52 protein-coding genes, 1 tRNA gene and 1 pseudogene (1 of these 54 only partly in view) are annotated in these 57,671 nt (G+C 36.5%); 20 read left to right on the plus strand and 34 right to left on the minus strand.

From position 1 onward, the window contains the following. Both LUA91_RS04665 and LUA91_RS04670 read right to left on the minus strand, forming a co-directional pair. Positions 1 to 3,094, minus strand: partial view of a TonB-dependent receptor gene (locus LUA91_RS04665; RefSeq protein WP_231424867.1) — the 5' portion only. Its footprint begins 74 nt before the window's first position; the window shows 3,094 of its 3,168 coding nt (coding positions 1-3,094); it begins with the start codon at positions 3,092 to 3,094; its stop codon lies off the left edge, out of view. 177 nt (positions 3,095 to 3,271) lie between these two features. Then, positions 3,272 to 4,222, minus strand: a complete 951-nt coding sequence (locus LUA91_RS04670; RefSeq protein ID WP_231424868.1) for an ROK family protein — start codon at positions 4,220 to 4,222, stop codon at positions 3,272 to 3,274. A gap of 326 nt (positions 4,223 to 4,548) precedes the next feature. Here LUA91_RS04670 and LUA91_RS04675 point away from each other — a divergent pair, with 326 nt between their 5' ends. The 4 genes and pseudogenes from LUA91_RS04675 (at position 4,549) to LUA91_RS04690 (ending at position 9,456) form a co-directional block, all read left to right on the plus strand. Continuing rightward, the gene (locus tag LUA91_RS04675) at positions 4,549 to 5,751 is read left to right on the plus strand and encodes a glycoside hydrolase family 88 protein (RefSeq protein WP_231424869.1); all 1,203 of its coding nucleotides are present in this window, start codon (positions 4,549 to 4,551) and stop codon (positions 5,749 to 5,751) included. Positions 5,752 to 5,753: 2 nt separating this feature from the next. Beyond that, the gene (hepC, locus tag LUA91_RS04680) at positions 5,754 to 7,733 is read left to right on the plus strand and encodes a heparin-sulfate lyase HepC (protein WP_231424870.1); all 1,980 of its coding nucleotides are present in this window, start codon (positions 5,754 to 5,756) and stop codon (positions 7,731 to 7,733) included. Positions 7,734 to 7,792: 59 nt separating this feature from the next. Next, positions 7,793 to 8,662: a heparin lyase I family protein gene (locus LUA91_RS04685; protein WP_231424871.1), complete on the plus strand. Its 870-nt coding sequence runs from the start codon at positions 7,793 to 7,795 to the stop codon at positions 8,660 to 8,662. A 34-nt stretch (positions 8,663 to 8,696) separates the two neighbouring features. After that, positions 8,697 to 9,456 (plus strand): annotated as a pseudogene (locus LUA91_RS04690) (SDR family NAD(P)-dependent oxidoreductase). 963 nt (positions 9,457 to 10,419) lie between these two features. Here LUA91_RS04690 and LUA91_RS04695 read toward each other — a convergent pair. Further along, entirely contained in the window at positions 10,420 to 11,247 is an 828-nt protein-coding gene (locus LUA91_RS04695) for a hypothetical protein (protein WP_231424872.1), read from the minus strand. 230 nt (positions 11,248 to 11,477) lie between these two features. Here LUA91_RS04695 and LUA91_RS04700 point away from each other — a divergent pair, with 230 nt between their 5' ends. From LUA91_RS04700 to LUA91_RS04710, 3 genes are all read left to right on the plus strand, one after another. Beyond that, entirely contained in the window at positions 11,478 to 13,859 is a 2,382-nt protein-coding gene (locus LUA91_RS04700; RefSeq protein WP_231424873.1) for a mechanosensitive ion channel family protein, read from the plus strand. Positions 13,860 to 14,095: 236 nt separating this feature from the next. Then, positions 14,096 to 14,344 carry a hypothetical protein gene (locus LUA91_RS04705; protein WP_231424874.1) on the plus strand — a complete coding sequence of 83 codons (249 nt, stop codon included), beginning with the start codon at positions 14,096 to 14,098 and terminating at the stop codon, positions 14,342 to 14,344. After that, on the plus strand, positions 14,344 to 14,610 hold the full coding sequence (locus LUA91_RS04710) for a type II toxin-antitoxin system RelE/ParE family toxin (protein ID WP_231424875.1): 267 nt from the start codon (positions 14,344 to 14,346) through the stop codon (positions 14,608 to 14,610). The genes LUA91_RS04705 and LUA91_RS04710 overlap by 1 nt, the downstream gene beginning before the upstream one ends. A gap of 942 nt (positions 14,611 to 15,552) precedes the next feature. On the opposite strand, the gene LUA91_RS04715 is transcribed toward LUA91_RS04710, so the two are convergent. From LUA91_RS04715 to LUA91_RS04855, 28 genes are all read right to left on the minus strand, one after another. After that, positions 15,553 to 15,855 carry a hypothetical protein gene (locus tag LUA91_RS04715; RefSeq protein ID WP_231424876.1) on the minus strand — a complete coding sequence of 101 codons (303 nt, stop codon included), beginning with the start codon at positions 15,853 to 15,855 and terminating at the stop codon, positions 15,553 to 15,555. Beyond that, positions 15,819 to 15,898 (minus strand) — tRNA-Leu (locus LUA91_RS04720). The genes LUA91_RS04715 and LUA91_RS04720 overlap by 37 nt, the downstream gene beginning before the upstream one ends. 77 nt (positions 15,899 to 15,975) lie before the next feature. Then, positions 15,976 to 16,284, minus strand: a complete 309-nt coding sequence (locus LUA91_RS04725; protein WP_231424877.1) for a DUF3817 domain-containing protein — start codon at positions 16,282 to 16,284, stop codon at positions 15,976 to 15,978. Positions 16,285 to 16,576: 292 nt separating this feature from the next. Beyond that, complete coding sequence (gene hscB / locus LUA91_RS04730; protein WP_231424878.1) at positions 16,577 to 17,095, minus strand: Fe-S protein assembly co-chaperone HscB; 519 nt, start codon at positions 17,093 to 17,095, stop codon at positions 16,577 to 16,579. 83 nt (positions 17,096 to 17,178) lie between these two features. Continuing rightward, positions 17,179 to 18,567 (minus strand): RIP metalloprotease RseP, encoded by a 1,389-nt coding sequence (gene rseP, locus LUA91_RS04735; RefSeq protein WP_231424879.1) that lies wholly within the window; start codon positions 18,565 to 18,567, stop codon positions 17,179 to 17,181. A gap of 29 nt (positions 18,568 to 18,596) precedes the next feature. Beyond that, positions 18,597 to 19,784, minus strand: coding sequence for a 1-deoxy-D-xylulose-5-phosphate reductoisomerase (locus tag LUA91_RS04740; protein WP_231424880.1), 1,188 nt, complete (start codon positions 19,782 to 19,784; stop codon positions 18,597 to 18,599). Between the two features lie 122 nt (positions 19,785 to 19,906). Continuing rightward, positions 19,907 to 21,406 carry a GH3 auxin-responsive promoter family protein gene (locus LUA91_RS04745; protein WP_231424881.1) on the minus strand — a complete coding sequence of 500 codons (1,500 nt, stop codon included), beginning with the start codon at positions 21,404 to 21,406 and terminating at the stop codon, positions 19,907 to 19,909. A 46-nt stretch (positions 21,407 to 21,452) separates the two neighbouring features. Continuing rightward, the gene (locus LUA91_RS04750) at positions 21,453 to 22,280 is read right to left on the minus strand and encodes a hypothetical protein (RefSeq protein ID WP_231424882.1); all 828 of its coding nucleotides are present in this window, start codon (positions 22,278 to 22,280) and stop codon (positions 21,453 to 21,455) included. 140 nt (positions 22,281 to 22,420) lie between these two features. After that, complete coding sequence (locus tag LUA91_RS04755) at positions 22,421 to 23,395, minus strand: glycosyltransferase family 2 protein (RefSeq protein WP_231424883.1); 975 nt, start codon at positions 23,393 to 23,395, stop codon at positions 22,421 to 22,423. A 70-nt stretch (positions 23,396 to 23,465) separates the two neighbouring features. Continuing rightward, on the minus strand, positions 23,466 to 24,416 hold the full coding sequence (locus tag LUA91_RS04760) for a glycosyltransferase family 2 protein (protein WP_231424884.1): 951 nt from the start codon (positions 24,414 to 24,416) through the stop codon (positions 23,466 to 23,468). Between the two features lie 127 nt (positions 24,417 to 24,543). Beyond that, positions 24,544 to 25,113 carry a DUF4199 domain-containing protein gene (locus LUA91_RS04765; protein ID WP_231424885.1) on the minus strand — a complete coding sequence of 190 codons (570 nt, stop codon included), beginning with the start codon at positions 25,111 to 25,113 and terminating at the stop codon, positions 24,544 to 24,546. Between the two features lie 10 nt (positions 25,114 to 25,123). Continuing rightward, positions 25,124 to 25,792: a hypothetical protein gene (locus LUA91_RS04770; protein WP_231424886.1), complete on the minus strand. Its 669-nt coding sequence runs from the start codon at positions 25,790 to 25,792 to the stop codon at positions 25,124 to 25,126. Between the two features lie 71 nt (positions 25,793 to 25,863). Then, the gene (locus LUA91_RS04775; RefSeq protein ID WP_231424887.1) at positions 25,864 to 27,120 is read right to left on the minus strand and encodes a dihydroorotase; all 1,257 of its coding nucleotides are present in this window, start codon (positions 27,118 to 27,120) and stop codon (positions 25,864 to 25,866) included. Next, on the minus strand, positions 27,117 to 29,156 hold the full coding sequence (locus tag LUA91_RS04780; protein WP_231424888.1) for a BatA and WFA domain-containing protein: 2,040 nt from the start codon (positions 29,154 to 29,156) through the stop codon (positions 27,117 to 27,119). The genes LUA91_RS04775 and LUA91_RS04780 overlap by 4 nt, the downstream gene beginning before the upstream one ends. Before the next feature lie 60 nt (positions 29,157 to 29,216). Next, entirely contained in the window at positions 29,217 to 29,621 is a 405-nt protein-coding gene (locus LUA91_RS04785) for a hypothetical protein (RefSeq protein WP_231424889.1), read from the minus strand. Positions 29,622 to 29,724: 103 nt separating this feature from the next. Further along, complete coding sequence (locus tag LUA91_RS04790; RefSeq protein WP_231424890.1) at positions 29,725 to 30,729, minus strand: hypothetical protein; 1,005 nt, start codon at positions 30,727 to 30,729, stop codon at positions 29,725 to 29,727. An 11-nt stretch (positions 30,730 to 30,740) separates the two neighbouring features. Continuing rightward, positions 30,741 to 32,249 (minus strand): helix-hairpin-helix domain-containing protein, encoded by a 1,509-nt coding sequence (locus LUA91_RS04795; protein WP_231424891.1) that lies wholly within the window; start codon positions 32,247 to 32,249, stop codon positions 30,741 to 30,743. 9 nt (positions 32,250 to 32,258) lie between these two features. Then, positions 32,259 to 33,689, minus strand: coding sequence for a PP2C family serine/threonine-protein phosphatase (locus LUA91_RS04800; RefSeq protein ID WP_231424892.1), 1,431 nt, complete (start codon positions 33,687 to 33,689; stop codon positions 32,259 to 32,261). Between the two features lie 2 nt (positions 33,690 to 33,691). Beyond that, positions 33,692 to 34,744, minus strand: coding sequence for a TerY-C metal binding domain-containing protein (locus LUA91_RS04805; RefSeq protein WP_231424893.1), 1,053 nt, complete (start codon positions 34,742 to 34,744; stop codon positions 33,692 to 33,694). 252 nt (positions 34,745 to 34,996) lie between these two features. After that, positions 34,997 to 35,482, minus strand: coding sequence for a hypothetical protein (locus tag LUA91_RS04815; RefSeq protein WP_231424895.1), 486 nt, complete (start codon positions 35,480 to 35,482; stop codon positions 34,997 to 34,999). Between the two features lies 1 nt (position 35,483). Continuing rightward, positions 35,484 to 36,119: a VWA domain-containing protein gene (locus LUA91_RS04820; RefSeq protein ID WP_231424896.1), complete on the minus strand. Its 636-nt coding sequence runs from the start codon at positions 36,117 to 36,119 to the stop codon at positions 35,484 to 35,486. Between the two features lie 10 nt (positions 36,120 to 36,129). Then, positions 36,130 to 36,768 carry a VWA domain-containing protein gene (locus LUA91_RS04825; protein ID WP_231424897.1) on the minus strand — a complete coding sequence of 213 codons (639 nt, stop codon included), beginning with the start codon at positions 36,766 to 36,768 and terminating at the stop codon, positions 36,130 to 36,132. 6 nt (positions 36,769 to 36,774) lie between these two features. Next, positions 36,775 to 37,203 (minus strand): hypothetical protein, encoded by a 429-nt coding sequence (locus LUA91_RS04830; protein WP_231424898.1) that lies wholly within the window; start codon positions 37,201 to 37,203, stop codon positions 36,775 to 36,777. Further along, positions 37,203 to 37,862 carry a TerD family protein gene (locus tag LUA91_RS04835; protein WP_231424899.1) on the minus strand — a complete coding sequence of 220 codons (660 nt, stop codon included), beginning with the start codon at positions 37,860 to 37,862 and terminating at the stop codon, positions 37,203 to 37,205. The genes LUA91_RS04830 and LUA91_RS04835 overlap by 1 nt, the downstream gene beginning before the upstream one ends. 14 nt (positions 37,863 to 37,876) lie before the next feature. Continuing rightward, a complete protein-coding gene (locus tag LUA91_RS04840) occupies positions 37,877 to 38,428 on the minus strand; it encodes a TerD family protein (protein ID WP_231424900.1) in 552 nt (183 codons plus the stop codon). 58 nt (positions 38,429 to 38,486) lie between these two features. Continuing rightward, entirely contained in the window at positions 38,487 to 39,152 is a 666-nt protein-coding gene (locus LUA91_RS04845; protein ID WP_231424901.1) for a TerD family protein, read from the minus strand. A 16-nt stretch (positions 39,153 to 39,168) separates the two neighbouring features. After that, positions 39,169 to 39,744 carry a TerD family protein gene (locus LUA91_RS04850; protein ID WP_231424902.1) on the minus strand — a complete coding sequence of 192 codons (576 nt, stop codon included), beginning with the start codon at positions 39,742 to 39,744 and terminating at the stop codon, positions 39,169 to 39,171. A gap of 467 nt (positions 39,745 to 40,211) precedes the next feature. Then, the gene (locus tag LUA91_RS04855; RefSeq protein ID WP_231424903.1) at positions 40,212 to 41,663 is read right to left on the minus strand and encodes a L,D-transpeptidase family protein; all 1,452 of its coding nucleotides are present in this window, start codon (positions 41,661 to 41,663) and stop codon (positions 40,212 to 40,214) included. 389 nt (positions 41,664 to 42,052) lie between these two features. Here LUA91_RS04855 and hisG point away from each other — a divergent pair, with 389 nt between their 5' ends. From hisG to LUA91_RS04900, 9 genes are all read left to right on the plus strand, one after another. Beyond that, the gene (gene hisG, locus LUA91_RS04860) at positions 42,053 to 42,904 is read left to right on the plus strand and encodes an ATP phosphoribosyltransferase (RefSeq protein WP_231424904.1); all 852 of its coding nucleotides are present in this window, start codon (positions 42,053 to 42,055) and stop codon (positions 42,902 to 42,904) included. A gap of 59 nt (positions 42,905 to 42,963) precedes the next feature. After that, positions 42,964 to 44,259: a histidinol dehydrogenase gene (gene hisD, locus LUA91_RS04865; protein WP_231424905.1), complete on the plus strand. Its 1,296-nt coding sequence runs from the start codon at positions 42,964 to 42,966 to the stop codon at positions 44,257 to 44,259. Positions 44,260 to 44,333: 74 nt separating this feature from the next. Next, positions 44,334 to 45,374, plus strand: a complete 1,041-nt coding sequence (hisC, locus tag LUA91_RS04870; RefSeq protein ID WP_231424906.1) for a histidinol-phosphate transaminase — start codon at positions 44,334 to 44,336, stop codon at positions 45,372 to 45,374. A 3-nt stretch (positions 45,375 to 45,377) separates the two neighbouring features. Next, entirely contained in the window at positions 45,378 to 46,511 is a 1,134-nt protein-coding gene (hisB, locus tag LUA91_RS04875; RefSeq protein WP_231424907.1) for a bifunctional histidinol-phosphatase/imidazoleglycerol-phosphate dehydratase HisB, read from the plus strand. An 80-nt stretch (positions 46,512 to 46,591) separates the two neighbouring features. After that, complete coding sequence (gene hisH / locus LUA91_RS04880; RefSeq protein ID WP_231424908.1) at positions 46,592 to 47,182, plus strand: imidazole glycerol phosphate synthase subunit HisH; 591 nt, start codon at positions 46,592 to 46,594, stop codon at positions 47,180 to 47,182. A 36-nt stretch (positions 47,183 to 47,218) separates the two neighbouring features. Further along, positions 47,219 to 47,968 carry a 1-(5-phosphoribosyl)-5-[(5-phosphoribosylamino)methylideneamino]imidazole-4-carboxamide isomerase gene (gene hisA, locus LUA91_RS04885; RefSeq protein ID WP_231424909.1) on the plus strand — a complete coding sequence of 250 codons (750 nt, stop codon included), beginning with the start codon at positions 47,219 to 47,221 and terminating at the stop codon, positions 47,966 to 47,968. Between the two features lie 298 nt (positions 47,969 to 48,266). Further along, positions 48,267 to 49,022 carry an imidazole glycerol phosphate synthase subunit HisF gene (gene hisF, locus LUA91_RS04890; protein WP_231424910.1) on the plus strand — a complete coding sequence of 252 codons (756 nt, stop codon included), beginning with the start codon at positions 48,267 to 48,269 and terminating at the stop codon, positions 49,020 to 49,022. Positions 49,023 to 49,237: 215 nt separating this feature from the next. Then, positions 49,238 to 49,825 (plus strand): bifunctional phosphoribosyl-AMP cyclohydrolase/phosphoribosyl-ATP diphosphatase HisIE, encoded by a 588-nt coding sequence (gene hisIE / locus LUA91_RS04895; RefSeq protein WP_231424911.1) that lies wholly within the window; start codon positions 49,238 to 49,240, stop codon positions 49,823 to 49,825. A gap of 51 nt (positions 49,826 to 49,876) precedes the next feature. Continuing rightward, entirely contained in the window at positions 49,877 to 50,776 is a 900-nt protein-coding gene (locus LUA91_RS04900) for a WD40 repeat domain-containing protein (RefSeq protein WP_231424912.1), read from the plus strand. On the opposite strand, the gene LUA91_RS04905 is transcribed toward LUA91_RS04900, so the two are convergent. Together LUA91_RS04905 and LUA91_RS04910 are read right to left on the minus strand one after the other, a co-directional pair. Beyond that, on the minus strand, positions 50,773 to 51,507 hold the full coding sequence (locus tag LUA91_RS04905) for a carboxypeptidase-like regulatory domain-containing protein (RefSeq protein ID WP_231424913.1): 735 nt from the start codon (positions 51,505 to 51,507) through the stop codon (positions 50,773 to 50,775). The genes LUA91_RS04900 and LUA91_RS04905 overlap by 4 nt on opposite strands. A gap of 34 nt (positions 51,508 to 51,541) precedes the next feature. Beyond that, a complete protein-coding gene (locus LUA91_RS04910) occupies positions 51,542 to 52,327 on the minus strand; it encodes a C40 family peptidase (RefSeq protein ID WP_231424914.1) in 786 nt (261 codons plus the stop codon). Between the two features lie 109 nt (positions 52,328 to 52,436). Here LUA91_RS04910 and LUA91_RS04915 point away from each other — a divergent pair, with 109 nt between their 5' ends. Together LUA91_RS04915 and LUA91_RS04920 are read left to right on the plus strand one after the other, a co-directional pair. After that, positions 52,437 to 52,886, plus strand: a complete 450-nt coding sequence (locus tag LUA91_RS04915) for a universal stress protein (protein ID WP_231424915.1) — start codon at positions 52,437 to 52,439, stop codon at positions 52,884 to 52,886. Between the two features lie 17 nt (positions 52,887 to 52,903). After that, entirely contained in the window at positions 52,904 to 54,157 is a 1,254-nt protein-coding gene (locus tag LUA91_RS04920) for a serine hydrolase (protein WP_231424916.1), read from the plus strand. Positions 54,158 to 54,251: 94 nt separating this feature from the next. Here the strand turns inward: LUA91_RS04920 and LUA91_RS04925 are convergent, their stop codons facing one another. Continuing rightward, positions 54,252 to 54,602, minus strand: a complete 351-nt coding sequence (locus tag LUA91_RS04925) for a 4Fe-4S dicluster domain-containing protein (protein ID WP_231424917.1) — start codon at positions 54,600 to 54,602, stop codon at positions 54,252 to 54,254. Between the two features lie 78 nt (positions 54,603 to 54,680). Here LUA91_RS04925 and LUA91_RS04930 point away from each other — a divergent pair, with 78 nt between their 5' ends. Both LUA91_RS04930 and LUA91_RS04935 read left to right on the plus strand, forming a co-directional pair. Further along, positions 54,681 to 55,697, plus strand: coding sequence for an acyl-CoA reductase (locus tag LUA91_RS04930; RefSeq protein WP_231424918.1), 1,017 nt, complete (start codon positions 54,681 to 54,683; stop codon positions 55,695 to 55,697). Positions 55,698 to 55,752: 55 nt separating this feature from the next. Further along, positions 55,753 to 57,654 (plus strand): gliding motility-associated C-terminal domain-containing protein, encoded by a 1,902-nt coding sequence (locus LUA91_RS04935; RefSeq protein ID WP_231424919.1) that lies wholly within the window; start codon positions 55,753 to 55,755, stop codon positions 57,652 to 57,654. Positions 57,655 to 57,671: the final 17 nt, after the last annotated feature.

Genomic DNA, 57,671 nt, shown 5'->3' on the forward strand with positions numbered 1-57,671 from the left:
ATGGATTATTAATAACACTTACTTCCGGATCATAACCAGAATAATTGGTGAATATATGCAGATTATACGCAGTGAAATAGATTCGGGCATTTTTGATTTTTACTTTTTCCAGCCATTTCTTTGGAAAAGTATAACCCAGGCTCACATTGTTAATCCTTACAAACGAGCCATCCTCTATAGCATATCGGGTTAAGCGACCTGCAGTTACTCCAGCGATAGAGGCGACTGTATTTTTTCCCGTATTCAATGCCTCTAGTTCCGCAGGATTGGTCACTAACTGCCCTGCTGCATTTATATTAGTCCATCTTTCCGCCTGAAAAGCAAGATTACTATTGTATTCACCTGTTATGGCCAGATTGTTTTGGATATTGGCATTGTAAATGTCATTGCCATAAGTAAAATCCAAAAAGACACTCAAATCGATTCCTTTATAACTAAAACTATTGTTGATACCACCCGTGAACTTAGGATTCGCATTGCCGATAATTGTACGGTCAAAATCATTAATCAGACCATCCGGCGTTCCATTCGGGCCATTTATATCTGCGTATTTGGCATAACCTGGCTGCACCACGGTTCCATTGTTTACCACACCACTTTTTAGTGTATAAGTATTGGTAGTCGAGTTAAAATTGAAATCATTCACCTGATACAGTCCATCACCTATATATCCATACATAATACCAACGGGCTGGCCAACCTGCAAGATATAATCATTAAAAGAGGTGTTATAACTGCTCACCAGTAATGAATTTTCTTCATTGCTCAATTTTAAAACTTTTGTTCTGCTGAATGCGATGTTGAAATTAGTGTTCCACTGAAAAGCGGCATTCCGGATAGTCACCGTGTTTAGCGTGAATTCGATTCCCTTGCTGGAGGTTTCACCAATATTCTGGAGCTGAGTAGTAAATCCAGAACTGGCCGGAATCCGGGTATTGTATAATAGGTCCTTTGAACGGTTATCGTAGATATCTGTGGTAAGGGTTATTCTTTGCTTCAATAAACCTAAATCCAAACCCACATTACGCTGCACCACTGTTTCCCACTTTAAAAATGGATTAGATAGATTAGACTGATAGGCAGTGCTGATAATCTGATTGTTTAGAGGATAATTACCCGTTACAAATGTACTTAGCGAGGCATAATTGGCAATTCGGTTATTGCCCGAACTTCCATAACTCACACGTAACTTCAGGTCAGAAAAAATGCGATTATCTTTCATAAAAGGTTCTTGTATAATCCGCCAGGCTAATGCAGCCGAAGGAAAATAACCAAATACATTCTCAGATCCGAATTTAGAAGAGCCATCTCTTCTTAACGAAGCGCTCAATAGATACCTGCCTTTGTAAGCATAATTGCCCCTCGCGAAGAATGAAAGCAATTTATCATCTTCGGCATAAGAAGTTGGAAAACCCGCCACGGTACCAGCACCCAGATTATCAAAACCATTATTAACAGGTGGAAAGCCACTTGCAGATGCTGAAAAGTTTTCCAAATAATTATAAATGTATTCCTGACCGATTGAGATATCCATTTTATGATCTTTCATAAATGTGTTGGCATAGGTTACCACGTTATTAAAAGAGACACGTTGTGAGAGTGCATCACTAATGCTTCCATTAGGTCCACCCGCACGAATCGCCTGAATATTGGTGGCATCGATGAATGTCTTAATCTTATTGGTTTGGCTGGTATAGCTAATCAAACCGTTATAAGTAAGGTGATCGAGAATATTATACCTTGCCGTTGCGCTGGCATTCAAACTTTTGATTGATTGTTTAATTTGGCGTGAATTAAGTGCGACTAATGGGCTTTGAAAAGCTGGGTTTCCTTGGTTATCCAAAGGATCTATGGCATCATCCAGTAAATCAAGATCATTGTTATTTTTCCCGTTTATTGGGCGATATTGAAGTAAGGTTTGCAGAAAACTTAATCTGGCATTCCCGCCGGTTTGTGTCCCACCTGTTCCATAAATCGCTTGGTTGGAATAATTTACGATACCTGTCACCACACCCTTCTTTCCGATATTGTTGGTTACCGTAAGTTTAGCGATATCCTTATTTGCACCGCTATTCAATAACAGTCCATCATTGTTATTTTTCGAATAGAAAAGATTGTATCTGATTTCGCTGTTACCACCGTTAATGCTGATTTTATGGTATTGATTCATCACTGTTTTACCTAAAACCTCATCTTGCCAGTTAATTCCAGGTCTATCACCATAATTGATCTGTAAAGAATCAAAAGGTCCATAAGTAGTTATAAATCGCTGAAGCCTGGTGGCATCGCGAACTGAATTCTCGTAAGCATACTGCGCATATTGAAGTGGGCTAAGCACTGGCAAATATTTGCTTGTGGTTCTGGCACCGACATATCCATCATAATTGATAGTTGTTTTTCCGCCTTTGAGTTTCTTGGTCGTCACCAAAACTACTCCATTGGCACCCCGAGCGCCATAGATAGCAGTGGCAGAAGCATCTTTTAATACATCAATAGATTCTATATCCATTGGATCTAAAAAAGCCAACCCTTCCGTTTGTGGTACACCATCCACCACGTAAAGTGGTTCATTACTTTGAGTAATCGAAGTTCCCCCTCTAATTTTTATTGATGGTTCAGCCCCGGGATCTCCGCTACCTACGGTAACTTGCATTCCGGCAATCCTTCCCTGCAATGCCTGGGCAACGTTTTGAACAGGCACTTTAGCAATTTCAGTCCCACTGATGGATGAAACTGATCCGGTTAAACTACCACGAGTGGTTTCCTGCCCGTATCCTGTAACCACTACTTCATTAAGGGTATTGGATTCATCTTGTAATTTTGCATCTATATCAGTTCTATTGTTCACACTGATTTCTACCATTTTTGATCCCACATACCTGTAAACAAGTATGGCATTTGCAGGCACTTTTATCTGATAGGCTCCATTTTGGGAAGATATTACAGCATTCTTGGTGCCTTTTTCAAGAATTGTCGCACCTGGAATTGGTTGGTTAGTTCCATCTCGGACTACGCCTTTTACCAGTATCACATTTTGAGCTTGTGATAAAGTTACTAAGCATAGCAGACATAGCATTAGTAGGATTTTTTTCATTTCAGTTAGGTTATTTTGATATTTATTCTTGAATATGTTGGTTAGTTGGTTCGCGGCTATATTTGCTAAAATTTAAGTGCAAATATTGCTGCATTTTCAGAAACGAATCTATGGCATCGCATTCATTTTAAGTTTTAAATTTGGTTAAAATATTATCGAATTTGATTAATTGCAAGCCTAAACTAGCATTTTTCGTTGCGCTTCAACTGTACCATATTTTTGAAATACATTTGCTGCGCAGCCCAATAACCCTGCTCTGTTACCAAGGCTAGCAGCAACAATTTGGGCAGAACCTGGTCCTGTGGGTACGGCCAATGCCAATACCCGTTTTTCAATCTCTTTGGTATAAAAGGAACCAGACTCACTAATGCCTCCACCAATAATAACTTTTTGTGGATTGAACAGATTGATAAAACTTACGATTCCTGTGGCCATGTAATCGAAATGAGATTCCATCACTTCCATCGCCTCACTTTCCCTCAACATGTACCGGCTAACGATATATTTAGCATCAACATGATCAGGCGCATTTTTATTGATAGATTGATAGTGATTGACCATCGCAGTAACAGAAGCATAGGCTTCCAAACATCCCCTGGCCCCACATGCACAGGCCTTACCTTTATGATTTACAATGATATGCCCCAGTTCGGTTCCCCTGTTCTTAAACCCGCCGTAAAGTTTTGCATCAATCAATACAGCACCTCCTATTCCGGTACCCACGGTAATAAATACCGCATCACTACAGTCTTTCGCTGCACCGTAGGTGAGCTCACCGAGTCCCATAAGGTTTGCATCATTATCAATAATGATATTTTTTCGCGTAATCAGTTTTAAAATATTCCCCAGCTCTACATTTCTAAACCCCGGCAAATTGATTCCACCTGCAATTACTATATTATCTTCAATGATGCCGGGAAAGCCTACACCAACCCCAAGAATGGTATCAGCATATCTTTTGGTGCAATCATTAATGGCTTCGGTCATGTGGCCGATTACAGCACCATGTGTTTTCACATTTTTCAGCGAAATGTTGGTTGAGTACAAAATTTCACCATGGGCATTTACAACCCCGCATTTAATGGAAGATCCGCCAACGTCGATACCTATTGCATTTAATTGGTTCATGTTTAAAACATTTATTCAGGTTGAGATAATTATGATTAGGATCTACTTGCGATGCAGAACATAAACGAACCCTAAAGTACAGGCATTTCGATACTTAGAGTTTCGATTTTAGCCTAAAGTATTTAAGTTTTGGCTAATGCTAATAATTGGCTGAGGGGGCAAATATTCCCAAATGGCGGATTTTAAAAGGTTTCCGTCAAAAAGTTTCTTAATCAAAATCAAAAGCATTTTAACGAAAATCAAAATCAAAAATGCATCGCCTAACCTAATTTCACAATTGCTTATTAAGCAGATTATTCAACCAGCAAAAAAGATAAATCTATCAAATGAAAAAAATCCTAACTATATTCTTTATTAGTGCCCTGACATTTAAAAGTTATGCACAACAAGAAACGCAATGGTTTTCAAAAGCAACCCGTGTCGTCGAGCTTCAGCTTAAGAAAGCGGCTAGCACTTACAGTCCGGGAAAAAATCCGCGTTCTGTTAATCCAGATGGAACGGTAAGGTTGGCTCCCTATAAAGATTGGACAACCGGATTTTTCCCAGGCTCGTTATGGTATGGCTATGAACTTACGAGAGATAAAACCCTTGCCGCTGATGCCAAACGCTTTACTTTAGCCTTAGACTCGGCAAGGTATATCACCAATACGCATGATGTTGGTTTTATGCTTTACTGTTCTTATGGAAATGCTTATCGAATAACCGGCGATCAACAATACCTTCCTGCACTAAAAGATGGCGCAAAGCATTTATTGAACCGTTTCGATCCTAAAATCAGAGTGATCAGATCATGGGATTTCGCCTGGTGGAATTATCCGGTTATTATTGATAACATGATGAATTTGGAATATCTGTATTGGGCTTCAAATACTCTAAAACAGCCCAGCTACGCGAATGCTGCGAATGCCCATGCTTTAACAACGCTTAAAAATCATTTTAGGAAAGATTATAGTTCCTATCACGTTGTAGATTATGATCCGAAAACAGGTCAAGTCATTCGAAAGGCAACACATCAAGGTTTGACTGATGAATCGGCTTGGGCTCGTGGGCAAGCGTGGGGATTGTATGGATACGCCATGTGTTACGCTAATTCTAAAGATGAGAGATTTTTGGCTCAGGCTGAACACATCGCAGCTTTCATCATGAATCATCCAAAAATGCCAAAAGATAAAATACCTGCTTGGGATTTCGATGTTCATAACGCCCTTGACACAGCAGAGCGGGCGCCTAGAGATGCTTCAGCCGCAGCAGTTATCGCATCAGGATTATTAGAACTAAGTACTCAAGTTAAGGATGGTCAGAAATATCTCAATTATGCAGAGGATATTCTAAAATCCCTTTCATCTGATGATTATCTAGCAAAACCTGGTGAAAACAAGTATTTTATTTTGAAACACAGCGTTGGTGCTTTCCTTTATAATTCAGAAATTGATACTCCCCTTGATTATGCAGATTACTACTACCTGGAAGCACTGAAACGTTATAAAGAAATCAAAAAAATTAATTCAAAAACATTCAAAAAACCTTAACCATGAAATTAAGAATATATATTACCCTCGCAATTCTTTTAGGGTTCATTGTAAGTTTAAAGGCTCAGGAAGGCCCGATTTCAAGAGAAGACTTCAGCAATATTAACTTAACTTATCCAGGGTTAGAAAAAGTAAATCAACGCTTTCAATCTGCCAAGTATGATGATGCTGCCCAAGAGCTGTTGTTATATTACCGAAACCGAAAAAAAATTCGCCATCCTGAGTTTAATATCGGAGATGAGCAGCGTTTCAAAGGAAAATTGATAGGGGCAGCAAACCAAGAGAAAGCAGATAACGCATTGCTTCATAAATTCCAGCCACATAAAGGTTACGGATTTTTCGATTATGGAAAAGACATCAATTGGCAGCTCTGGCCGGTAAAGGATAACGAGGTAAGGTGGCAGCTGCATCGCGTATACTGGTGGCAAACAATGGGATTGGCCTACCGAAGCAGTAGAGAAGAAAAATATGCAGCGGAATGGGTCTACCAATTCCGCGATTGGGATAAGAAAAACCCATTAGGACTTTCTGCAGATAACGACGCCTATGCCTGGAGGCCATTGGAAGTTTCAGAAAGAGTACAAAGCTTGCCGGGAACCTTCAATTTATTTCTGTCATCACCTGAGTTCACGCCTGCATTTTTAATGGAATTCTTAAAATCCTTCCACCAACAGGTCGGTTACATCCCGGAGCATTATTCAAAAGTAGGAAACCACCTTTTGTTTGAGGCACAAAGAGTTCTCTTTGCAGGGTCATTCTTCCCTGAATTTAAGGAATCTCCATTTTGGAGAAAAAGCGGTATTGATGTATTAAATGCGGAAATCAAAAAACAGGTTTATGCTGACGGAGTGCAATTTGAGCTGTCCCCTACTTATCATATAGCATCTATTGATATCTTTCTCAAAGCTTATAACGCAGCTAAGATGGCTGGTGTTGAAAGTGAATTCCCTGAAACGTTTAGCAAGACGATTGAGCATATGATCATGGCCAATATCGATTTTTCTTTTCCCGATTATAATGCGCCAATGTTCGGCGATTCATGGATTGTGGATAAATCAGGGAGAATCAAACAATATCAAAATTGGGCCAAAAGTTTTCCGGAAAATGAAGTGATCCGATATTTTGCAACTGAAGGTAAAGAAGGAGAACTCCCAGATCACCTTTCTCATGCATCTAGCAATGCGGGTTTTTATACTTTCAGGAACGGCTGGAACGAAAAATCAACAGTGATGGTTTTAAAAGCAAGCCCTCCTGGAGAATTCCATGCGCAACCAGATAACGGAACCTTTGAGCTTTACATAAAGGGCAGAAATTTTATGCCTGATGCCGGAGCCTTTGTCTACAGTGGCGATGCGGTAATCAACAAGCTGCGTGAACAGTATCGCCAAACCAAGATGCATAATACACTAACATTGAATGATCAGAATATGGTCATTACCGATGCTAAAGAAAACAAATGGAAAACGGGTAAAATGATGGACGTATTGACATTCATCAACCCGAGTTATAAGGATTTAGATCATAAGCGAACTGTTTTTTTCATTGATCAAAAATATTTTGTCATTATTGATAGAGCAATCGGATCTGCAATAGGAAAACTGGGTGTTCGCTTTCATTTGCAAGAAGATTCCAAACCAGTTTACAATAAGTCGGCACGTCTAATATATACCACCTATAGCGATGGTAACAACTTGTTAATTCAATCGCTCAATCCAGATAGGGTAACTTTACTGGAAGAGCAAAGCAAGGTTTCTTACGAGTACAGAAAGGAAATGCCTAGACCTGGGGTAGCGTTCGAAAAACATAAGGTAGATACCGCAACACAGTATTTCATCAGCGTGATTTATCCTTTTACGGGGACAAAAGCACCAGAAATAACGATGAAGGAAAATACTGGAAATGACTTTATTAAAGGCAAAATAGATTTCACATTGATGATCAACGGAAAGAGCGAAAACATTAAAACCAACATTAATCAATAAATACTCTTTGTCATATCTCATTATTTGTCATACGTTAACCAAATACCCGAATGAAAAACATGAATTTTGTACTACAAAAGTACCTGTTATTTATCATGATTATAGCTGTATCTTGTAGCAAAGAGAAGGCGGTAGACATCAATGGAAATGTTTCATCACTATCCTTAAGTAAAAGAAGTAATGTTGAGAATGTGAGTGGTACATTTAGCAATGGCGATACCATCCTTAATGTAAATTATGAAACCGGCACATTCAATTCGGGAATTACTGGTGTAACGGCCACGCATGCAAGTGCTGCAGATGCCGCTTATATGGTAAATCCTGCAAATAATGGCAGTAATTATGCTATAGCTCATAAAATCGTATATGGCGATACCGCATACAATTCTGATGGAAACATACGAAGTGAAAGTGACGCAGTCACTATACAAAGTGCTAGGTTTTTCCCTGGCGACGAACGTCGTTACGAATTCAGTGTTTTATTAAAAGACTGGACACCATGGATTTCAGGCCCAACGTATGAAACAACCATCTACCAACTTAAAGTATCAGGCAATTCTTCATCCGGATCTGGCGTTCCGTTACAATTTCGAACGGCGAGAAATGCAATGCGTTTGAGATATGAAGGTTCTACTTCAATAAAAGACATTATTACAGACTTGCGCCCATATGTAAACCAATGGTTAAATTTTAGGGTAGATGTATTATGGGCCGATAATAATACGGGCTACATGAAAACCTATATGAAGCTGCCAGGACAGAGTAGTTATATTTTGGTAGATGAAAAAATAAACTATTCCACATTTGCTGGAAATGTAAGTATTGGAAATGTAGGCTACATTAAATGGGGGGCCTATGTAACTCAAGCGCCGTTGACCCGTATTGCCTACCATGACAACATTAGAATTATTAAGTTGCCGCTACAATAAGTTGCAACGTATACAATAAAAAAGCAACGGACACATTGAAATTAATCTTTCTGGTAAAACAGCTTTAGTTACCGGTTGCAAAAGGGGCATTGGAAAAGCAATGGCCATTGCGTTGGCGGAAGCAGGAGCAGATGTTATCGGCGTATCGGCGAGTTTGGAAATGACTGCAAGCAACGTTGAAACTCAAATTGGCATTCTAGGTAGAAATTTTTACCCCTATCAGTGTGACTTTGCAAAACGGGAAAATATTTACCAGTTTATAACCGAGGTCAAAAAAAACCACTCTTGCATAGATATCTTAGTAAATAACGCTGGTACCATATTAAGGGAACCTATTTCAACACATAAAGACGAATTTTGGGACGAGGTCATTTCCATCAACCAGACAGCACCATTTATTCTCAGCCGGGAGTTCGGGAAAGAAATGATTTCTCGAGGCAGCGGCAAAATTATTTTCATCGCCTCGCTCCTATCGTTTCAGGGAGGAGTTACCGTGCCTAGTTATGCAGCTAGCAAAGGTAGTGTTGCCTCGCTGACTAAAGCCTTTGCTAATGAATGGGCTTCCAAAGGAATAAACGTCAACGCAATCGCCCCCGGATATATTGCCACAGACAATACTAGTGCAATTCGGGAGGACAATGAACGAAAACAGCAACATTCTAGCGAGAATCCCCGCTGGAGGATGGGGCAAGCCCGAGGATCTCAAAGGACCACTACTATTCCTGGCTTCACAAGCTAGTTATTATGTTCATGGAACAATACTCGTTGTTGACGGAGGATGGATGGGAAGGTAATTTTAATTTTATCTATATAATTTAATATTGGAACAAATCAGGTGAGTTGCAGGGTTTCTTCATTTCGCTGTTTATACAGGGTGGTGACAATCTTTGTCAAGATTCCTACTATTGATTACTCTTATATACTTAAATGTATAACAGCAAATTCCCAAAGGGAAATAAAATTCCTGCTATAAAAAATCGTAGGTACTAATAAAATATTTATGGTTTAACAGTGAAGTTATCACTAATTGGTTAACCCGTTTTGCATCTGCGCGAAGATTGGTTGTTCCCGATTGTATGAAATCTACGCTTGGGTGATAATTTGGAGAGTTCGGCAACCTTGACCAACTAATTCCGTGTCAGGTTGACCACTCTAAGAAAAGGCACAACTTATCTCTAACATATTATTTATTAGTCTGCTGGAGTGGTCAGTCGAGACCGAAACACACTGACCTAAACTCCGAAATAAGTTGATCAGTCTTAACGAAATCTCCACTTATACATACTTCTATCAAAATTTTATATAGGAACAAACAATAGTTTCAGAAATATAAGTGTAAAAGGTATTAAGGTGAAAACTATAGCCCAGATCAACCTTCTCCTTATATTTTTCCTTTAGCTAAAGTGATCATCAGGGCAACAATCAGACTACCGATATAGAGCAAACTGCTTATAATATTTAAAAAAAATTTAGTATCTGTGGCTAGTTCAGAAAGCTCTCTGCTGTTATATATAACTTCATGAAATATACCAGTTACTAATATATGAAGGCCTGTGAAGGGCATGCATAATATAAGAATAAAATGTAAAGCATTAATTATACCCAATACTGCACTAGTTGCGGTAAAAAGAAAATATCCCGAAAAATGGAGGCTTACCCCATTTATTGTTAATTGAAGAAAGTAATGAGGATGCGACCAGAGTTAAAAACGAATGAAGTCCAATTGCCGATAGATTAAATTCAGCATCACGATGGCTTTACCTACGATATAGCGGGCACCGTTTCAGTAGATATTCAAGAGGTGCACTATAGGATCCATCTGTACTACTCAAAAAAGCTTTATGACTTGCATTATAAATACTGGCATTATTATCCATATAAATTTGAAGGCTCACACTTATATCGTAACGCTGGGCTGCGCTACTGTAAGATGAACCACTATTGGATATTCCTTTTACTTTATCAGCATCATTGCGCTTAATTTTGGTATCTTCATTAGTAGATGTTGTGCTGGTTGAATAACCTTTGTTCTGGGTGACCGTACCATCAATGATGTATTCCACCCCCAGTATGTCACAAAGGTTTTTCATCGTAAAACCCATCATTTTTTCAGGGGTAACACCAGCCTGAATCAATGCCGCATTGGTTGTTCGGGGATCTATAATTTTATAACCAGCCGAATGCTGACCAAGCAGGCTGTAAGCATCCTGCTGTGCTTTTAAACCGATGGCCGCTGCTCCTGGTTGATTATCCATTAAATAAGTGAATGGAATAATAGCAATTTTATTATGGTGATCAGCTGGTGTCGCACTCATGGTTATCTGATCCGCTTGTCTTGTGTTAGCAGGTGTACCCATGGAAGAAAACGTTTCTAACCGGCCACTGGAATGAACAATTTGGGAGATATCTGCTTTTTTGATGACATACTCAGCAGTTTCTCCCGTATAGATAAACGATACCTCTGCATCTGTAATTCTAATTATTTTTACCTTTATCTCCTCCCCATTTGATTTTTTGATAATATCCACTTTAACTTGCGACTGATTTTGTGCAAAACTGCAGGTCACAATGGAAAGACATAGCATTAATAGATAGATTTTTTTCATTTCTTTGTACATATGCACCAAGATACCAAATGTTTACCAGTTTTAAAAGTGATATTACAAATCGCTATCTGCTTGCCATCTAGTAGTTTTTTATTTAATATTGACTAATGAATCCCACTCAGCGCCAACTCAAGAATATCCTATTATCTTTCCTCACCTTAATATGTGGTTGCTGTTACCAAATCTGCTTCGCCCAAAGCGATAACCCTTTGAAAACAAAATCAGACAGCCTAACGGGTAAATCTGAAACCTTTCTGGATAAAATGCAGGGATTTGCCAGAAAATCTGAAGAAGAAAGCAAAGAAGATTTCAAGAAAGACAATATATCACTCATACAACTAAAAGTCATTAATGAAATCCGGGTGAATACGCAAAATGCAAAGGCATTTTTAAAATCCTCCCATGATACTTCTGCCATAAACAATCACCTGAAAAGTCTTAAATCAGTCTTTGCTACGGCCTCAGACGGTGTTTTTACCAACGTTGGTTCGATTCAAACCTACCGAAACCTGGCTTCAACAAAGCGTATTTTAAGGGAGCTTCTACTGTCCACCAACACAATAAAAGGTAATCTTGATGCCAGGCAAAAGTCTTTTGCGGAATTTCATTACAAACTTGATTCCCTTTCAACTGTCCGCGAACTTTTTGCTTTCCCAAAAGACTCTGTATCTGTAGTTGATTATTTAAAAATACTCGGTACGCTTGCTTACGAAACAGCGCCTATGGATTCCGTCCTAAAAGCCCGGAGCCTGCAGGTTCAGAAACAATTGAACACCTATAATTTAGCCATCAGCCAACTTACCAATAGTATTGAACAGGTGGAGCAATACGAGCGTAATATGGCCTACAACTCCCTGACCCGCGAATTGCCAGACATTTGGCAGCATCCAAAACACTTTCGCAGCTTGAAAGATATCATTACCTTTTCCATTAAGAAGAACCTGCTCACACTAAAATATTACGTAGGAAATAATACAGGTAAGCTTGTGCTAATTTTACTCCTTGTTATCAGCTCCTATTTATACCTCAAAGCATTAAAAAATATCTATAAGCGTAAAGGTCTGATCAAAAACGACATGAGCGGTCAGCTCGCCATACGCTACCCGTTACTATCGGCTGTTGTAATTGTATTGAGTCTGTTCCAGTTTATCCTCATTTCGCCCCCATTTATACTCAGTCTGATTATTTGGATAATTAGTGCCGCTTGCCTAAGCGTTCTATTTAGAAATTTCATCGCCAGCTACTGGATGAAGGTTTGGCTATTTATGGTAGTGGTACTCTTAGCTTCCTCATTCGGAAATATTTTACTTCAATCCTCCCGCGATGAGCGTTGGTTCATGCTCATTTTTTCCATACTAGGCTCGGGTGCAGGAATAACTATCCTGCTGCAGAAAAGATATGCCGAGTTAAAAGAAAAATGGATCTGTTATTCCATTGGCATTATGGTTATATTCGAGGTTATTTCTGCTGTTTTCAATATCTATGGCCGTTTCAATCTTTCTAAAACACTATTCCTGGTGGGGTTTTTAAATGTGGTAATATCGATCATTTTCCTGTGGGTGGTTAGATTGATCAACGAAGGGCTTCTTCTGGCATTCGATGTTTACACCGTACAGGACCGGAAGCTCTTTTATCTTAATCTGGGAAAAGTTGGCAATAAAGCGCCCGCTATTTTATATCTCCTGTTAGTACTGGGTTGGCTGGTAATTATGGGGCACAATTTCCCACAGTTTGATTTGTTCTCCAGGCCATTTCTAAACCTTTTGGAGAACGAACACCGTATAGGAGACTACAGCTTTAGCATTAATGGGCTATTACTGTTTTTCGGCATTATGGCTATCGCGGTCATCATATCAAAAATTGTTTCTTTCTTTACCTCAGATGACCATCTTGTAAATAGTAAAAATGAACAATCTATAAAGAGAGGTTTGGGTAGCTGGGTGCTCCTGGTAAGATTAGTGATACTTTGTATAGGACTTTTTCTGGCACTGGCAGCGGCAGGCATTCCGCTCGACAGAATTACAATTATTATTGGTGCCTTAGGGGTAGGAATTGGTTTTGGACTACAGACTTTAGTCAACAATTTAGTAAGCGGCCTGATCATTGCATTTGAAAAACCTGTAAATGTTGGCGATCTTGTGGATGTGGATGGACAGGGTGGCACAATGAAATCCATAGGATTTCGTAGTAGCGTGATTACCACGTTTGACGGTGGAGACCTTGTCATGCCAAATGGCGATCTCTTGAATTCGCATTTAATGAACTGGACACTTGCCGGTGGAAGAAAACGAATGGCTATTAATGTTGGCGTGGGCTACGAAACAGACCTAAGACAGTGCAAAATGCTAATTAATGGAATCTTGGAAAGCGAAGACAGGATTTTAAAAAACCCTAAGCCTGTTGTTCAATTTGAGGAATTCGGAGAAAATGCTATTGCGCTTAAGATATTGGTTTGGACAAGAACCCTTAACGAAAACGGCTCGACAAAAAGTGACCTTATCATCGCCATAAATGAATCTTTTCGGCAGAACAACATTAAAATTCCATTCAACCAACAGGAAATTTATTTGCATAAAACAGAAGATTCTTAATATTAATTGCTGAGAAATTTCTAAAGCATTCTAACGATATTAGATTCAATTGATCTTCGCAGCATAAAATGGTATTTGAAAACTCAAGAGCATAAAAGTATTTTAAAGAGCAAACATGTCTCACAAAACGAAGAAATAAAAGAATATAGAACAATAAAAAATAAAATTCAAAAACATATTACATATATTGTGTATATAATATATTTCATATATTTTTACGTTATTAAAATATTAAAATGAAAAAGAACATTGATATTGACGACAGTCTTTTAACTAAATTAAAAATATTATCTGTTTTTGAAGAAGTAAGTGTTAAATCAGTCATGGAAAAGGCTGTTTCTTTTTACGTGGAATATAAAGAAAAAGAACGCTTGAAGACATTATCTGAAGAAGATAAAGAGGATTTGGGTTTACTATTACTTATGCAACAAGCAGATAGAAATGATGTAGTAAGTCGTGATGAATTAATGAAGGCTTTGGACTAATGGAAATTATTATTTTACGAAGTTTTCTAAATGACATTAAGAAACTCACCGATAAAAAATTGAAAGATAAAATCAAAGACTTTGTTATAGAGATTGAAAATGCTGAAAGCTTAGAAGAGCTTGTAAACATAAAAAAAATGAAAGGTTTCTCTACAGCTTATCGTTGGAGAGTTGGGGATTATCGATTGGGATTTTATAAAAATGATGACACTATTGAGTTAGCCCGATTTGTGAAAAGAAACGATATATACAAGATATTTCCTTGATCGTAATTAGATAATACAAAATCTCAAAAATTTTAATTGGTCAACAGGCTGTTGACCAATTAAAAAATAAGAGAACTCTACTATAAAAAATCACTACACTTTGGTGATCGTTTCTCCGATTGCAATCAAAATTTTCCGTCTCACAAAACGAAGAAAAAGTTTAATTCTTTCAATGGAAGATTTTGGCACTATCGTAGACCAATTTTATCACTTGATGAACACATCTGGGAAGATACCAGTTGACTCAATTTAATTGCACAAATAATTATATACTGAAATCTTCCCAACTTGAGTGTGTAAGATTTTCAAAACATCATAAATTTTACTTTTTTCTTAGATTTTAGACTTTCCCTAGCTTATCCAGAATTTCCTTCATCTAGTTAACATTGCTGAAATTTTTCTCTGCTTTCCTATGATAAATGATAGTTACAATCCAAAGAATCATGAATGGGATTAACAAAATAAAGAATCCGGCTTCTATTGGAGATTTCGGCGACCTTGACCAACTAATTCCGTGTCAGGTTGACCACTCTAACAAAAGGCACAACTTATGTCTAACATATTATTTATTAGTCTGTTGGAGTGGTCAGTCGAGACCGAAACACACTGACCCTAAATTCCGAAATAAGTTGATCAGTCTTAACGAAATCTCCAACTAAACTACATGACGCAATCGAAACTTTGCTTAAAGGTTTAAGCTTCTCCGCACATCAGGTTCAGTTCATAAAGGAGACAGCGATAGCACTATCAATAGAACCACTAAAATTAAAGAAGGAACAGCATCAGAATAAGATTAAGAAACTCCATGAATTAAATGAAAAGATCTTCAAGCTCGAAGAGCGTCTGATGAATAATGAGATAGAAAGTTCCACTTATCAGACCTGGTTTCAAAAATTTAAAGAGGAAAAGGCAATGTTGGAATATTCATTAAAAGGAAATCAACTATCTAAAATCAGAAATGAAGATGAGCTTGTCGACCGAATTCTGCCAAATCTTACCAACCTTTACGAAATCTATCAAAAAGGTAACATAACGCAGAAGCATACACTCATGAGAGGTGTGTTCAAAGATAATCTGGTATGGGGTGACGATATGTTTAGAACCGCTTTTATCGATCCAACGTTCAATGATAACATCCTGAAAGTCAAGCAAAAAGGGTTGCTTTTTAACGAGCAACCCTTTAAGGTTTTGGGCTTGAGCCCGGTTAGTACCCGGAGCCGGAGTCGAACCGGCACGGTTTCCCACAGGTGTTTGAGACCAGCGCGTCTACCAATTCCGCCATCCGGGCATGTGTTGGACGGGGTTGCAAATGTATGTAACGCCTGGCTAAATCACAAAATTATTTTAAAATAATTTATAACTAATTTACCCTATGCCACTTGCGTTTTTAGGTCGTTCATCTTTTAGCTTTCTATCAACAATAAATGGTGCAAATGGCAATAGCGAAGCCAAGAAAATCAGTACAGCTTTGCCAAATTTCCATTTCTGTTCCTGCCACGCCAATATTAGCGTTGCTGCATAAAGCACAAACAATAGTCCGTGCGCCCATCCAGTATATTTAACCAACTCTTTATAATGGAAAATGTATTTTACAGGCATTGCAATAAATAGCAATAGTAAATACGAAATGCCTTCTGCAACAGCAACCTTGCGAAAAATGGATAGTGAACTCATATATCTGATTTTTTTCGAAAGTAAAACAAAGCGGTTGACAATCAAAAACTAAAAAATGATTTGACAATTGGGTGTTGAGCAGAAAGTATGATTCTTTGAGACCCAGTTTACATAAGACCATTGGCTATTTACGAACAGTAGTAACGAAATTATATGTGCTTGGAATCTCTTTACAAAGCTTAATCCCTCTTGATGCCCTATTGGGGTTCCATTGCATGCCTAAGGCAGGATGATTGCATTTTAAGGCATGTGTTGAATTGGATACCTTGAAGAATTTAGATCGTAAATCAATCTAACTTTTCGGCAGACGCTCCCTAATTCGGGCAATGTATTTTTGGCGATAAAACAGATCTTTGATTGAAGGGAATAATTCTGTAGAATCATTTGGATTTTGATCGAATTGATATAATAAAGCTTTCAATTCAGTTTCAAGTGTAGTTTCGATGGTATTGACCTCATTTCTAACTTGAATTAATTTATCAGCATCGGGATCGAATTCAAGATCCATCAATGCTTCATTCACATCCATCATTTCCATCAAAAAAGATTGTGGCAGTTGATAACCTTCATCAGTTTCTATAATCCCTTTCAATTCTAACACATATTTTAAGCGCTTATTGGCATTGCTCAATGTTTGGTAAGCTTTATTATTTAGAGTAGAAAGATTTAAAACTTCCTCTTGTTTTGCAGCACTTTCATTGGCATAAAAATCGGGATGAAATTTTTTGCTGAGGGCATAAAACTTCGTTTTGATTGCGTTCTGATCGGGATTGAACTGAACTGGCAATTCATAAAATTCAAAATAATTCATAGAAGAAGATATTGGGAATAAGCAAAGGTTGAGGGTAAAGTTTAAAGAGTTATCTCCAAACTTAGCCTCAACCTCCGCCTCTATTACTTACCGAAAGATTTCAGAATATCATTACCAAAAGCAAACACCATTAAACAAATCAAGATAACGAAACCTACAATTTGAGCTTTCTCTAATACTTTTTCGCTCACAGGCTTGCGTTGTACCATTTCGATTAATAAGAATACTACATGACCACCATCTAAACCTGGAATTGGCAGTAAATTCATAAAAGCCAATGCCATGGAGATTAATCCGGTTAAAGTCCAGAATTTAATCCAATCGAACGTAGAGCCATAAACCTTTGCAATCCCTATCGGACTGCTGATATTACGAGCACTCAACTTTCCGGTGATCATTTTACCAATGCCCTTCGCATTATCCAGAAAGGTACTATAAGCCATTGTTGCACCAACAGGTAACGACTCAGCGAATCCGAAATCCACATGTGCAGTTTCAGGCATTTTAAATCTGGGTCCAATTCCGATAGTTCCTTCTTTGCCTACTTTAACATCGAAATTAATTTCCTTTCCGTTACGAAGTGCCGCAATATTGATTTGCTTGTTTTTATTGCTAAAAACTTCATCTTTAAATTGATCGAAAAAGGTAACAGATTTTCCATTAACAGCTAAAATACTATCACCAGGTTTGATGCCCGCAGCATAAGCCGGATAAACAGGTTTTTCGTAAGGTCTTTTAAATAATTTATCAAAGAAAGACTGTTTATCGGCCTTTTCATTTGGCGCAAGAACGGTTTCCACTCTTGCCATCCGGTAACGTGGCGCAATAAAATTTTCTTTATCGTTTTTAGAAAGCTTATTTAAAATCGTATCAGGAACTGATATATACAGCGTTTGATTCCCTCTCAAAATTGTTAGCTGTGCACCATCAAATAAAACCTTGCTCGATATGGCATCCTCAAATTTAATTAACTTATTCCCGTTGATTGCTAATATACGATCGCCATTCTTCAGGCCAATTTCTTTACCATTTGTACCTACAGAAATCCCATCAGTTAACTTTCCATTCACCGTATAGGTTTGACCATATTTGAAAGTAAGCATCCAAAAAATGATAATGCCTACAATAATATTCACAATGATACCGCCAAGCATCACAATTAAGCGCTGCCAAGCTGGCTTAGAGCGAAACTCCCAGGGTTGAGCAGGTTGAGCCATTTGCTCGGTATCCATGCTCTCGTCAATCATTCCGGCAATTTTTACGTAACCACCAAGCGGTAACCAACCCACTCCATATTCAACATCTCCTTTTTTGAAGCTGAAGAGTTTAAAACCCCAGGCATCAAAAAACAAATAAAATTTTTCTACTTTGATTCCAAATGCCCTGGCTGCCAAGAAATGTCCTAATTCGTGTAATATTACCAATAAAGACAATCCGAGCAACAGCTGCCCCGCCATAATCAATCCATTCATACGCTATACTAATATTTTTCTGTTAGATGTTAAACTTTACTTTTTGTTACTAATTCGCCGGCTAAGATACGGCTATGTTTGTCAGTTTCTAAATAATCGGCCAATTGTGGTTTTTCTATGAACCCAATTTCTTCCATACATTGCTCAATCACCTCACTCATTCGCAGGAAACCAATTTTATCTTTTAAAAATGCTTCCACTACAATTTCATTCGCTGCATTTAAAATACAGGGCATGTTGCCTCCCTTTCTTAAGGATTTAAATGCCAGATCTAAATTTTTAAAGGTTTCCGTATCTGCCTTCTGAAAACTGAAGTTTGGATAATCCAAGAAGTTAAAACGCTTAAAATTGTTTTTTAGCCTATCGGGATAATTTAAAGCATATTGAATAGGCAATTTCATATCAGGAACGCCCATTTGTGCTTTCATCGATCCATCGGTGAACTGAACTATAGAGTGGATAATCGATTGTGGATGAACAATTATATCAATCTGGTCAACAGCAAGATTAAAAAGCCATTTGGCTTCGATCACTTCCAATCCCTTGTTCATGAGTGATGCAGAATCGATGGTAATCTTTGCACCCATTACCCAGTTAGGATGTTTTAAAGCCTGTTCTTTTTTTACTGATGATAAGAAATTTTTGTCTTTTCCAAGAAATGGCCCTCCGGATGCAGTAAGATAGATTTTCTCGATTTCGTTCTGCTCCTCGCCCACCAAGCATTGAAATATTGCCGAATGCTCGGAATCTACCGGGAGGATTTTAACTTGATGTGTTTTAGCTAAGTTTGTGATGTATTCTCCGGCAACCACTAACGTTTCTTTATTGGCCAATGCAATATTTTTACCTGCTTTGATGGCAGCAATGGTGGGTTTTAACCCAACTGAACCCATCAAGGCGGTAAGTACAATATCGCTTTGTGGATAAGCAGCCACTTCTGATAGAGCAGCTTCTCCAGCCAATACATTGATTTTAAGATCTGAAAGTGAATCTTTTACATATGAATATTGACTTTCATCACAGATCACTACAGTCTCTGGCTTAAATTCCCTCGCTTGTTGTATTAGCAACTCTGAATTTTTTAATGCTGATAATACCGAAACTTTAAAAATAGATGGATTATCACGAATTACCTCGAGTGCCTGCGTACCGATACTTCCTGTAGAACCTAAAATGGTGATGAGCTTTACAGATTGTTTTATTTTTGTATTGTTCAATTGTTTTTTTTCATTTGTTAATGGCTGTCACCTCATTAAGTTTTTGTCAATATTTGAAGTGGCTGCAAATCGTAACATCTATAATTGGTAAATTTAAATTACTTTATCACAATCATAAACAATTAAACAATAAACCTTCCTAACCCATCAGCCAACTTCCTGTCGTTACTTAATCTTGGCACTTTATTCTGTCCACCCAATTTCCCTTCGCCTTTCATATAATTTACAAAAGCATCCTTCTGCAAAGTACGTATAATTAAGGGTTGTAGGATATTTCCATCAATCAGGTCAAAGTAGTAAATATTTTTCTTTTGCAAAGCCTGATCCACCTTTTTACTAAATGCAGCCATATCTTTTGGCGCCGATGAAAATTCTACAAACCACTCATGATAAGGCAATTCGCCTACATGCGGGTTTACTTGAGGCGCAACAGTAAACTCTGTTATTTTAACATTTTCTTCATTAGCAACCATTAATAGAGCATGTTCTACTTCTTCGCCAATTACATGTTCGCCAAATGCCGATATAAAATGCTTTATACGCCCTGTTACTATAATTTTATAAGGATTTTTAGAGACAAATTTTACAGTATCGCCTATGCTATAACCCCATAAACCTGCATTGGTATTCATCACCAAAGCATAATTGGTATTTAATTCTATTTCCACGAGTGATAATCGGGTTGCGTTTTCGTTGTGGTATTCATCGGCGGGAATAAATTCGTAAAATATACCAGCATCAGCCAACAACAATAAGCCCTTATCTTTTTGCGAATCCTGATAAGCGATAAAACCCTCCGACGCAGGATAGGTTTCAATGGAATCGATTTTCTTACCAATACTTTGCTCTATTTTAGCACGGTATGGTTCAAAGTTTACTCCTCCATAAATAAATAAACTAAAGTTTTTGAAAATCTCAGAAATCTTTTTCCCTCCCGATTTCTCCGAAAGCTTATCGAAATACATTTGTACCCAAGGTGGAATACCAGAAATCAAGGTCATATCTTCGCTGATGGTTTCTTCAACGATGGCATCAACTTTCTGCTCCCAATCTTCAATTATATTGGTTTCATAAGATGGTAGACGGTTCTTTTGTAAATATGCCGGAACGTGATGTGCTACAATTCCAGACAAGCGGCCAACATTTACACCGTTTTTTAAATTTAACACTGGGCTTCCTTGTAAAAAGATCATCTTTCCGTTTACAAAATTGGCTTTCCCTGTTTCATGAATATAGGTGAGGATTGCATTTCGGGCAGCTTTGATATGCTCTGGCATTGATTCCTTGGAAAGTGGGATATATTTAACGCCAGAAGTAGTACCTGATGTTTTGGCAAAATAGAGTGGCTTGCCTTTCCAGAGTACATCGGCTTCTCCTGCTACTACCCGATCTACATAAGTTTTTAATCCTTCGTAATCACGAACAGGAACATTTTGTTTAAAGTCTAAATAGTTTTTGATAGATGAAAAGTGATGATCTTTTCCAAAAGCCGTTTGCTTAGCCTCGTGAATTAATTTTAATAAGGTTTTATTTTGTGCAGCTACGGCATTATTTTTCCACTTATTAATTTGCCAAACTGCAAATGCCGCAAAGGGCTTACTTAATGCTGCTTTTAATCCCATAACTAATGATTGATTTTTGGATGATCAAATGTTAGAATGCTGTATGCTAGACGATATTATGTAAGATATCAGGATGCTCATCACCTTTATATTCACCGGCAATTTTACGGTATGCAACCGTTAAAGCTACACTGGAAAGTGGAACAATGATGAACGAGCTCAAAATATTTACAATAAAAGCAATAAATGGCCAGTGCAATAAATTAAATAATAAATAGATTAAATATCCTCCACCAAGCACCAATAATAACAATAAGATCTTGGTAAAATTCCCTTTTGTAATGGCTAAGCTCAATTTAATAGATTCGAATGGAGCTGCATTTTTATCAATAATAAAAAATGGAAAGAAGGAAATTCTTAACCATGTGATGAATAATGCTAAAATGGCTATACCAACAGCAATTTGAGTAATTACAACTCCTGTTGTTTGAAAACTTTCTACCCATCCAATTCGCACCAGATACCTTAAAACAGGATCTAATACATACAAAACTGGGAACAATATTAGCCCGATAAAAAGTATACAGGCAATAAAATATAACGTAGCAACTAGAAAACGAATAATCTGTTGTCTGGTAGGTAAAGTATCTACGATTTTTACATCATTTTCTTCATCATCCATTAAATGAAAAATGTACTTAAATAGAGAAAGATTAATCGTAAAATATAGAAACACGAACACAATTGCCATTACAACACTAAGCACTTTGCTAACATCTTTAATAAAAAAAGCCATTAAACTGGATGCACTTGCAGTGATAAACATTAAAAAACAAAGCGTAGCAATAGAGAAATAGTGCTTTCTGGTTATGCTCCAAGCCTTTTGGATCACATCGTTAACGGCAAACGTACTTTCTTTTAAATAGTTGATCATTTAGCTTTTTAGTTGGCTGTTTAGTTGGTTAGGTGTTTAGTTATAAAGTTGTTTGAACATTAATTATAGTTAGCTTTTCAGGATTTTGTTCTCTCTACCCATTCCCATTTTCCATTTTCGATTTTCAATTTCCTTTTTCATCATCCATTTCCTCCACTAAATACCACTCGTTTAAATAAATCCTGAATAAATCCTAAACCGTAAGCCGTTAGTTGGATGAATGAAGATATAATGCTCAAAAATGCAACTTTTAAAGATTTATTTACAGACCAAGCGTGAAAAAATATCAACATAAAATACACCAAAAGCAAAAAGTTACAAACATAAGCCAAAGGCGGATAGATGAAATTGCATAAAATGGTAAATCCAAAACCTAAAGTAAAAATAGCAGGAAAAAAATGAACCAATTTTAATTCTTTTGGGAAGTGTTTATAAATATTAATCCTTGCTCTTCCAAAAAAATGTAATTGCTTATAAAACTGACTGAAACTTGTTCTGCGTTTATGGTAAACTTTCGCCTCGGGTATTAACCCAATTTTAAAACCAGCTTCATGAATCCGAATACTGTACTCGATGTCCTCTCCCAATCGGGTTAAGATAAAGCCACCAACCTTTTCCCAGGCCTGGCGAGACACCCCCATATTAAAGCTCCTTGGATGAAACTGACCAACATGTTTTTTATTCCCACGGATACCTCCAGTGGTGAAAGGAGATGTCATGGCGTAACTGATGGCTTTTTGAACCGGCGTAAAACTATCATGTGCAGCATCAGGGCCACCATAGGCATCTAAATGATGCTCGTATAAATAGTTTTTTACGATTTCTAAATAATCAGCAGGAACAAGAATGTCCGAATCAAAAATAATGAAATAATCTCCTGTTGCTCTTTCAAACGCATAATTACGAGCAAAACCCTGACCAGCATTTTCCTTGAAATAGTATTTGATATCAAGTTGATCAGCATATGAATCAACAATTGCTTTTGCATCATTTTTCGATCCATCTTCAATAACCAAAACTTCAAACTGTAAATAAGTTTGTTTGGTTAAGGTATATAAAAGCTCGTCTATTTCTTGTGGACGATTATAAAGTGGAATGATGATGGAGAAAAACATGTTTTGAAGATGGAAAAGGGAAAATGTAAGATGTTAAATGGAATTCCGTTTTACATCTTACATTTTACATCTATTTAAGTTCTTTTTCAATTAAATACTGGTTTCTTTCTGGTGCGTTACGCGATAGAAGTTCGGCAATAAAACCTGCAAGGAACATTTGCGAACCTACAACGATTGCAACTAACGATAAATAAAATAGTGGTTGCTGCGTAACATCGCGATAAGCTAAGCCTTTCCATATTAACACCTGCTTTTCTATTATTACATAAAGCGACATGATGATACCGATAAAGAAACTCAATACCCCCAATGAACCGAAAAAGTGCATTGGGCGTTTGCCAAACTTACCTACAAAGAAGATAGAAAGTAAATCTAAAAAGCCATTGATAAATCTGCTAAAACCAAATTTGGTTGTTCCGTATTTGCGGGCTCTATGTTCTACAACCTGTTCTGAAATCTTATTAAATCCTGCCCATTTGGCAATTACAGGTATGTAACGATGCATTTCGCCATATACTTCGATGGTTTTGACGACATCACTACGGTATGCTTTTAAGCCACAATTGAAATCATTCAATTCGATTCCGCTCATTTTGCGTGTTGCGGCATTAAATAGTTTCGTAGGAACTGTTTTGGTAATTGGATCGTAACGTTTCTTTTTCCAGCCCGAAATCAAATCTAATTTTTCTTCTTTAATACGGCGGTATAATTCCGGAATTTCATCAGGACTATCTTGTAAATCGGCATCCATGGTTATCACCACATCGCCCTGTGTGGCTTCAAAACCAACATTCAATGCCGCAGATTTACCATAATTTCTTCTGAATTTAATACCCTTAATGGCTGGATTTTGAAGTCTTAAGGTTTCGATTACTTCCCAAGATTGATCTGTACTCCCATCATCAATCAAAACAATCTCATAACTGAAATTATTTTCAACCATTACTTTATCAATCCATGCCGTTAATTCGGGCAGTGATTCGTCTTCGTTGAATAAGGGTACTACAACTGATATATCCATTTAGGTAGAAAGTAAAAAGTAGAAAGTAAAAAGACCAAAGCCATTAAACTAATACTTTAAAAATAAAACGTGCAAATTTCATCAAATTAAATGATAAAACCTGCACGTTCGAAATTTTATAGATTAACTAACCCTCTTTTGGGAAAGTATTGAAAGTTGTTGGTTCTTTTTTCTTTAAAATTGCGGCTAAGATTAATGATAAAACACCATACATTGCCAACGAGACTCCAAAACTAGTGAATGAATTTTTCAATGTTGGCGCAAGTTTTTCTTCCATATTACCTGCTTTTTCAAGTGCTTCATCTATTTGTTCAGATGCCATTCCAAATTTCTCCATCATGGCTCTTTGCGAATCCGTAATGGCAGCCGCTGCTCTAGCTGGCAATTCGGGATCAATAACTGTCATCAATACTACATTGTATAAAACAGAAACCAAGGCCAAAATTAAAGCAATAATTAAATAAGATTTAAAAGCTTCACCAAATGTCCAGAAACCACCAATTTCTTTACGGATGGTAATTCCTACAAATACCAACAATACAATAAAAATAATTAGAATGATAAAAGGCAATGCGAAATTGGTATAAAGCATTACTGGATTAATGAAATGTAGCGTTAATGAAATTGCAACAGATACCGCTGCAAGTATGAAACCATACTTAAGGGATAATTTTGTGATAAGCGCACTTTTGTCCATAGTATTTAATTTAGTTGTTAATGGTGGTAATCAATATATAAGTAGCAGAATCAAACGATTTGTTACTGCTAAATTGAATTATTTCTTTAGTTGTAGTTGCACTGCCTTCAACATCTAAGAAAAATGCCATAAACGGGACAAATAATTCTTCCATTTCTTCGCTGATGTTTAGAGTTGGTGCTGTTTTGCAAATCTCTTCTACACTGCTTTCTGCCAACTGCTGGTTGCTGATCATCTCTTCATAAATCTCAAATTCATCTTGAAACTCATCATCCTCTACCAATAAAAACTCTTTTAAGAAATCGCCTAATTCAGGTTCTATATCTTCATCTTTACATTCTTTAATGTATAGCAATAGATTTAAAAGCTCTGTTCCCCTATCAATGGTTTCTTCTTCAATATTGGCCCATTCATCACTCTCCAAATAATCATCTTCCAGTTTTTGAACATCACTGCTGAAAAAATTAACCATCAGCAAATCGAAAAATACTTCACGAAGTTCTTCAAATTTCGGATGCGAATCAAATACCACATCAAAAGCGGTTACTTTATCCATGAAATTTACATCAAGCTCAAAAGCTGCTAGTAATTCCGTTTCAAAACCCTCTACATTTATTGCCGAAACCTCAGCATATTTATTTAATGATGCGACAAGCGCTGATTTTACTCTGTTATCCATATTTTTTAGTATCAAGTATATAGTTCAAGTATCAAGACATTGATAAGTTGCAAGCTTTAGTCTTTCTTCTTTTAGCTTTCTTGGAGTTGATTATTATTGTAAACCAGAACTACTTTCCCTATTAATTCTGTTCCTAATAGAGGACTGTTTGCTGATTTAGATAAGTTAGTTATTGTATTGTAAGCCCATTTTTCATTCGGGTTATATACGTTAAAGTTAGCTTCTTGCCCCTCTTGAATCGACGGAATATTTAAATTTAGCAATTTACGTGGGTTAATAGACAATTTCTCTGCAATTAAGCTAGCTTCCAATCCTGCTTTTAACAATAAAGGTAAAACCGTTTGCAATGCAATTATACCATAATGCGCAATTTCGAATTCTACATTTTTAAATTCTATTTCTTCTGGACGGTGTTGCGAAGTAATGGCATCAATTGTTCCATCTTTTAAACCAGCAATAAGTGCTTTTACATCCGCTTTGCCACGCAATGGCGGTTTTACTTTATAATTGCTGTCAAAATCTACCAATAAATCTTCAGTAAAAACCAAATGATGAGCAGTTACATCACAAGAGATTTGAACACCATCTTTCTTCGCCTTACGGATGAGCGCAACCGAACCAGCGGTAGAAATATTGCTGATGTGGATTTTAGTATCGTTGTATTGTGCTAAAAAAATATCACGGGCAATATGCATTTCTTCAGCCAAAGCAGGCAAACCCTTCATGCCTAGAAGCACAGAATTTTTGCTCTCATTGATCTGCGATTTACCCGCAATCGATTTATTCTCAGGATAAACCATTAGCAAAGCATCGAAACCCTTTGCATACTGTAAAGCACGACTCATAAAGCCATCATCTTGTAAAGCCTTGTCGCCATCAGAAAATGCAACTGCCCCCGCTTGTTGCATATCAAATAGCTCGGCAAGTTCTTTCGCCTCGCGATTTTGACTGATTGCACCAATGGGATAAACATCAACCAGATTATTTTTTGCTTTGTTTACGATGTATTCTACCTGAGATTTCGACTGAACCACCGGGCTGGTTTGAGGCAAAAGAGCCAGGCCCGTAAAACCACCAGCTTTTGCTGTGGCCGTTAACGTTTGAATATCTTCCTTGGTTTCGAAACCAGGATCGCCGGCAACGCAGTTTAAATCGAAAAATCCGGGTGTTAGAAATGCGCCCTGACCATCAAAAACAGTTTCGTTTTTTTCGGCAGTTAATTTACCTATGTTTTGAATTTTACCATCAACTACTCTCACATCGCATTGTTGCTTATCAAAGTTACTTTGCGGATCGGCAATGGTTACATTTTTAACTAGGAGATTCATATTGTTTTTTTAGGGTTGTTAAAAAATCGGATGAGCAGAATTTCTGCTGCAATAAAAATCAGCGACAAAATTAGACAAAGTTTCCATAATGTTTGTCCGATTTTATTGGCACCAGCTGTTAATTTTACCGCATCTTTATCGGTATCGAATATTTTCAAGTTACTTTTCCCGGCAAGGTTATCAAGTTCTGCTATACTCAAATAATGCATATCAGATTCTGCCCTACTATTGTTAAATGCATAAATAGCCAGCAAAGAATCGGCTAAATATAGATTGTAAAAACCAGCGTTTTTAATCTGGTCGGCAACATAAATAAGCGTTTTACCATCTGCCTGGCGAATTTCCGGAATCGCCTCGAAATTTTTTGCAGTAAGTTTCAAAGTCTGATTTTTGCCCAGATTAATCTTTTTGCTAGCCAATGCATTATCATTTCCGAGATGGTAATAAAGCGCAGTTTCATTTCCAGCATTTAAAGCCAAACGATACATGAGTGGAACAAAAACAGGATGTCGTGCCAAATTCCCATCAACAGTATTGAGTCCGGTTGCCGATAAATAGGCTGTTCCGTTCCCTACTCCATATTTTGCGAAGAAAAGTTTTTTGCCAGGTAGAGCCAAAATATTTTCTTTATTGGATGAGTTATTCTCGACAAAAGAAAAATATCGATTAACGGTGGGCAAATCGAGGTTTTTAGGGATCTCTTCAAAAACTGTTTTAAAAATTGGATTTTGAAGATCGATCTGATCAACCTTGGTTTCTGTTTTGGTTAAACTTTGAATGGAAGGCAATGATAATCCATTTAAAAAGGCATTGTAAGCTTGAATATCAGCATCCAAATCTGGAAATATAACAACTGCACCGCCAGCGTTTAAATAGTTTTTTAGCTGTTGAGCCAAACCACTTGAAGGATTTTTCAGTCCATTAAGTACAATTAAACCAAAGTTGGCAAAACCGCTGTAATTAATATTACTTTCTGAATTCTCGGCGAGATTGTAATAATTATCCGCAGCAAAAAGGGCTTTAAAGTAATTGCCTGCATTTGCGCCATTGATACTTAAAACAGATAAATTCTTATCAACTTTAAAACTAAACGACAAGGTATCATCAAAAGTTACTGGAAAATCTTTAATGGTAATAATTCCTTTTTGCCAGCCCGCTTTCAATCCGGAGAAGTTTAAAGTATCTTTTCTTGTTTTGCCAGCCGGGATGGTGATAGAACCCAATCCCTTTTGTTGGTTATTGATGCTTAGTTTTAAAGGAATATTTTTTGCCTCTTCATCAGAATAATTTTTTAACTGGACCACCAATTTTTCGTTGGCGCCTGGTTGATGATTTGGAGAAAGTACCCAAACACTATCTACTGCGACATTTGGCAAGGTTGTAGCATTCAGTTTTAAAAAAGCATATTGAATATCGCTCTTGGTTTCGAGCTTTTTTCCGGTAGCTATATTTTTCTGAAAATCGGAGATAATAAAACTATACTTATTTGCCGAACCTGTTAAAACATTTCCTTGCCGATTTAGTATTTGCTGGAGATTTCTGTTTGCAGGCGATATTTTAACATCTTCGAGTGCTTTCAAAAATTCATCTACATTTACCAATCTTTGGTGTTTACCTTCAAAATTATTGGTAAGGAGCTGAAAACGATCGTTTATACCAAAACCTTTTATCAATTCTTTAGCCCTTCGTTTAGCCTCATCCAATAAGTTGCCATCTTTATTAATGGCTTCCATGCTGTATGAATTATCGACATAGATGCTTATTGCATTATTTACGAATTTGTTTTTTTGCTCGCTTAGAGGAATATAAGGTTGGGCAAAAGCAAGTACAAGAAAGATAATAGCAAGAATTCGTGATAATAAAATCAACAGATTTTTAAGTTTCTCTTTCGATGAATTTTGCTGTTCTACCTCTTTTAAAAGCCGAACATTAGAAAAATAAACTTTTTTAAATCTCCGGAAATTAAATAAATGAATGATAACCGGAATTGCAACCGATAAGAGTGCGAAAAGAAAGCCCGGATAAAGGAAATTCATTAAAAACCAAAGATAGAAAAATTATGGAGAGTGGAGAATATCAATTGTAATAAACTCGTTCTAATAAGAAAAACCAGGAAATTCTATATTTACGATTTTCCAATTATTGTTATGCAAGGCAAAATACAGCTTAAAAGGACCACTTACAATTTTCGATTGTTTTTGAATCACATCCCGATAACCGGCAACACCTTCTACAAAGCCCATCCCTTTCCCGTCACTTAGCAATTCAAAGTTAACATCGATAATATCATATCTGCCGCCAACATATTCATCAGATTTGCCAAAAATACCTTTTAATCGGCTAATGATAATCCCTTTGCCAATCACCTTATTTCCCGGGAGGATAAAAAAATCATTGAGCTCATCAGTAATAGATTTTGATTGTTTAAACCAGGCATTAATAAACCTAATGGCACTGTTTACGATATCAGCTTGATGATTAAAAGTGGTGTTATCTTGCATGTAATCTCTTAAAAAAATAATCGACCAGCTTAAAAGCTGATCGATTAAAACTTTCCAAAGTTAACTATTCTTTGGCCTTTCTATAATCTGGTTTGGAGAATAATTATTCGGCTACCTTTTCATCTTCTTTTTCAGGGAACATGATCGATAAAATTACAGATAGGATTAACACACCACCAATAACGATTAATGAATAAACAGAATCGATGTGGAAGAACGGAGCGATAATCATTTTGATACCGATAAAAGAAAGGATAATGGCTAATCCGTATTTTAGCTTACTAAATAAGTGAATGAAGTTATCCAACAAGAAAAACAAAGCACGTAAGCCTAAAATTGCGAAGATATTCGATGTGTAAAGGATCAGTGGATCTTTAGAAATGGCAAATATCGCTGGTATTGAATCGACTGCAAAAAGCAAATCGGTAAATTCAATAACGGCAACCACAACCAAAAGCGGCGTAGCTAATTTTACGCCGTTTTCGATAGTGAAAAATTTATCGCCATCATACTTATCACTTACTCTAAAAAACTTCCTTACCAATCTCGCTCCTCTGGTATTGTTATAATCCTCATCTTCATCATCATCATCTGCCGACCATGATTTAATCCCGGCGTAAACCAAAAAAAGACCAAAAAGTGTCATGATGATGTTGATGTCATATTTAAATCCAGCAACGCCAAACAGACTTAAGATTTTATTTAAGTATGTTAATTCTATAAAGAAAGCACCTGAAAAGATAAAAATGGCCCTTAAAACCAAAGCACCAATAATACCCCAGAAAAGTACTTTATGCTTGTTTTCATTGGCTACATCGAAAAACTTAAACACCAAAATGAATACAAAAAGATTATCTACCGAAAGTGCTTTTTCTATCCAATAAGCAGACTGAAACTGAGTAAATTTTTCAAACCCTAGCACATAATAAACGGCTCCACTAAAAATCATCGAAAGAGAAATCCACACAATAGACCATGTAATGGCTTCTTTATTAGAAATGGTATGGCTTTTTTTGTTGAACAGACCTAAGTCAATGATCAGCATTATAACAACCACAATTGCAAAGCCAGCAATTAAAAGTGGGTGATCAAACATGTTGTTACTCATTATAATTTGTTTTATTTATTTGCAAGCGTTATTAAAATTACCCTTCCACCGTCCTCTTTTGATAGCAAAAGTTTCTTTCCATCCGTTAATTCGACCATTGAACCGATGGGTATTTCCTTTTCTTCAGTTTTATCAACCAAAGATGTTAGTTTTTGATTAACAAATACCCATTTTGTTTCATGAAAAGTAAAATAACCTACCGGAATTTTTTGCTCGGCAGTTAACTTTTCATTTCGTATGATATTTCTGTTTACATGCCATTGAAATAAGTATTGATTGTTGTACACCATTAAACGATGGTTCTCTGGTTTCCATACTGATGGCTGAAATTGGTAGTATAAATCCAGAATGGGTAAAGTTCCTTTATGGCTGGTGCCGCAAAACGGGCATTTTGGTATTGATGTATTATCGAAAACATACCATTTTTGATCGCAATAAATGTTACTGCACTGTTGCATCAAATCGGTCGTTTTAAGCAATGCGGTTTCCCATTCTTCTGCTGTTGGGCGTTGCATGGGATGATGCAAACCATCAATAAAAGCTTTATCAAATAATGCTTTCAAATATGGCCCAGTAACCGTATATGGAATTTTATTTACATCAGCCCAATAGGTGTCCCATTTAGAAATTTGATTCAGTTTTGGGCGGTTTGATAAATCAGTTGGGTGCTCAATGAATAGCGCCCTTTCGCCCATGCTTAACAAATCATCCTTTTCTGTATCCAAATCGTGCACCTTTCCTCCTTTTAGCGGATGCCTGTGAAGCAGATACATGTAAATCAGACAAGCCAAGGCATGTAAATCAGTTAATCGATTTGGTAATTTCCTGGCGGGATCAGTTTTATCTAAATGTTTAGTGGCGAGCACTTCCGGCGCTATGAAATCGGCTGTACCAATCACTTCTGCCTGAAATATGCCAGGAACAACCAAACCATCTAAATCGATCATACAAGCTGAACCCGAAGATGGATCAATGAGCACATTATTGTAAGATAAATCGGAATGTGAAAGCCCCATTTGATGCATTTTTTTAACCCCACGAGATAAATTAACACCAATTTGAAAATAGTTTAGCCATCTCCCCAACTCATTTTGATCCAGACTTAAAGGAAACTGCCTGTTTCTGAATTTTGCCGCTGCAAACCATTTACCGTTTTTCTCCTCCCCTTTAATTAAGTCGCTTGAGGTGTAACCTTTTGAAAAGAAAAACTTTGAGTTATAAATGGGTACAATAATTCCAATTCGATCGTGAGTTTCAATAATATCGGTTGGCCAGCGGTAAATTTCTTCTAAATAATAATTTCCAGCATCTTTAGTTTCAATCTGGTTAAGGTATTTTGTTACAATTTTAGTTAAACGTTCCTTTTGATTAAAATCCTGCTTCTCTTTAAAAATGGCCACCACATATTTTCGATCTGGACTGAAATATACATTTTTGGCTGTTCCACTTTTCGGGTCGCCATTATCTATATACTGATAAGACTTGCCGGTGAGAGAAGATTTAACGGTGATTGTAGACATGGTTTCGTTCTAAAAAATTATGGCTAAAGTTCGATCATCGTGGTTGCCTGGACTCCAAAAATCCATCCAGGCTGATAATTGGTTGGCAATCTCATTATTCGATGAGGCTAAAGTAACTACAGCTCCATCTTCATTTCTTCCTTTTATATCTTCAACAAATGCTTTCCAGTTTTCTAATTTCTCTAAATTTGCTTCCACCACAAACTTTGCATCATAAATTCCATCAGTCATGAGCATAAGATAAGAGAAATCTTCAATTAAAGTAAAGCTAAAACGCGTAGAAAATTTATCACTGGTAAAAATTTCAGGCATCGTAATAAATCTTGTTCCACCACCAAATTCACCAACATCAAGCCAGTTCATTAGTTTAATATTTGTTAAATCTTTATTCAATAAACCTATAGGACAATCGCCCACGCCAAATGTTAATATGGCATAACCAAAATCATATTTTTTAAAGAGCGCAAAAATCAATGTAGTGTGAAAATCTTTTAGTGGATTTTCAGTTACTTCTGCAAATGCTTCAATTTTATGATGGGCAAATTGAGCCGCTTTTGATAGGTTATTGTACACAAAATGACTAATTTTTTTTGAAGCGTCCTCTCCTATTGTATTGTGATAATTGTAAAGAATTTTATCAAATTCTTTTAATTTTTCTTCCTCTAAATTATTCTCAAAATATTCAATTACGGCCTCACAGGCAATTTTCGATCCCTGTCTGGCTAATTTTGCACTGCCTGCACCATCTGCCATACAAACTACACTCCAGCCATTGTTTTCAAAGTGTTTGAAAGCATAGTCGTCATCACGAAAAGACCCTACATTTGCATGACTTCTGCCACGTTTAGAGGCAACAACGATGTGTTTATCTCCCAGTAATTGAAAATCATTTTCATTATCTTCTTTCCAATAATTGGCGATCTTCCATTCCTCATCTTTTCCCTCATCACTTGCTATATTTTTCCATAATGATTTTGGATTGGCATTGATTACCAGCGAAAGCATTTTTTCATGAGGCATCACATTTTCTTCCTCACCTAAAACATTAAATTTCATTTTGATTTTGAAATCGCCACTTTGACTTGGATCACCATCAATTACATTTAAAGTCGGGTTAAAACTCAACCCATACTGATCCAGCCCCTCAAATTCAACATTGGTGATATCATTAAAACCCAATTGATTAAAATCAAACGCTGTATAATAGGATTTACTAATAGTTGCATTTGGAATGATAATTTGTTTGGCCAAAATATCTTCAATTTTATTTTTCAAATCCCACTTATCTATCATAATTTTTTGCTTTTCTCTGATCAATTTTACAGCATCAATATTAAATTCTTCATTTACATATTGCTCAAAAAGTTTTTGTCTATTGGCTGATACTTCAATATGGTTGCTTTTTAGCAAATTTTCTATGTATTGCTTGGTATCGAACATGCCTATCCTTGCGCTCTACCAACATCGAAGCCACCCTCGCCATATCCATAACTACCAAAATTACCACACCAGGGGCAAGTACTCATAGGTTCATTGCCAATACAGTGTATTTTCTGACAAACGCATACCGCCAAACCAAATTGATTGCCACAACACGGGCAAGCTGGCGCACCAATTAGTTCTTCGCTATTCACTTTTTGCTGTATAGCATTTTCATCACAGTATTCGTAGTAAGAATTGTCAACCTGAAAACCACCAACTAAGCGATAAGCCTGGGTTTGTAAATTCAATCCTTCAAAACCCGATTCGTTCATTACTTTGCGGTATTTCATTAAGTATGGTCGTTTGGTATTTTGGCATTTTGCAGATAAGACTACGTAATTATTATCAATGTATTGCGTGTTTGCTGGTGCTTTTGAGATATCGATTTTCGAAAGCGTATCCCCATCCATTTTTGCCAATTCAAAACCCGATTGATTATTTTCTACGCTGATACTGCTCGTTTTAATCGAATCAGTTACCCATTTAAAAAATTTGTTGTAATCCTCACTAGTCGCATTTTTAAATTGAAGCACGTTTTCTGTTAGTTCGGATAACACTCGTGTATCGGTACTATCGCCAAAAGATATGGCCACCATATTTGCCGTTCGCTGCCAGTTTTGCTTCCATTCGGAAATTGCAGTCTTGGTATCATCGGTTGGTACACCATCGGTAAATAGAAACACAATGGGCTTCCAATCGCCTTTTTGTTCCATAGTTGTTTTAACAATATCTTTTCGCATTTGAAACATCAAATGACCCAAACCTTTGCTTAAGGATGTGCCACCACCAATTGGAAATTTTGGAGGATAAAAACTAACTACTTCCTGTAACGGCACTAACGTTTTAGCTTGTCCGGCGAAAACAATAATTGAAATCCATACGGTTTCGATGGCGTACGGATCGGTTTTGATGGCTTTGATAATGGTTGCCATCCCTTCTTCAACCTGCTGAATCTGATCTCCAACCATCGATTCAGAAATATCTATTAAAAAGTAAATGGGTAATCTTCTCATATTAAAAATAGTTGTTTAATAGCAAAAGCACAATTAGCAATACAATTTGAGTCATATCTACTGCCAAGCCTTGCCCTACTTGAAATGGTTTTATTATGGTTTGTAGGAAATTAAGAACGGGTTGAAAAATGCCCTGAAAAAAGTTGAAAGCACTTTTATATTTTGAGTTTAATTTGTCTTTATAGGGTAGCAATTTTGAGTATAAAAATAGGCCGACTATCAAAACATTTATTAAAATCCTAAAAGCCAAAATCATATAGAAATGGCTTTACGAATTTCTCCGGCAATGATTTTATAGCTATCCTTTACACGTTGGTTGTAACTGGAACAACCATAAACAATAACGCTATTGCTATCTTCTAAATAATTGATGGAAAAGTAAGTTACTACATCATTATGGATTTCCTGTATTTCGCCACTTTTGGTTTTTCGATCAAAAACATCGACAAACTGAACACTCAAATACAAACAGTTGCCTAATAATTTTGTGGCCAATAAATTAAATTTAGTATGATGAGCGCTTCTTAAATTACGTTCTAAATGATACATATTTAACTTACTCACCCGAAAAGTTTCATAGCAATTTACGATACCATCTAACGTGCCCTCTTGAAAATGATCAATCGGTTCGTTGTAGTTGTATTGGGCAGGAGTGTCATTACTTTCTCCACCTGATGTTATTTTAACAATAAACCCAATAATGGTAATTGCCAAACTGATTACGCCGAGTACATCCATTTTAAATCACCATTGTAATTTCGCTTGGAGGTGGTGGAAGTGCCACACTTTCTCCTGTTCCCTGGCTCTTATTTCCCTGCTCAATGGTTTCTGAAACCCATTTAAAAAACTGCTTCAGGGTAGAGCTATCGGCTGTATCCAAATGTACCACATCGGGTGTGAGTTCTTTCAAAAGCGCATCATTCGCCGAATGCCCTGCCGCACAGCCTACAATGGCTCCAAAGTTTAAAGTTTTGATCTTTGGAACCATTTCCCGGTACAACTGCAAATCACTTGGTTTTCCGTCTGTAAATAGAAATAAAAGTGGTTTCCAATCTCCCTTTTGAGTTGAATTACCTTTGATCACATCATTTTTCACTTTTTCGTAGAGCATATCTAAGGCTTGGCCGGTATGTGTTGGCCCACTTTGCGGACAGGTAATTTCCGGAAGCTGAAATAGAGCCAATTCTGTTAAGGAAACAATTTCTTTAACCTCACGATCGAAAGTAATCATGGAAATCCATAATGAATCCAATGCCTGTGCATCGGCCCTCAAGGTATTAATCATTCCACTTAAGGCATTGTTCAAAGCCTGAATTGGCTCACCATACATGGATCCCGAAGTATCTATTAAAAAATAAACAGGTAATCTTCTCATAATATTCGAATTAAACAACGATATTAAGTTCGGATGGCGGTGGCGGAAGTTCTTTCAATAGGCTAATTTCCTTCCCTGCATCTTCAACTTTTGTAGAAGTAACGCCAATTGATGCCGTTACCCATTGAAAAAATTTGCCAATACTTGCCGAATCTGCTGTATCTAAACTAACCACATTTTCAGTAATTTGCTTAAGCACACCAGTGTCTGCTCCCGATCCGGCTGCGCATGCTACCGTAAAAGCCACTCTTTGCTTTTTAAATTCTAACAAGCCTGGCAACCAATCATCGGTTGGTACACCATCAGTCATAATAAAAACCAAAGGTTTCCAATCGCCTTTTTGCTCGGTTGTGGTTTTGGCTACCTCATTCTCAATTCTGTTCGAAACCAATTTTAAAGCTTCGCCCAGGGCTGTAACGCCAGTCGCCTTTAAATCGACCATTTGAAAAGATGCCAAATCAGTAAGCGGAATAATTTGTTGTGCTGTACTATCAAAAGTAATTACACTCAAAAAAGCAGTTTCGATGGCTTGAGGATTTTGTCTTAAAGAACTAATCATTACCTGAACACCATTTTTCACTGCTTCAATGGGCTCTCCGCTCATTAAACCTGACGTATCAAGCAAAAGATATACTGGTAATCTTCTCATAATATTTTATTGAGGGATGTTATATGTGTTCGCGGTTTCGTTATTATTCGGAATATGATAGGTACTGCCATTGTTATTTTGCCCTGGAATATTGTAACCTGTTCCTGTTCCATATGTCGGATCGTTTTGGTTAATGTGCGACATAATTTCGGTAGTGTAATCTTTACCTCCACTCAAGATAGTGTAAATATTTCCAATAGTGTAAACCGGCCCCCACGGAATTCCCCACCAACCTAAAAAAAAGTTGGTAAACAAATGGCCCAAACCTGGTGTAATTCTACTTTTTCCGGGGTGGATAAAATGGAAATCAGATGGGTTGTTAAAAGTCATTAAAATTACCGATATGCAATATTTATACATCACAAATTTACCGCCCTGCGCAACCAAACTCCTAATTTGATCGCCAGATAAACCTTCGATATTTTTAATATTCATTACAAATATGATTTGATGATTAAATGAATGGTTTGGCCTAAAAAGGTATCAGGTGTTGGATCGCCAATGGCATCAAATTTCCATTCGTTATTACGCTTGTAGAGTTTTCCTAAAATCAAGGCTTTTTTACCCGTATAACTCGATTCAGCAGATACATTATAAGATGCAAAAACTTCTTTTACCTGCGTTGGCGAACCTTCATACATTCTAATTTTTGAATAGGGAATTTGAGAAAAATCTTCTTTTCCAACGTTATTTAAAAAGAAAAATATCTTCGAAATTTTCGGATCAATTTTAGCTAAATCTACTGTGATAATTTCATTATCCAATCCATCATCACCACCAGAATCTCCCTGTAAATCGTCACCTGTGTGCCTTAAAGCACCATCTAGAGATACTAATTTTCCTTTTGGCAAACCAAATTGTTGTAAAAAATCGATGTTATACAGTGGTGAATAAATATGATCACATAAATTATTGTTGTCATCAATTAGAATGCAACTCAAATCCAGATCAACACTTTGTTTATTGGTTGATAAACCTAAAAAACCTTTGGTTTCTATTGCTCCCCAATTTACACCAACACAAAAACTTGTGAGTGATGCTCCCGTATCTTTACGTAAATCAATCTTTTGCCCTTTTGATAAATTAATTGCCATTGTGTAGTCAGGTTTTAGTTATATTTATTCAAGAAAAATTCAAGTCCATCTTTCATCCCAGCGCCTACAGCTTCAAATTTCCACTCATTATTACGTTTGTAAATCCTGCCAAATTCTACAGCAGTTTCAATAGAAAAATCTTCCTCCAATTCATATTTGAGAATTTCTGTTTTCGTTCCATCAAATATTCTGATGTATGAATTTCTGATCTGTCCGAAGTTTTGCCTTCTATTTTCCGCATCGTGAATGGTTACTACAATACAGATTTCAGCAGCAGCTGGAGCAATTTTCGAAAGATCTACTTTAATTTGTTCATCATCGCCATCACCATCGCCAGTTAAATTGTCGCCAGTGTGTTCAACTGCGCCATCTGGTGTTTGCAAATTATTATAAAAAACAAAATGCGAATCAGAGAGTAATCGCTTATTTTCTCCCAGTACGAAAATCGAAGTATCTAAATCGAAACTACTTCCGTTTGATGATGTATTGGTATCCCAACCTAGCCCTACCGTAAATTGCGGTGCGCTGATTGATTCACGTTGTCCCTTTTGCAGGTTAATTGCCATATTTGGTCATTTTTCTTTGCAACACTTTATTGGTAGCTGTTGCAGATTATAAATCAAATTAGTTAACGTATTTTTTCAAGACTTCTAAAAAGCTGTCAGTTTGGTGAGGCTCACCAATGGCTCTAAATTTCCAGCCGCCATCTTTACGATAAGCTTCAGCAAATACCATGGTGCACATGCCATTTAAAGAGGCATCTCCAGAAAGACTGTATCTTGTGATTTCTTTACCTTTAGCATCTACTGCTCGGATAAAAGCATTTTCAACCATACTAAAATGTTGGTTATTCTGCCTACCCTGATAAATGGATACCACAAAAACTATTTTTTGATAAACGGCATCCAACGAATCGAGCTTTACAATAATTTGCTCATCGTCTCCATCACCCGCACCCGTTCTATTATCTCCGGTAAGCCAAATGTTCCCAGAAGGATGACGCATTGAATTGAAAAATATTACATCGCCTTCGAAAAGACCAACCTGGCGACCGTTTTGATTTACTGTTCTACCCAGGTTTAAAATTTTATCATTCCCATCAAGCAGAAAGGCAATGGCATCCAAATCAAACTCTTCTTCCTTAGGCCCGAAAAGTTTGCCTAAAAAACCTGTAGCTTTCTGTCGAACATCCCAACCTAAACCCATGGTTACTTTTGATAAATCGAAATCTTCACCTTTATCGTTTTTACGCAGATCAATGGTTTGACCTTTTACTAAATTTATAGCCATACAGAGCGTTGTTAATTTATTTTATAATTTGACCTTTGAAATATTTAGATAAGAAAAAAGATAAATCTTCACGATAGCCGATTCCCGAGGCCTCGAACTTCCATTTACCATCTCGTTTGTATAAACGCCCAAATTCCACGCCCGTTTCGATAGAGAAATCTTCGCCTAATTCATATTTTGCAACTTCTTCCCCTGTGCTATCATCAACAATACGGATATATGAATTTCTTACCTGACCATAATTTTGTTTGCGTGTAATGGCATCGTGAATGGTTACCACAAAAAGAATTTCCTGAATATTGGCATCAACTTTTGATAAATCAACCTGAATGCTTTCATCGTCGCCTGTAGCGCTATTGCCACCCGTTGGATCATCACCTGTATGGTGCAAAGCCTGATCAGGAGAATCTGTATTTCCATAAAAAATGAAATATTCTTCCGCAGGAATTAGTCTATTTCCATCAATCATAAATGCCGAAGCATCTAAATCAAAATCATAGCCAGTACCTTCATTGGGATCCCAACCTAAACCAACTGTAATTTTAGATAAACCGATATCAATTTTTTGTCCTTTTTGTAAATTAATAGCCATTGTTAAAATAAGTTTTGATAAAAAATGTGTAAAAATGAGATGTAATTTCACCTTAGCTGCATAAATAATGCAACGTGATGCTGGAGAGATAAATGTTTAACGAAAAAGCGTTTTACATAAACTTCCGAAAAAAAATAGGGATTGGATGGTTACAGCGATGAGAATGGAGCGTTAATTTTTTAATCCTGTAACTTTGCTTATCTGTTTAAATGTTTCTTAACAAATATATTATTTTGGATTTTAATTCCAAATGCGAGTTTAAGTAATTTAGATAACCTTCTTCAAATTTTAGCTATGATCCACCTAAAAGGCATTAGTGCAAATTTGTAATAAAATTAGATTGCATCAGATCACATCATATAAACTATGCAAAGAACTATTACAGCTGCAGATGCAGGGGTTTATGACATCAGCTTTCGGGAAGCAATCTCATGAGAAGATATATTTTAAAGCAATATCACAACAGTTTATAATCTGTATTTTTTCATCGCGACCCAAAGTTTTTCGTCCATTTGATAAACATCAGGGCGATATTCTATTTTATCGTTTTGTGCCCAAGCGGTGAAATACGTGATGATTAATGGTACTGCTTTTTTCGGTCCAAACCATGCAGGCTTTAACTGGAACGATTTTGTAGTATCGGCTTTGGCAGCCATCCTTTTTTTATACCATTTATTGTGTGTGCTATCTACAGGAGGTAAATCAACCTCAGCCCTTAGCTTATCATAAGTATAAGTATCACCAACCAATTTTTCTGCAAATTCTAATGGCTTTTCAACCCGAACACAGCCATGACTGATTGCTCTGTTGCTTAAATTGAACCCATTTTTATTATTGGTATCATGTAAGTAAATACTCGAACTGTTATCAAAAATGAACTTAAATTTTCCCAGAGCATTTCCTCCGCCAGAACCTTGTTTAAATTTAAATGGCAATTTATCGCGAGAATACCTGTTCCAGTTTATAGTGTCTGGCTCACCAATTAGTTTATCCTTATAATAAACATTAATGTTGCTGTTTGATAAATAATAACGATCTTTTCTAGCCATCCAATAAATTTCGCTTTGTGCAATACTTACCGGAATATTCCACACCGGATTTGCTTGTATTGAATTAATTTTACTGAACAACAGTGGTGTTTCATGATTTTTGGGCTTATCGTCTAAATTGCCCGATTTTGCGTAAGCCTTAAGCTTTTCATCATAGCCATTTTCGCGTTTACCACCTACACATACTTTCATCGAGATCACGGTATCTTGCTTATCAAACCAGGTCAACTTAAAATCAGGAATATTTACTTGAACGTAGTTATCTCCAGTTTCAGGCATTTTCCAGCGGAAACGTTCCATGTTCAATAATAGAATACGTTTATCGGCTACTGTGTTTGCATTTAAATAAGCTTCTTGTAAGGCTTTATATTGAATTGATTTTGGCTGAATGTTTTTCAAAGTATCGACTAAACTTTCAGATGCCAACAGATTCATCATCCCAATACTATCCGGACGCTTAACTTTTATATAATATCTTGAAAAAATATTCCGAGGATTTACTACGCCATATTTTAAATAATTATTATAATTGAGATAAGCATTAGCCGATAGCAATTCTATTTTGGCAATAATTGGATAGGTTTCATCTACTTTTTTAAAATTATTTGCAGTCAAATCTGCTAGAAGACTTTTTATTTCCTCGGTTTTAAATATTTTTGGATTAAATCCATGAACCTTGCTATTTTCCAAATATCCTACAAGTGAATCTAATTCCCCATCGATGTAGAATTTAGTAACCAATCTAGGCTCATTTACATTGTAAGAATAATATGCTTTGATGGTTTTAGGATTGATAAATGATTCTGATAAACTATCCATAGTTTTTACAAACACACTATCGAAAGCAGTTGTATCAAAATCTTTATACATCTTATTTTTAAAATGTTCTGATAATACTTTACCAATCTCAGGTGGCTGTTTAAACCATCCACAAGCGGAAATAAATAAAATAATAGGAATTATTAGAAAACGAAAGTTTTTCAACACGTAAATATTTAGTAAAAAAATACAGCTATAGCAATTTAAAAATCCAGATAAGGCAAATTAAGTGCCATTATTTTTTGATTTCCCAATTCAAACGCTATATTTGCCAACGCATATCAGCTAAAGCATTGATACTGGCAGAAATAATTCATGAAATTAACTTTGAACCATCACTTACATTTACACCATCGCCGATAGGCGATATGATATGTTTGTTTTGTACTTCAAAACTTTTTTCCGTAAAATAATTTTCTGTTCATTCTATATTCAATACTTTGAAAACACTAAAAATTGCTATCCAAAAATCGGGTAGGCTAAACGAAAAATCAGTAGAAATATTAAAAAATTGTGGTCTCTCTTTTGAAAACTACAAGAGTTCTCTAATATCAACCGTTCAAAATTTTCCACTAGAAATTCTTTTTCTCCGCGATGATGACATCCCTGAATATGTTCAGGATGGCATCGCCGATTTAGGCATTGTTGGCGAAAATGTAATTACCGAAACCAAGGCTGGAATAGAATATTTACAGAAACTTGGATTCGGAAAATGCACACTAAAAATCGCCGTTCAAACGGGTAGCGAAATTCAAAATTTAGAGGATTTAAATGGTAAAGCAATCGCTACTTCTTACCCCGTTATTCTTGAAAAATTCTTAACCGAAAAAGGAATAAAATCAGACATTAGAACCATTTCTGGTTCGGTAGAAATTGGACCAGGTTTGGGTTTGAGTGATGCCATTTTTGACATCGTTTCTACAGGCGGAACTTTAAAAAGTAATGGACTAAAACCGTTCGCAGATGTGATGCAATCGGAGGCTGTTTTAATCGGAAATAAATCAATTTTATATAACCCTGAAGTTGCAGAATTGCTACAAAGAATTCGTTCCGTTTTAAGTGCGAAATCGAACAAATACGTTGTACTAAATGTTTCAAAAGATAACCTGCAAAAAGTTGTTGATTTGTTGCCAGGTGTTAAAAGTCCGACGGTAGTTCCGTTGTTCGAACCGAACTGGGTTGCCGTACATTCTGTAATTGCCGAAGAAGATTTTTGGGATAAAATTAACAGCCTGAAAGCTGCAGGCGCAGAAGGTATTTTAGTGATGCCAATTGAAAAAATAATCACTTAAAAAGCATCAAAAACGTATAAATTCATATTAACTAATAGTTAATTTTAAATTATAACATATTGAAAGTCTATAATTATACAGATTTATCTAAATCAAAAATTGAAGAACTGTGTTCTCGACAAATTGAAGACGATAAATTGGTTGAAGAACGTGTTGCAGACATCATCAAAGCTGTAAAAAATGATGGCGATAAAGCATTGTTTGATTTCGCAAAAGCATTTGATAAAGTAGAGTTAGAAAAACTTTTTTTAGATGCGGAGGAATTAAAGCGCATTGCAGCAACCATTCCGGCAAATGCTAAAATAGCAATTGAAACGGCTTACCAGAACATCAAAACATTTCATCAATCTCAATTAAAAACTGAAGAAAAAGTAGAAACCATGCTTGGTGTGGTTTGCTGGCGTGAATCGAGAGCAATTGAAAAAGTTGGCTTATATATTCCTGGCGGAACTGCGGTTTTACCTAGCACATTTTTAATGTTAGCTACACCTGCTATTATTGCAGGCTGTACAGAAATCATAGTTTGCTCTCCACCTCAAAGTGATGGAAAAACAAACTGTTACTTGGCCTACTGCGCTGTACTTTTAGGCATAGAACGAATCTATCTAAGTGGTGGTGCACAAGCTATAGCGGCAATGGCTTTTGGAACCCAAACGGTACCACAGGTTTATAAGATATTTGGCCCGGGTAATCGTTACGTTACGACCGCAAAAACGATGGTACAAAACAAGGTGGCGATTGATATGCCAGCAGGTCCATCGGAGGTTTTAGTGGTTGCCGATGAGACTGCCAATCCGTCATTTGTAGCTGCAGATCTACTTGCACAAGCAGAACATGGATTTGATAGTCAGGCAATTTTAGTTTCTACATCAAACGAAATTATAGAAAAAACACTCTTAGAAATTGTAAATCAGCTATCTATACTGCCAAGAAAAGAAATAGCAGCTAAAGCAATTGAAAATTCTTATGCGATTTTAGTTGATAATTTAACTGATGCAATGGATTTTTCAAATGAATACGCACCGGAGCACTTGATTTTAGCAACAGAAAAATTTGAAAATCTTATCCCATTGATAATCAATGCAGGGTCGGTGTTTTTAGGAAACCTTACTCCAGAAAGCGCAGGAGATTATGCTTCAGGTACCAACCATACTCTACCTACAAGTGGCTTTGCTAAAGCTTATTCAGGGGTTTCAACTGATGCTTTTCTTAAGAAGATTACCTTTCAGCATTTATCATCTAATGGATTAAACAATATTGGTGCTACTGTTGAAACCCTTGCAGCCGCTGAGGGATTGGAAGCACACAAAAACGCAATAACTATTAGATTGAAAACAGTAGAAGGATTAAAGTAGAAGTTGAAGGCAACATGCCTATCCTTTTACCTTTTACCTTTTACCTTTTACCTTTTACCTTTTACCTTTAAAAAATGGACATTAACGATTTAGTTAGAGAAAATATAAAAAACCTTAAACCATACTCTACCGCCAGAGATGAATTTAAAGGTCAGGCATCGGTATTTTTAGATGCGAACGAAAACAGCTACGGTTCTCCCCTACCTGCAAATTACAACCGCTACCCCGACCCATTGCAATTGGATTTAAAGGATGCGATAAGCAAAATTAAGGGTGTGCCGATTGAAAACACTTTCTTAGGAAACGGTAGCGACGAAGCAATTGATTTATTGTATCGTGCTTTCTGTAATCCTGGAAAAGATAACGTAATTGTACTGCCACCAACTTACGGAATGTACGAAGTTTCGGCAAACATAAATGATGTAGAAATCCGCAAAGTAAACCTACTTCCAAACTTCCAATTGGACTTAGAAAAAATTGCAGAAACGATTGATAAAAACACTAAAATAATTTTCATTTGTTCGCCAAATAATCCGACAGGAAATTCGATAAACCGCGAAGATATTGAAACGATTTTAACCAACTTTAAAGGTATCGTTGTAGTGGATGAAGCGTACATAAATTACGCCCGTCAGAAGACGTTTATTCAGGAGTTAACGGAGTACGGAAATCTGGTTGTTTTGCAAACATTTTCTAAGGCTTGGGGCCTTGCGGCTTTACGTTTGGGAATGGCATTTTCATCACGAAAAGTGATTGATGTTTTGAACAAAATTAAGCCACCTTACAACATCAATCAGGCTACACAAGATTTAGCTTTTGAAGCAATAAAAAACATCGCTCAAGTGAACGAATGGATTAGAGAATCTGTTGCCGAAAGACAGCGACTTTCCATAGAATTAAATAACCTGAATATCGTTACAAAAGTTTATCCATCGGATGCGAATTTTATTTTAGCCGAGGTGACGAATGCGACTAAAATTTACGACACTTTGGTTGATGAGGGAATCATCGTTCGTGACCGTTCGAAAGTTACTTTGTGTGAAGGTTGTTTGAGAATTACCGTTGGTACAAAAGAAGAAAATGATAAACTGTTAACCACTCTGAAAAATTTCTAAAAGATGAAGAAAGTATTATTTATAGATAGAGACGGTACTTTAAATATCGAACCCGATGATGAACAGGTAGACAGCTTTGCTAAGCTTAAGTTTTATCCTCGTTCGCTTTATTACCTTTCAAAAATTGCAAGCGAAATGGATTACGAATTGGTAATGGTTACGAATCAAGATGGATTGGGAACGCCGTCAAATTCTGAAGAAAATTTCTGGCCTATTCATAATTTCATGCTGGATACTTTTGCAGGCGAAGGTGTAAACTTTAGCGAAATTGTTATTGACAGAACTTTTGCCAAAGACAACGCTCCTACCCGCAAACCTGGCACCGCATTATTGACAAAATATTTTAGCGAAGATTACGATTTGAAAAACTCGTACGTTATCGGCGACAGATTAAATGATGTGGTTTTAGCAAAAAACTTGGGTGCAAAAGCAATTTTTCTTCGTCAGAATGATGCATTGGGTTCTACTGAAGCCTTAGACAAACATGAAACGCTCTTAGATATCATCATTTTAGAAACACAGAAATGGGAAGATATTTACAACTTACTTAAAGCCGGAAGTAGAAAAATTAACCATGTGCGTAAAACGAATGAAACCGATATCACCATTAATTTGGATTTGGATGGAACAGGAATAGCAAAAATTGAGACGGGTTTAAACTTTTTCGACCATATGCTTGACCAAATTGCCAGACATGGAAGTGTAGATTTAGAAGTAATTGCCAAGGGCGATTTACATATTGATGAGCACCATACCATAGAAGATACAGGAATTGCCCTTGGCGAAGCTTTTGCAAAAGGATTAGGTAATAAGCTTGGCATTGAGCGTTACGGCTTCTGTTTACCAATGGATGATTGCTTAGCGCAGGTTGCCATCGATTTTGGGGGCAGAAACTGGATTGTTTGGGATGCTGAATTTAAACGTGAAAAAGTTGGCGATATGCCTACGGAGATGTTTTATCATTTTTTCAAATCGTTTAGTGATGCTGCAAAGTGCAATTTGAACATTAAAGCTGAAGGCGATAATGAACATCACAAAATTGAAGCTATATTTAAAGCTTTCGCAAAAGCAATTAAAATGGCAATAAAGCGTGATGCAGAGAAAATGGTTTTACCAAGTACAAAGGGACTTTTGTAAATAAAGAACAAGGATTAATGAGCAAAGAACAAAGACCTATAGTTTTTATTCCTTGTTCCTTCTTCTTTAATCAAAAAAATATGATTGGAATAGTAAATTACGGTGCTGGCAATATTTTCTCCCTAACCGCAGCTTTGGAGCGTTTGAACCTACAGTATGGCATGGTAAATACCGAATCTGACTTGGAAAAATATAGTCATATCATTATCCCTGGTGTTGGGCATGCAGGCGCTGCAATGGAAAAACTAAAACATACAGGTTTAATTCAGGCGATTAAAGCATTAAAAAAACCTGTTTTGGGCATTTGTGTGGGCATGCAATTGATTACAGAACATTCTGAAGAGGGCGATGCGGCGTTGTTAAATATCGTTCCAGTACGAACGAAAAAATTCGATAAGTTGCTGAATATCAAAATCCCACATATGGGATGGAATGCAGTTGCGCACAAAAACAATTCGCTATTTGAGGATGTTGACGTTAATGCACAATTTTACTTCGTTCATTCGTACTTTATTGAATATAACCCTATTTTTGACATCGCCTCTGCTAATTATGGACTAAAATTTTCGGCAGCGGTGCAAAAAGATAACTTTTATGGTGTTCAGTTCCATCCCGAAAAATCGGGTAAAGCTGGCGAACAGATATTAAAAAATTTTTCAAACCTCGGTTGAGATTTAACTTTCAACCATTAACTTATAACACGAGAAATGTATATAATTCCTGCTATCGATATTTTGGATGGAAAAGTTGTTCGTCTACGTGAAGGCGATTACAACCAGAAAACTGAATATGATGTTTCTATCGCCGACATGATAGAAAAATACCGTTCTAACGGAACCGATTTCATTCATATTATTGATTTAAATGGTGCCAAAGGCGATTTCAGCAACCAGAAATCTCTTTTCGAAATCATTAAAAAAACTGAAATGAAAGTACAATACGGCGGCGGAATCCGTACGATTGAGCAGGTTACCAATTTGCTTGATGCAGGAATCCATCGGGTTATCGTTGGTACACAAGCCATAACCAATCCTGATTTCTTACAACAGTTAAGCGAGGCTTTTGCTAAAAAAGATAACTATGCCAACCGCATTGTTATTGCCATTGATGTTTTAGACGAAGTGATTAAATATTCGGGTTGGATGGAAAGTTCGCCGATTAAACTAATGGACTACGTTGATAAATGTTTGGCTTTAGGTTTCTTCCGTTTCTTGTGTACTGATATTAGTAAGGATGGAAAATTAGGAGGTGCAGCGGTTGAGTTGTACAAAAAACTGTTGGAGCATTCACCAATGATTAAATTAATTGCATCGGGTGGTGTAAGCTCGATGGATGATATTTATGAATTGGCAAAATATCCGATTAGAAGCGTAGTGGTTGGAAAAGCAATTTATGAGGATAGAATTACAATTGAACAAGTGAAAGATTGGAATTTGAAGATGTTGAGTTCGATTTAAACTGTAATAAACAACATGCTTAAATGGGGACTAATATTACTCTTAGCATCACTGGTTTTAGTTTTGTGGGCAGTTTATTCCTTTTTTTATGTTGGTAGTTGTTGGAAAATAATAGGTATTACAGGAAAATATGCACTATGGTTTGGCTTGATATCCTTTCTTTCTAGTGGAGCAATGATCATTACTGGATTGATTGATAGAAAATAATTAATAATACTCGTCATTGCGAGGCACGAAGCAATCTATTTTGCTACAGAGATTGCTTCGTGCCTCGCAATGACGGAAACATAGCAAACACATGCTGAGTAAAAGAATAATCCCCTGTCTCGATGTTAAAGACGGTCGCACGGTTAAAGGTGTAAACTTTGTTGATTTACGAGATGCGGGCGACCCTGTAGAATTAGCTGCTCAATATGCGCAACAAGGTGCTGATGAGTTGGTTTTTCTTGATATTACGGCAACTCACGAACGTAGAAAAACGATGATTGAGATGGTTAAATCAGTTGCTCGTCAGCTGAATATTCCATTTACCATTGGTGGTGGCATTACAGAACTTGCTGATGCGGAAGCTTTATTAAATGCTGGTGCAGATAAAATCAGCATCAATTCGGCAGCTGTTCGTAATCCAAAATTAATTGAGGAGTTAGCCAAAGCATTCGGAGTGCAGTTTGTGGTTTTGGCTGTCGACACTAAATTTGTGGATGGCAAAAACATGGTTCATTTAAATGGTGGCCGATTAATAACCGAATTAGAAACTGAAACCTGGATTAAACAGGCTGAAGATTTGGGTGCAGGAGAAATTCTGCTCACATCAATGAACCATGATGGCACCAAAGCAGGTTTCGATTGTGGTTTACTAAGCAAAGTGAATCAAATGATTAATATCCCGATTATTGCTTCGGGAGGTGCGGGAAGTATGGAACACTTTACAGAGGTTTTCCAAAAAGCAAATGTTGATGCAGCACTTGCGGCATCTGTATTTCACTATGGCGAAATTTTAATTCCCGATTTAAAGCAAGAATTGAGAATTAACGGCATCCCTGTTAGAATATAAAAAAATAACACACTCGTCATTGCGAGGCACAGTTTATCCCGACTAATCGGGAAAGAATACTTAATGATAAAATAAGTTGGTCGTCATGCTGAATTTATTTCAGCATCTTTCCTAATATATATAGACCCTGAAATAAATTCAGGGTGACGAATTGGCCAAACGAATTGCATTAAAGAGTTTAACTGTATCTGCAATGACGAAACTAGAAAGAAACAATGAATATAGATTTTAATAAAAGTGATGGCCTAGTTCCTGTAGTGATACAAGACGAAAAAACTTTAGAAGTTTTAATGCTTGGTTACATGAATGCCGTAGCATTTGAGAAAACACAAAATGAAGGCAAAGTAACCTTCTTTTCACGTTCCAAAAACCGTTTATGGACCAAAGGTGAAGAAAGCGGCAATTTTCTTTTCGTAAAATCTATTCACATTGATTGTGATAATGATACCATCTTAATTAAAGCAAACCCAGTTGGACCAACTTGCCATACTGGAAGCCGCAGTTGTTTTAAAACGGAGTATAATCAAAATTTCATTTTTGAACTGGAAAACATTATCACAGATAGATATGAAAATCCTGTAGAGGATTCTTACATCAATAAAATGCGTGGCAAAGGTTTAAATAAAATTGCTCAAAAAGTTGGCGAGGAAGGTGTAGAAACTGTAATAGCCGCACTTGCTGAAAGCGAAGAAGAATTAATTGGCGAAGCATCAGACTTGGTTTTTCACCTTTTGTTTTTATTAAAAGAGAAAGGCTTATCTATTCAGGATATTGCTAAAAAATTAGAAAGTAGACACCAATAAAGGTAGAAGTGATGCGATTTGCAAAAGCTTAAAACCTTCCAGCCTTTAAATATGTTTAAACACCTTAAAACCCTTTCAGGCCATCAAAACCCTGTTTACGCTTTAGCTAATTCCGATAATAGTGATACGTTTTTTAGCGCTGGAAATGATAAAGGTGTTGTAGAATGGTCGTTGGAAACGATGGCATTTGTTAAGGTTAAAATGCCAGTGCAAAGTTCTGTTTATTATCTCCAACATTATAATAATCGATTATTTGTTGGCGAGCGTAGCGGTGCTTTTAGTGTTTACGATTTTAAGGAGGATAAAGTAATTGCAAGAATTAATGCTCACACCAAACCAATTTTCAATATTCAAACCGTTAAAACCAAAAACGAGCTTTTAACCACTGGCGAAGACGGAACTGTTGCAGTTTGGTCGCTGAATGATTTTAGTGAGATTTACCGCTTTCAGGCAGCTTATGATACTGTTCGGGCAATTGCCATTTCTCCTGATGAAACCGAAATCGCTTTCGGTTGTAAAGACCATCTGGTTAAAATCTACAACCTTTCTGATTATAGCGTAAAACAAAATTTAGACAGTCATACTTTACCGGTTACTTCGTTAGCTTATCATCCGGAAGGGAAATATCTAATTTCTGGTAGCAGAGATGCACAGTTAAAAATCTGGCATTTGCCAACTTATGAACTTGCAGAAACCATTCCAGCACATATGTTTACAGTCTATGATATTGCTTTTCATCCAACCCTACCCTATTTTGCAACGAGCAGTCAGGATAAAAGCATTAAAATTTGGGATGCAGAAAATTTTAAACTGTATAAAATCTTAAGTTTAGAAAAAGGCGAATTTGGACATGCTCATTCCATCAATAAAATTATTTGGAGCTCGGATGGAAAGTTTTTAATTTCTACTGGTGACGACAGACAAATTATGGTTTGGACAATGGATAGTTAGATTTTCTTACTAAAAAGCTTCCTTAACCTATCCCAAATCGATGGGTTGCGAACATAAATCGTTTCAGCACCACCTAACACCACAGCGCTTTCACACAATTCTAAATTTAGTTGCTTTTTGTCTTTTAAATTAATCGTTGAATTTAAAGTCTTATAACCAATCCAACTTACAACTAAAGTACAGTCATCATTTCTATAATCTTCAGGTAATCTAATTTCAAACATCCCTTTTTCGTCAGTTGAAACAGTAATTAAACCATTATTCACTTTCACTACTGCTCCGGGAATTGGCGATTGATTCTCTTTATCTGAAACCTTTCCTTTAATAATTTTTAAAGAATCGGATAAAATACTGCTGTTGAAGGTATCATTTGGTCTGCTAAAAAACGAATCAGTTTGAAAAACTTCTGGCCTTGTCAATGTTGCCTTGCTCAATTTGGGAAAAGTTAAGAAAGCAAATAAAGATGCTGCAATTAGATTCGGTTTAAACCTTTTAATGGAGAACTTAGATTCGTTCACAAACAATTTGTGTAACTGATTTTGATTGAACCGACCACAAGTTGAGCCATGATTTTTAGCAAACCAATCTTTTAAATCCTGATCAGAAAATTGAGTAAAATCAGTAACAGATTTTTGGCAGGAGTTACAAAATCTACCAACTTCATCAGGTTGCATATTCAACCATTTTTCACCACAAGGATTATTGACTGAAATTTTAAAAGATGTTGCCATAAATCAATTTTAAAATAGGATGCAAATTGATTTGCTATTCCACAAAACGTTTTATAATCCTTAATTTATGGCTGTAAATACCTAATTCCCTATTGAAAATTCCCTGATCATCAATAGGATCTATTTTCACTTTAGCAGATGAATGGATGATTTCATTGGGGCTTAGCATAATACCCACATGTGTAATTTTGCCCTCCGCATTATCGAAAAAGGCAACATCACCCGCTTTAACTTCGGATAAAAAACCTACCAGTTCACCCTGTTCTGCCTGTTGAGATGCGTCTCTATTTAACTTAATGTTAAGCATTTTAAAAACCGTCTGAACAAAACCAGAACAATCCAATCCAAATAAATGCCTTCCACCCCACAAATAGGGAATGTTTTGAAAAAACCTTGCTGTTAATTCAATATCAGTTTTAAAATCTGCCTTTAATTTATCATGAGGTTCGAAATTAAGTTTAAACTTTTCTAGACCCGCATAACAATATCCATCTGCCAGATAAGGCAAATTACTAGCTGGACTTAAGTGATACAAACTTCCATCGGCAGCAGTTAAAACATTGTTAAAGCTTAATGGCGCTAATAATTTATGGTCTTGCATTTCTTTAAATTGCTGGTCAGAAATTGCCGCCAATTGTCTAAAATCTATCCAACCTTCGTAATCATCATAGCCGTTTTTCACTAACCACCATCTATCTTCTTTACCTACAATTTCAACATGTTCGCCAAATAATAATTGCGAAACAATTTCTGCTTTATCTGATGGTTCAGCCCTTAAAGGTGCTACCGAAATTCTACAAATACCGTATTGATTTTCCATTTAACTATGCTCGTGAATTGGAAGTAAAACTAACAATTTACAATCAATGCCTAACATTTTCACCTCAATTTTGTTACTTTTATGATGTTAACATTTAAATCTGCTCGTTATGAATTTTAGAAAAATATTAATTGCTGTTGATAATAGTACTTGTTCGGAAAAAGCTGCGAAGGCCGGCTATGACATTGCAGAGAAATTCGGAGCTGAGGTTGCCTTGGTCAATATTATCGAACCCATCCCTGCCAATGTAAATCCTGATTTAACATTAGCACCTGTATTTTTAGAAACTTACGACAATAGCGAGGAGAATAGCCATATCCTTTTAAAAGAGATGGAAACCAAATTTGGTAATGGCACTAAAACAACATATTTAAGTGTTGTGGATACGGCTGCACATGGAATTATTCAACAATCTGATGAGTGGGGATCTGATTTAATTGTAATTGGTACGTATGGCAGAACGGGTTTATATCACTTCCTCATGGGAAGTGTTGCTGAACATGTTGCCAGAAAATCTGCTTGCCCAGTATTAATTATCCCTAATAAAAGCGATATTTAACAAGAAGATAACTTGTTATGAAAAAATTACTCTACGCTCCAGTTCTTTTGTTGCTACTTACATTTAATATTGTTTATGCGCAAGTAAATGAGGTAAAAACTTCTTTATCAGTAAAAGAACTTGAAAAAATTGATAATCTTTTTAAACAGTATTTAGATAGCGGATGGATTAAAGGAATTACAGCAAATATTATTGTTGATGGAAAAACGGTGTATAATAAGGCTTACGGAAATCAACTAAATCGACCTTTTAAAACTGATGATATTTTAAGAATTGCTTCTCAAACTAAAGCTGTAACCTGTGTGGCAGTGATGATGCTTTTTGATGAAGGAAAATTTACACTTGATGATCCTATTTCTAAATTTATTCCTGCCTTTAAAAATCCAAAAGTTTTAAATAAGTATAATAAAAAAGATGGCAGCTATACAACTATCCCTGCCAAGCGGGAAATTACTATTCGCGATTTACTCACGCACACCTCGGGTTTAGGCTATGCGCAAATCGGATCTCCAGAAATGAATGCGATTTATGCAAAAGCTGGTATTGAAGCCGGATTCGTAATTAACAAAAAGCTTTTAGAAACAGAAATCAATAAGCTAGGAAAATTACCTTTGGCCCTGCAGCCTGGTCAAAAGTGGCAATATAGCCTTGCCATGGATGTTTTAGGCAGATTAGTTGAAGTAAGTTCTGGTTTGAACCTCGATCGATTTTTTAAAGAAAGAATTTTTATTCCTTTGAAAATGAATGATACCTATTTTGCCTTACCTAAAGAAAAGCAAGATCGATTGGCTACGGTTTATACAGAAGATGAAAAAACCAGGGTGGTAAAACCTTGGAAAGATGGCGCATTTCCAGGAGCAACCATCAACTATCCAATAAATAACAATGGTTATTATGCTGGTGGCGCAGGTTTAGTTTCTACACCAAAAGATTATGGTCTATTTCTTCAAATGTTATTAAATGGCGGCGAGTTAAACGGAAAGCGACTACTTTCAAAGCGAAGTGTCGATTTGATGACCTCCAACCAAATTGGCACTATTCCATTTGGCGATAACTATTTTGGTTTAGGTTTTGAAGTAATATCAGAAAAAGGAAGTAAAAAACTTGGTCAGAGTGCTGGCTCTTATGGTTGGGGTGGCTTTTTTGGTTCTAATTTTTGGGTAGATCCTAAAAGGAAAATGGTGGCTCAAATTTATGTTCAGCAATGGCCACTTTCTCATGGACAGTTGGGCGAGCAATTTAAATCGCTAGTTTATCAATCTTTTCAATAATTTTCGACAAAAAAAAATCCCGATTTTCATCGGGATTTATATTAATCTTTAAATCCTAAATTTAGTTAAAATCTAAAATCGTAAATCTTCAATCTTAATTTTCTTGATGTAACCAGGCTTTTTTAGCTAATAATTCATCTTCGGTTTCACGAATATCTTCATCATCCACACAACAATCTACCGGACAAACCGCAGCACACTGAGGCTCATCATGAAAACCCTTGCATTCTGTACATTTATCAGATACAATATAATAAACTTCATCAGAAACAGCTTCTTGTGATGAATCTGCTTCAATTTGTTGATTACCAAAATCGATGATACCATTTAAATTTGTACCATCAGAAAAACGCCATGCAGTACCGGCATCGTAAATTGCATTATTAGGACACTCTGGTTCGCATGCCCCACAATTTATACATTCATCTGTTATTTTAATTGCCATGTTTTCGTCTAATTCTTTTGCTTAGTTTACCTTTGCGATGCAAATATAGCACTTAATCATTTAATAATAATTCTAAATATGTCAGGTTTAACTAAAGAAAAAGTAATAAATGCCTTTAAAAAATTAGGGACAAAACTTACAAACCCTACTGACATACTAGGAAATGCATTTTATGTGGCCGAAAGCACTAATGCTTGGTTTACGGCCGATAATATTAAAAAGTCCGTTTTATCATTTGCCGAGATGTTACATGGTGCTGATGTTGATGAATGGTTTAAAACAATTAGCTTTACATCATTACCAAAAAAAGTGGGTTTAATCCTAGCGGGAAACATTCCAATGGTTGGTTTTCACGATGTGTTATGTGTTATTGCTACAGGGAATATTGCACTGATTAAACTTTCTTCATCAGATGATAAATTGATTAAAGGAGTAATAGATGAATTAATAAATATAGAACCTGCACTGGCAGATAGAGTTGAATATGTAGAAAGGCTGAAAGATTTTGACGCTGTAATTGCTACTGGAAGCAACAATTCATCCCGATATTTTGATTATTATTTTGGAAAGGTTCCGAATATCATTCGTAAAAACAGAAACAGTGTAGCAGTACTTAATGGCACAGAAACTGAAGAGGAAATAAAAAACCTTGGTCATGATATTTTCGATTATTTTGGTTTAGGCTGTAGAAATGTTTCCAAAATATACTTCCCGAAAGGTTATGACATTGCCAATTTTTACGAAGGCATAGAGCGCTTTCAACCCATTATTAACCACTTCAAATACAACAATAATTACGATTATAATAAATCTATTTACTTGGTAAATGCGGCAAAGCATTTTGATAATGGCTTTTTATTACTAAAAGAAGATGAGAGTTTAACGTCGCCTTTGGCTGTTATTTTTTATGAAGAGTATGAAAATTTGGATGATGTAGAAGCAAAGCTGAATGAAAAAGCAGAAAATATACAGTGCATCATTAGCAGATCAGATTTAAAGACTAAAACCTTCTCTTTTGGAGAAAGCCAACACCCAAAACTTTGGGATTATGCAGACAACGTGAACACCATTGAATTTTTAAACAGCCTAAATTGATTAAGCAAAGAATTATAGAATTTAATTTAGATATTCGCTAAATGGCTTTTAAGCAATGCGCTATCCAAAATTATTTTTAATTCTTCTGTTCATTTTCAGCAATTATAAAATATTTGCGCAGTGCAGTGGTGCTTTGGGCGATCCTATTGTTAATGTAGATTTTGGTTCGGGTGCAAATACTTTCGGGCCTCCCCTAACCAGCGGAATTACCAATTATAACTATATAGCTGGTTCGCCAAATGATGGCGCTTACACCATAGCCAAAACAATTTCAGGCCTAAATCCAGGTTGGATACAAAATATTGTTAACCATACTCCAAATGACGCAAATGGGTATATGATGGTGGTTAATGCCTCTAATAGTCCAGGTATTTTTTATCAATCCACAGTTTCAGGCTTATGCCCAGGCACAACCTACGAATTTGCTGCATGGATTATCAACATCCTTCGCAATACAGGAATAAAACCAAAAGTTAAATTTACGATAGAAAATAATGGATCAGTAATCGGTTCATTGGTTACTCCAGAAATACCAGAGGGAAGTTCGACCAATTGGATCAGGTACTCATTAACCTTTACCACCCCTACAAATTTAGGTGTAATCACTTTAAAAATGACCAATGAAAATCCTGGCGGAACAGGAAATGACTTGGCCTTGGATGACATTACTTTCCGAGCCTGTGGCCCGGTTATTACGCAAACAGTTAACAATAGTGAGAATATCAATGCCAACTTGTGCGAAGGTCAAAGTGCCAATTATTTGTTTAAAGCTACTGTGTCGAGCGATGTATATAACAACCCAAAATATCAATGGCAAGCCAATACCGGAAATGGCTGGAATGATATTATCGGACAGGAAAACAAAGAATATACGGCCAGCTTTGTTAATGCACAGGCAGGTGTTTATCAGTATCGCTTAATTACTGCAGAGGCAGAAAACATTGGCATAGCTACTTGCAGGGTTGCAACTTCACCTTTTAGCATTAATGTTACGGCTTTTCCAATTGCTAATGCAGAAAACTTCGGTCCGGTTTGTATCGGACAAACCATTAGGTTAAATGCCTCCGGCGGAACATCATACAGTTGGACAGGTCCAAATTTTTTATCAACAGAAAAAAGTCCCACTATTATTAACGCCACCAAAGAAATGGCTGGAGATTACACGGTTACCGTATCTATAAATGGTTGCTCTACAACAGCAACCACTACCGTTTCAATTTTAGATCAGCCAATTGTTGCCACCAATATTACAGAAGCTACGATTTGCGAAGGTTCTTCCATTGCATTATCGGCGTCTGGTGGAGCAAGTTATCAGTGGACACCAGCTGCTGGATTATCAGATCCAAACGCTCCAAACACAATTGCATCTCCAACAGAAACAACAAAATACAGTGTAAAAGTATCGAACGGAGCTTGTTCGGAAACTACTCAAATAACCATTAATGTAAATAAAAAGGCAATTGTTGAAGCAGGTGCAGATCAGAAAATTATATCAGGACAAGCGATTAACTTCAATGGAAAAATAACTGGAAATGATTTTACCTATTATTGGACACCCAGTGATTACCTTGATGATCCTTTAAAATTAAATCCAATTGCAAAGCCTACAGAAGATATCACCTACACTTTACATGCCATTTCAAATTTAGGTTGCGCCACCATCACTGATGATATATTTATAAAAGTATATCCGCAAATCGTTATCCCAAATACCTTTTCGCCCAATGGCGATTCGGTAAATGATACGTGGAATATTCCTACTGCTGTTGCATTCCCCAATCCTATTGTTAAAATTGTGAATAGAAACGGACAGCTTGTGTATCAAAGTACAGGAGCTTATAAACCCTGGGATGGAAAGCTGAATGGGAAAGATCTTCCTCCAGCAGTTTATTACTACACCATTTACTTTAATGAAGATTTCGAAACCTACAGCGGCTGGATTAACTTGATTAGATAAAAAGCTGTTCTTACTTT

Origin of the sequence: Pedobacter sp. Leaf250 (assembly GCF_920984735.1) — a bacterium.
Taxonomy (GTDB): domain Bacteria; phylum Bacteroidota; class Bacteroidia; order Sphingobacteriales; family Sphingobacteriaceae; genus Pedobacter.

What these genes read in the sequence shown, in the direction of transcription:
- LUA91_RS04765 (WP_231424885.1), bottom strand. Translation starts at nt 25,113, where the DNA reads ATGGACAAAAGTGCGCTTATCACAAAATTATCCCTTAAGTATGGTTTC.
- LUA91_RS04685 (WP_231424871.1), top strand. Translation starts at nt 7,793, where the DNA reads ATGAATTTTGTACTACAAAAGTACCTGTTATTTATCATGATTATAGCT.
- LUA91_RS04825 (WP_231424897.1), bottom strand. Translation starts at nt 36,768, where the DNA reads ATGAGAAGATTACCAGTATATCTTTTGCTTGATACGTCAGGTTTAATG.
- LUA91_RS04725 (WP_231424877.1), bottom strand. Translation starts at nt 16,284, where the DNA reads ATGAGTTCACTATCCATTTTTCGCAAGGTTGCTGTTGCAGAAGGCATT.
- LUA91_RS04840 (WP_231424900.1), bottom strand. Translation starts at nt 38,428, where the DNA reads ATGGCAATTAACCTGCAAAAGGGACAACGTGAATCAATCAGCGCACCG.
- LUA91_RS04670 (WP_231424868.1), bottom strand. Translation starts at nt 4,222, where the DNA reads ATGAACCAATTAAATGCAATAGGTATCGACGTTGGCGGATCTTCCATT.
- rseP (WP_231424879.1), bottom strand. Translation starts at nt 18,567, where the DNA reads ATGAATGGATTGATTATGGCGGGGCAGCTGTTGCTCGGATTGTCTTTA.
- LUA91_RS04760 (WP_231424884.1), bottom strand. Translation starts at nt 24,416, where the DNA reads ATGGATATATCAGTTGTAGTACCCTTATTCAACGAAGACGAATCACTG.
- LUA91_RS04920 (WP_231424916.1), top strand. Translation starts at nt 52,904, where the DNA reads ATGAAAAAATTACTCTACGCTCCAGTTCTTTTGTTGCTACTTACATTT.
- LUA91_RS04915 (WP_231424915.1), top strand. Translation starts at nt 52,437, where the DNA reads ATGAATTTTAGAAAAATATTAATTGCTGTTGATAATAGTACTTGTTCG.
- LUA91_RS04845 (WP_231424901.1), bottom strand. Translation starts at nt 39,152, where the DNA reads ATGGCTATAAATTTAGTAAAAGGTCAAACCATTGATCTGCGTAAAAAC.
- hisH (WP_231424908.1), top strand. Translation starts at nt 46,592, where the DNA reads ATGATTGGAATAGTAAATTACGGTGCTGGCAATATTTTCTCCCTAACC.
- LUA91_RS04935 (WP_231424919.1), top strand. Translation starts at nt 55,753, where the DNA reads ATGCGCTATCCAAAATTATTTTTAATTCTTCTGTTCATTTTCAGCAAT.
- LUA91_RS04695 (WP_231424872.1), bottom strand. Translation starts at nt 11,247, where the DNA reads ATGCTATGTCTTTCCATTGTGACCTGCAGTTTTGCACAAAATCAGTCG.
- LUA91_RS04770 (WP_231424886.1), bottom strand. Translation starts at nt 25,792, where the DNA reads ATGGATAACAGAGTAAAATCAGCGCTTGTCGCATCATTAAATAAATAT.
- LUA91_RS04855 (WP_231424903.1), bottom strand. Translation starts at nt 41,663, where the DNA reads ATGTATAAAGATTTTGATACAACTGCTTTCGATAGTGTGTTTGTAAAA.
- LUA91_RS04780 (WP_231424888.1), bottom strand. Translation starts at nt 29,156, where the DNA reads ATGAATTTCCTTTATCCGGGCTTTCTTTTCGCACTCTTATCGGTTGCA.
- LUA91_RS04675 (WP_231424869.1), top strand. Translation starts at nt 4,549, where the DNA reads ATGAAAAAAATCCTAACTATATTCTTTATTAGTGCCCTGACATTTAAA.
- LUA91_RS04745 (WP_231424881.1), bottom strand. Translation starts at nt 21,406, where the DNA reads ATGGGATTAAAAGCAGCATTAAGTAAGCCCTTTGCGGCATTTGCAGTT.
- LUA91_RS04905 (WP_231424913.1), bottom strand. Translation starts at nt 51,507, where the DNA reads ATGGCAACATCTTTTAAAATTTCAGTCAATAATCCTTGTGGTGAAAAA.
- hisA (WP_231424909.1), top strand. Translation starts at nt 47,219, where the DNA reads ATGTATATAATTCCTGCTATCGATATTTTGGATGGAAAAGTTGTTCGT.
- LUA91_RS04835 (WP_231424899.1), bottom strand. Translation starts at nt 37,862, where the DNA reads ATGGCAATTAATTTATCAAAAGGGCAAAAGATTGATTTACGTAAAGAT.
- LUA91_RS04925 (WP_231424917.1), bottom strand. Translation starts at nt 54,602, where the DNA reads ATGGCAATTAAAATAACAGATGAATGTATAAATTGTGGGGCATGCGAA.
- LUA91_RS04805 (WP_231424893.1), bottom strand. Translation starts at nt 34,744, where the DNA reads ATGAGAAGATTACCCATTTACTTTTTAATAGATATTTCTGAATCGATG.
- hisB (WP_231424907.1), top strand. Translation starts at nt 45,378, where the DNA reads ATGAAGAAAGTATTATTTATAGATAGAGACGGTACTTTAAATATCGAA.
- hisC (WP_231424906.1), top strand. Translation starts at nt 44,334, where the DNA reads ATGGACATTAACGATTTAGTTAGAGAAAATATAAAAAACCTTAAACCA.
- LUA91_RS04930 (WP_231424918.1), top strand. Translation starts at nt 54,681, where the DNA reads ATGTCAGGTTTAACTAAAGAAAAAGTAATAAATGCCTTTAAAAAATTA.
- LUA91_RS04850 (WP_231424902.1), bottom strand. Translation starts at nt 39,744, where the DNA reads ATGGCTATTAATTTACAAAAAGGACAAAAAATTGATATCGGTTTATCT.
- hisF (WP_231424910.1), top strand. Translation starts at nt 48,267, where the DNA reads ATGCTGAGTAAAAGAATAATCCCCTGTCTCGATGTTAAAGACGGTCGC.
- LUA91_RS04830 (WP_231424898.1), bottom strand. Translation starts at nt 37,203, where the DNA reads ATGAATATTAAAAATATCGAAGGTTTATCTGGCGATCAAATTAGGAGT.
- LUA91_RS04785 (WP_231424889.1), bottom strand. Translation starts at nt 29,621, where the DNA reads ATGCAAGATAACACCACTTTTAATCATCAAGCTGATATCGTAAACAGT.
- hisIE (WP_231424911.1), top strand. Translation starts at nt 49,238, where the DNA reads ATGAATATAGATTTTAATAAAAGTGATGGCCTAGTTCCTGTAGTGATA.
- LUA91_RS04815 (WP_231424895.1), bottom strand. Translation starts at nt 35,482, where the DNA reads ATGGATGTACTCGGCGTAATCAGTTTGGCAATTACCATTATTGGGTTT.
- LUA91_RS04910 (WP_231424914.1), bottom strand. Translation starts at nt 52,327, where the DNA reads ATGGAAAATCAATACGGTATTTGTAGAATTTCGGTAGCACCTTTAAGG.
- LUA91_RS04900 (WP_231424912.1), top strand. Translation starts at nt 49,877, where the DNA reads ATGTTTAAACACCTTAAAACCCTTTCAGGCCATCAAAACCCTGTTTAC.
- hepC (WP_231424870.1), top strand. Translation starts at nt 5,754, where the DNA reads ATGAAATTAAGAATATATATTACCCTCGCAATTCTTTTAGGGTTCATT.
- LUA91_RS04710 (WP_231424875.1), top strand. Translation starts at nt 14,344, where the DNA reads ATGGAAATTATTATTTTACGAAGTTTTCTAAATGACATTAAGAAACTC.
- LUA91_RS04750 (WP_231424882.1), bottom strand. Translation starts at nt 22,280, where the DNA reads ATGATCAACTATTTAAAAGAAAGTACGTTTGCCGTTAACGATGTGATC.
- LUA91_RS04800 (WP_231424892.1), bottom strand. Translation starts at nt 33,689, where the DNA reads ATGTTCGATACCAAGCAATACATAGAAAATTTGCTAAAAAGCAACCAT.
- hscB (WP_231424878.1), bottom strand. Translation starts at nt 17,095, where the DNA reads ATGAATTATTTTGAATTTTATGAATTGCCAGTTCAGTTCAATCCCGAT.
- LUA91_RS04775 (WP_231424887.1), bottom strand. Translation starts at nt 27,120, where the DNA reads ATGAATCTCCTAGTTAAAAATGTAACCATTGCCGATCCGCAAAGTAAC.
- LUA91_RS04790 (WP_231424890.1), bottom strand. Translation starts at nt 30,729, where the DNA reads ATGAGTAACAACATGTTTGATCACCCACTTTTAATTGCTGGCTTTGCA.
- LUA91_RS04795 (WP_231424891.1), bottom strand. Translation starts at nt 32,249, where the DNA reads ATGTCTACAATCACCGTTAAATCTTCTCTCACCGGCAAGTCTTATCAG.
- LUA91_RS04705 (WP_231424874.1), top strand. Translation starts at nt 14,096, where the DNA reads ATGAAAAAGAACATTGATATTGACGACAGTCTTTTAACTAAATTAAAA.
- LUA91_RS04755 (WP_231424883.1), bottom strand. Translation starts at nt 23,395, where the DNA reads ATGTTTTTCTCCATCATCATTCCACTTTATAATCGTCCACAAGAAATA.
- LUA91_RS04820 (WP_231424896.1), bottom strand. Translation starts at nt 36,119, where the DNA reads ATGAGAAGATTACCTGTTTATTTTTTAATAGATACTTCGGGATCCATG.